The organism is Streptomyces sp. NPDC021012, assembly GCF_044333355.1.
GTDB lineage: Bacteria > Actinomycetota > Actinomycetes > Streptomycetales > Streptomycetaceae > Streptomyces.
In genome coordinates, this window is the sequence record NZ_JBIRQU010000021.1 from 1 (window position 1) to 54,407 (window position 54,407).

Annotated in this window: 67 protein-coding genes and 1 pseudogene (1 of these 68 running past the window's edge); 63 read left to right on the forward strand and 5 right to left on the reverse strand. The window is 70.3% G+C overall.

All coding sequences use genetic code 11. The annotated features are described in order from the left end of the window. Positions 1 to 181, forward strand: a pseudogene (locus ACH4TP_RS37605) (UDP-N-acetylmuramate--L-alanine ligase); the annotation flags it as partial. A 72-nt stretch (positions 182 to 253) separates the two neighbouring features. Here ACH4TP_RS37605 and ACH4TP_RS37610 read toward each other — a convergent pair. Beyond that, a complete protein-coding gene (locus ACH4TP_RS37610) occupies positions 254 to 697 on the reverse strand; it encodes a hypothetical protein (protein ID WP_398440370.1) in 444 nt (147 codons plus the stop codon). Between the two features lie 247 nt (positions 698 to 944). On the opposite strand from ACH4TP_RS37610, the gene ACH4TP_RS37615 reads away from it, so the two are divergent. From ACH4TP_RS37615 to ACH4TP_RS37625, 3 genes are all read left to right on the forward strand, one after another. Further along, positions 945 to 1,361 (forward strand): hypothetical protein, encoded by a 417-nt coding sequence (locus ACH4TP_RS37615; RefSeq protein WP_398440371.1) that lies wholly within the window; start codon positions 945 to 947, stop codon positions 1,359 to 1,361. Between the two features lie 80 nt (positions 1,362 to 1,441). Continuing rightward, entirely contained in the window at positions 1,442 to 1,645 is a 204-nt protein-coding gene (locus tag ACH4TP_RS37620; protein ID WP_398440372.1) for a hypothetical protein, read from the forward strand. Continuing rightward, positions 1,638 to 1,895, forward strand: a complete 258-nt coding sequence (locus ACH4TP_RS37625) for a hypothetical protein (protein ID WP_398440373.1) — start codon at positions 1,638 to 1,640, stop codon at positions 1,893 to 1,895. Before ACH4TP_RS37620 ends, ACH4TP_RS37625 begins: the two co-directional genes overlap by 8 nt. A 188-nt stretch (positions 1,896 to 2,083) precedes the next feature. Here the strand turns inward: ACH4TP_RS37625 and ACH4TP_RS37630 are convergent, their stop codons facing one another. Both ACH4TP_RS37630 and ACH4TP_RS37635 read right to left on the reverse strand, forming a co-directional pair. Continuing rightward, positions 2,084 to 2,764, reverse strand: a complete 681-nt coding sequence (locus ACH4TP_RS37630) for an HNH endonuclease family protein (protein ID WP_398440374.1) — start codon at positions 2,762 to 2,764, stop codon at positions 2,084 to 2,086. Between the two features lie 197 nt (positions 2,765 to 2,961). Continuing rightward, positions 2,962 to 3,291, reverse strand: a complete 330-nt coding sequence (locus ACH4TP_RS37635; RefSeq protein ID WP_398440375.1) for a hypothetical protein — start codon at positions 3,289 to 3,291, stop codon at positions 2,962 to 2,964. Between the two features lie 255 nt (positions 3,292 to 3,546). Here ACH4TP_RS37635 and ACH4TP_RS37640 point away from each other — a divergent pair, with 255 nt between their 5' ends. From ACH4TP_RS37640 to ACH4TP_RS37835, 40 genes are all read left to right on the forward strand, one after another. Then, positions 3,547 to 3,936: a hypothetical protein gene (locus ACH4TP_RS37640; protein WP_398440376.1), complete on the forward strand. Its 390-nt coding sequence runs from the start codon at positions 3,547 to 3,549 to the stop codon at positions 3,934 to 3,936. Beyond that, on the forward strand, positions 3,933 to 4,313 hold the full coding sequence (locus ACH4TP_RS37645; protein ID WP_398440377.1) for a hypothetical protein: 381 nt from the start codon (positions 3,933 to 3,935) through the stop codon (positions 4,311 to 4,313). Before ACH4TP_RS37640 ends, ACH4TP_RS37645 begins: the two co-directional genes overlap by 4 nt. Then, entirely contained in the window at positions 4,307 to 4,591 is a 285-nt protein-coding gene (locus tag ACH4TP_RS37650; RefSeq protein WP_398440378.1) for a hypothetical protein, read from the forward strand. The genes ACH4TP_RS37645 and ACH4TP_RS37650 overlap by 7 nt, the downstream gene beginning before the upstream one ends. Next, positions 4,588 to 4,935 carry a hypothetical protein gene (locus ACH4TP_RS37655; protein WP_398440379.1) on the forward strand — a complete coding sequence of 116 codons (348 nt, stop codon included), beginning with the start codon at positions 4,588 to 4,590 and terminating at the stop codon, positions 4,933 to 4,935. The genes ACH4TP_RS37650 and ACH4TP_RS37655 overlap by 4 nt, the downstream gene beginning before the upstream one ends. After that, positions 4,935 to 5,366: a hypothetical protein gene (locus ACH4TP_RS37660; RefSeq protein WP_398440380.1), complete on the forward strand. Its 432-nt coding sequence runs from the start codon at positions 4,935 to 4,937 to the stop codon at positions 5,364 to 5,366. The genes ACH4TP_RS37655 and ACH4TP_RS37660 overlap by 1 nt, the downstream gene beginning before the upstream one ends. Then, positions 5,363 to 6,259 carry a hypothetical protein gene (locus ACH4TP_RS37665; RefSeq protein ID WP_398440381.1) on the forward strand — a complete coding sequence of 299 codons (897 nt, stop codon included), beginning with the start codon at positions 5,363 to 5,365 and terminating at the stop codon, positions 6,257 to 6,259. Before ACH4TP_RS37660 ends, ACH4TP_RS37665 begins: the two co-directional genes overlap by 4 nt. Positions 6,260 to 6,379: 120 nt before the next feature. Then, positions 6,380 to 7,096, forward strand: coding sequence for a hypothetical protein (locus ACH4TP_RS37670; protein ID WP_398440382.1), 717 nt, complete (start codon positions 6,380 to 6,382; stop codon positions 7,094 to 7,096). 496 nt (positions 7,097 to 7,592) lie between these two features. Further along, on the forward strand, positions 7,593 to 8,429 hold the full coding sequence (locus ACH4TP_RS37675; protein ID WP_398440383.1) for a helix-turn-helix transcriptional regulator: 837 nt from the start codon (positions 7,593 to 7,595) through the stop codon (positions 8,427 to 8,429). A gap of 88 nt (positions 8,430 to 8,517) precedes the next feature. Then, positions 8,518 to 9,594, forward strand: a complete 1,077-nt coding sequence (locus ACH4TP_RS37680) for a PhlD (protein ID WP_398440384.1) — start codon at positions 8,518 to 8,520, stop codon at positions 9,592 to 9,594. 686 nt (positions 9,595 to 10,280) lie between these two features. Next, on the forward strand, positions 10,281 to 11,180 hold the full coding sequence (locus tag ACH4TP_RS37685; protein WP_398440385.1) for an ETEC_3214 domain-containing protein: 900 nt from the start codon (positions 10,281 to 10,283) through the stop codon (positions 11,178 to 11,180). Positions 11,181 to 11,230: 50 nt separating this feature from the next. Next, positions 11,231 to 13,126 carry a hypothetical protein gene (locus ACH4TP_RS37690; RefSeq protein WP_398440386.1) on the forward strand — a complete coding sequence of 632 codons (1,896 nt, stop codon included), beginning with the start codon at positions 11,231 to 11,233 and terminating at the stop codon, positions 13,124 to 13,126. Positions 13,127 to 13,188: 62 nt separating this feature from the next. Beyond that, on the forward strand, positions 13,189 to 13,968 hold the full coding sequence (locus ACH4TP_RS37695) for a hypothetical protein (protein ID WP_398440387.1): 780 nt from the start codon (positions 13,189 to 13,191) through the stop codon (positions 13,966 to 13,968). Between the two features lie 103 nt (positions 13,969 to 14,071). Next, positions 14,072 to 14,824 carry a hypothetical protein gene (locus ACH4TP_RS37700; protein WP_398440388.1) on the forward strand — a complete coding sequence of 251 codons (753 nt, stop codon included), beginning with the start codon at positions 14,072 to 14,074 and terminating at the stop codon, positions 14,822 to 14,824. Between the two features lie 15 nt (positions 14,825 to 14,839). Further along, positions 14,840 to 15,892 carry a major capsid protein gene (locus ACH4TP_RS37705; protein WP_398440389.1) on the forward strand — a complete coding sequence of 351 codons (1,053 nt, stop codon included), beginning with the start codon at positions 14,840 to 14,842 and terminating at the stop codon, positions 15,890 to 15,892. Positions 15,893 to 15,898: 6 nt separating this feature from the next. Then, positions 15,899 to 16,237 carry a hypothetical protein gene (locus ACH4TP_RS37710; protein WP_398440390.1) on the forward strand — a complete coding sequence of 113 codons (339 nt, stop codon included), beginning with the start codon at positions 15,899 to 15,901 and terminating at the stop codon, positions 16,235 to 16,237. 124 nt (positions 16,238 to 16,361) lie between these two features. After that, entirely contained in the window at positions 16,362 to 16,703 is a 342-nt protein-coding gene (locus tag ACH4TP_RS37715) for a hypothetical protein (protein ID WP_398440391.1), read from the forward strand. Then, a complete protein-coding gene (locus ACH4TP_RS37720; RefSeq protein ID WP_398440392.1) occupies positions 16,700 to 17,542 on the forward strand; it encodes a hypothetical protein in 843 nt (280 codons plus the stop codon). Before ACH4TP_RS37715 ends, ACH4TP_RS37720 begins: the two co-directional genes overlap by 4 nt. Beyond that, positions 17,542 to 17,778: a hypothetical protein gene (locus ACH4TP_RS37725; RefSeq protein WP_398440393.1), complete on the forward strand. Its 237-nt coding sequence runs from the start codon at positions 17,542 to 17,544 to the stop codon at positions 17,776 to 17,778. The genes ACH4TP_RS37720 and ACH4TP_RS37725 overlap by 1 nt, the downstream gene beginning before the upstream one ends. After that, positions 17,775 to 18,152, forward strand: coding sequence for a hypothetical protein (locus tag ACH4TP_RS37730; protein WP_398440394.1), 378 nt, complete (start codon positions 17,775 to 17,777; stop codon positions 18,150 to 18,152). The genes ACH4TP_RS37725 and ACH4TP_RS37730 overlap by 4 nt, the downstream gene beginning before the upstream one ends. After that, positions 18,149 to 18,604, forward strand: a complete 456-nt coding sequence (locus tag ACH4TP_RS37735) for a DUF6093 family protein (protein WP_398440395.1) — start codon at positions 18,149 to 18,151, stop codon at positions 18,602 to 18,604. Before ACH4TP_RS37730 ends, ACH4TP_RS37735 begins: the two co-directional genes overlap by 4 nt. Continuing rightward, entirely contained in the window at positions 18,601 to 18,987 is a 387-nt protein-coding gene (locus ACH4TP_RS37740; RefSeq protein WP_398440396.1) for a hypothetical protein, read from the forward strand. Before ACH4TP_RS37735 ends, ACH4TP_RS37740 begins: the two co-directional genes overlap by 4 nt. Next, positions 18,984 to 19,433: a hypothetical protein gene (locus tag ACH4TP_RS37745; protein WP_398440397.1), complete on the forward strand. Its 450-nt coding sequence runs from the start codon at positions 18,984 to 18,986 to the stop codon at positions 19,431 to 19,433. The genes ACH4TP_RS37740 and ACH4TP_RS37745 overlap by 4 nt, the downstream gene beginning before the upstream one ends. Positions 19,434 to 19,531: 98 nt before the next feature. Beyond that, positions 19,532 to 20,323 carry a hypothetical protein gene (locus ACH4TP_RS37750; protein ID WP_398440398.1) on the forward strand — a complete coding sequence of 264 codons (792 nt, stop codon included), beginning with the start codon at positions 19,532 to 19,534 and terminating at the stop codon, positions 20,321 to 20,323. A 167-nt stretch (positions 20,324 to 20,490) separates the two neighbouring features. Continuing rightward, positions 20,491 to 21,015, forward strand: coding sequence for a hypothetical protein (locus ACH4TP_RS37755; RefSeq protein WP_398440399.1), 525 nt, complete (start codon positions 20,491 to 20,493; stop codon positions 21,013 to 21,015). Beyond that, positions 20,970 to 21,422 (forward strand): hypothetical protein, encoded by a 453-nt coding sequence (locus ACH4TP_RS37760; RefSeq protein WP_398440401.1) that lies wholly within the window; start codon positions 20,970 to 20,972, stop codon positions 21,420 to 21,422. Before ACH4TP_RS37755 ends, ACH4TP_RS37760 begins: the two co-directional genes overlap by 46 nt. A 21-nt stretch (positions 21,423 to 21,443) precedes the next feature. Further along, positions 21,444 to 26,873 carry a phage tail tape measure protein gene (locus tag ACH4TP_RS37765; protein WP_398440402.1) on the forward strand — a complete coding sequence of 1,810 codons (5,430 nt, stop codon included), beginning with the start codon at positions 21,444 to 21,446 and terminating at the stop codon, positions 26,871 to 26,873. After that, the gene (locus ACH4TP_RS37770; protein WP_398440403.1) at positions 26,870 to 27,772 is read left to right on the forward strand and encodes a phage distal tail protein; all 903 of its coding nucleotides are present in this window, start codon (positions 26,870 to 26,872) and stop codon (positions 27,770 to 27,772) included. Before ACH4TP_RS37765 ends, ACH4TP_RS37770 begins: the two co-directional genes overlap by 4 nt. 10 nt (positions 27,773 to 27,782) lie before the next feature. Continuing rightward, positions 27,783 to 28,721: a hypothetical protein gene (locus ACH4TP_RS37775; RefSeq protein ID WP_398440404.1), complete on the forward strand. Its 939-nt coding sequence runs from the start codon at positions 27,783 to 27,785 to the stop codon at positions 28,719 to 28,721. Next, positions 28,718 to 29,818: a hypothetical protein gene (locus ACH4TP_RS37780; protein ID WP_398440405.1), complete on the forward strand. Its 1,101-nt coding sequence runs from the start codon at positions 28,718 to 28,720 to the stop codon at positions 29,816 to 29,818. Before ACH4TP_RS37775 ends, ACH4TP_RS37780 begins: the two co-directional genes overlap by 4 nt. Then, positions 29,815 to 31,119, forward strand: a complete 1,305-nt coding sequence (locus tag ACH4TP_RS37785; RefSeq protein WP_398440406.1) for a hypothetical protein — start codon at positions 29,815 to 29,817, stop codon at positions 31,117 to 31,119. The genes ACH4TP_RS37780 and ACH4TP_RS37785 overlap by 4 nt, the downstream gene beginning before the upstream one ends. Positions 31,120 to 31,262: 143 nt before the next feature. Continuing rightward, positions 31,263 to 32,840, forward strand: coding sequence for a peptidoglycan-binding protein (locus ACH4TP_RS37790; protein WP_398440407.1), 1,578 nt, complete (start codon positions 31,263 to 31,265; stop codon positions 32,838 to 32,840). A gap of 64 nt (positions 32,841 to 32,904) precedes the next feature. Beyond that, complete coding sequence (locus tag ACH4TP_RS37795) at positions 32,905 to 33,537, forward strand: endonuclease domain-containing protein (RefSeq protein WP_398440408.1); 633 nt, start codon at positions 32,905 to 32,907, stop codon at positions 33,535 to 33,537. Further along, complete coding sequence (locus ACH4TP_RS37800) at positions 33,534 to 33,887, forward strand: hypothetical protein (RefSeq protein ID WP_398440409.1); 354 nt, start codon at positions 33,534 to 33,536, stop codon at positions 33,885 to 33,887. Before ACH4TP_RS37795 ends, ACH4TP_RS37800 begins: the two co-directional genes overlap by 4 nt. 40 nt (positions 33,888 to 33,927) lie before the next feature. Further along, complete coding sequence (locus ACH4TP_RS37805) at positions 33,928 to 34,278, forward strand: hypothetical protein (RefSeq protein WP_398440410.1); 351 nt, start codon at positions 33,928 to 33,930, stop codon at positions 34,276 to 34,278. After that, positions 34,275 to 34,997 carry a collagen-like protein gene (locus tag ACH4TP_RS37810; RefSeq protein WP_398440411.1) on the forward strand — a complete coding sequence of 241 codons (723 nt, stop codon included), beginning with the start codon at positions 34,275 to 34,277 and terminating at the stop codon, positions 34,995 to 34,997. Before ACH4TP_RS37805 ends, ACH4TP_RS37810 begins: the two co-directional genes overlap by 4 nt. A gap of 12 nt (positions 34,998 to 35,009) precedes the next feature. Further along, a complete protein-coding gene (locus ACH4TP_RS37815) occupies positions 35,010 to 35,702 on the forward strand; it encodes a hypothetical protein (protein WP_398440412.1) in 693 nt (230 codons plus the stop codon). Positions 35,703 to 36,144: 442 nt separating this feature from the next. Then, a complete protein-coding gene (locus tag ACH4TP_RS37820) occupies positions 36,145 to 36,558 on the forward strand; it encodes a DUF6221 family protein (RefSeq protein ID WP_398440413.1) in 414 nt (137 codons plus the stop codon). Then, positions 36,546 to 37,595, forward strand: a complete 1,050-nt coding sequence (locus tag ACH4TP_RS37825; protein WP_398440414.1) for a tyrosine-type recombinase/integrase — start codon at positions 36,546 to 36,548, stop codon at positions 37,593 to 37,595. The genes ACH4TP_RS37820 and ACH4TP_RS37825 overlap by 13 nt, the downstream gene beginning before the upstream one ends. Then, entirely contained in the window at positions 37,592 to 37,972 is a 381-nt protein-coding gene (locus ACH4TP_RS37830; RefSeq protein WP_398440415.1) for a helix-turn-helix domain-containing protein, read from the forward strand. Before ACH4TP_RS37825 ends, ACH4TP_RS37830 begins: the two co-directional genes overlap by 4 nt. Then, complete coding sequence (locus ACH4TP_RS37835; protein WP_398440417.1) at positions 37,969 to 39,153, forward strand: hypothetical protein; 1,185 nt, start codon at positions 37,969 to 37,971, stop codon at positions 39,151 to 39,153. The genes ACH4TP_RS37830 and ACH4TP_RS37835 overlap by 4 nt, the downstream gene beginning before the upstream one ends. A 100-nt stretch (positions 39,154 to 39,253) precedes the next feature. On the opposite strand, the gene ACH4TP_RS37840 is transcribed toward ACH4TP_RS37835, so the two are convergent. Together ACH4TP_RS37840 and ACH4TP_RS37845 are read right to left on the reverse strand one after the other, a co-directional pair. Continuing rightward, positions 39,254 to 39,538 (reverse strand): hypothetical protein, encoded by a 285-nt coding sequence (locus ACH4TP_RS37840; protein WP_398440418.1) that lies wholly within the window; start codon positions 39,536 to 39,538, stop codon positions 39,254 to 39,256. 61 nt (positions 39,539 to 39,599) lie between these two features. Continuing rightward, the gene (locus tag ACH4TP_RS37845) at positions 39,600 to 40,016 is read right to left on the reverse strand and encodes a WYL domain-containing protein (RefSeq protein WP_398440419.1); all 417 of its coding nucleotides are present in this window, start codon (positions 40,014 to 40,016) and stop codon (positions 39,600 to 39,602) included. Between the two features lie 214 nt (positions 40,017 to 40,230). Here ACH4TP_RS37845 and ACH4TP_RS37850 point away from each other — a divergent pair, with 214 nt between their 5' ends. The 19 genes from ACH4TP_RS37850 to ACH4TP_RS37940 all read left to right on the forward strand — a co-directional run. After that, on the forward strand, positions 40,231 to 40,710 hold the full coding sequence (locus tag ACH4TP_RS37850) for a hypothetical protein (protein ID WP_398440420.1): 480 nt from the start codon (positions 40,231 to 40,233) through the stop codon (positions 40,708 to 40,710). An 82-nt stretch (positions 40,711 to 40,792) separates the two neighbouring features. Continuing rightward, positions 40,793 to 41,914 (forward strand): ATP-binding protein, encoded by a 1,122-nt coding sequence (locus tag ACH4TP_RS37855; protein ID WP_398440421.1) that lies wholly within the window; start codon positions 40,793 to 40,795, stop codon positions 41,912 to 41,914. Further along, positions 41,914 to 42,879, forward strand: a complete 966-nt coding sequence (locus ACH4TP_RS37860; RefSeq protein ID WP_398440422.1) for a DNA cytosine methyltransferase — start codon at positions 41,914 to 41,916, stop codon at positions 42,877 to 42,879. Before ACH4TP_RS37855 ends, ACH4TP_RS37860 begins: the two co-directional genes overlap by 1 nt. 56 nt (positions 42,880 to 42,935) lie before the next feature. Continuing rightward, on the forward strand, positions 42,936 to 43,208 hold the full coding sequence (locus tag ACH4TP_RS37865) for a hypothetical protein (protein ID WP_398440423.1): 273 nt from the start codon (positions 42,936 to 42,938) through the stop codon (positions 43,206 to 43,208). After that, positions 43,205 to 44,074: a WhiB family transcriptional regulator gene (locus ACH4TP_RS37870; protein ID WP_398440424.1), complete on the forward strand. Its 870-nt coding sequence runs from the start codon at positions 43,205 to 43,207 to the stop codon at positions 44,072 to 44,074. The genes ACH4TP_RS37865 and ACH4TP_RS37870 overlap by 4 nt, the downstream gene beginning before the upstream one ends. Further along, on the forward strand, positions 44,071 to 44,448 hold the full coding sequence (locus ACH4TP_RS37875; protein WP_398440425.1) for a hypothetical protein: 378 nt from the start codon (positions 44,071 to 44,073) through the stop codon (positions 44,446 to 44,448). The genes ACH4TP_RS37870 and ACH4TP_RS37875 overlap by 4 nt, the downstream gene beginning before the upstream one ends. After that, positions 44,445 to 44,855, forward strand: a complete 411-nt coding sequence (locus tag ACH4TP_RS37880) for a hypothetical protein (protein WP_398440426.1) — start codon at positions 44,445 to 44,447, stop codon at positions 44,853 to 44,855. The genes ACH4TP_RS37875 and ACH4TP_RS37880 overlap by 4 nt, the downstream gene beginning before the upstream one ends. A gap of 460 nt (positions 44,856 to 45,315) precedes the next feature. Continuing rightward, a complete protein-coding gene (locus tag ACH4TP_RS37885; RefSeq protein ID WP_398440427.1) occupies positions 45,316 to 45,606 on the forward strand; it encodes a hypothetical protein in 291 nt (96 codons plus the stop codon). A 435-nt stretch (positions 45,607 to 46,041) separates the two neighbouring features. Next, positions 46,042 to 47,277: a transcriptional regulator gene (locus ACH4TP_RS37890; RefSeq protein ID WP_398440428.1), complete on the forward strand. Its 1,236-nt coding sequence runs from the start codon at positions 46,042 to 46,044 to the stop codon at positions 47,275 to 47,277. 13 nt (positions 47,278 to 47,290) lie between these two features. Continuing rightward, complete coding sequence (locus ACH4TP_RS37895; protein WP_398440429.1) at positions 47,291 to 48,052, forward strand: DNA-methyltransferase; 762 nt, start codon at positions 47,291 to 47,293, stop codon at positions 48,050 to 48,052. Continuing rightward, positions 48,049 to 48,855 (forward strand): hypothetical protein, encoded by an 807-nt coding sequence (locus tag ACH4TP_RS37900; RefSeq protein WP_398440430.1) that lies wholly within the window; start codon positions 48,049 to 48,051, stop codon positions 48,853 to 48,855. The genes ACH4TP_RS37895 and ACH4TP_RS37900 overlap by 4 nt, the downstream gene beginning before the upstream one ends. 186 nt (positions 48,856 to 49,041) lie before the next feature. Then, positions 49,042 to 50,205 carry a ParA family protein gene (locus ACH4TP_RS37905; RefSeq protein ID WP_398440431.1) on the forward strand — a complete coding sequence of 388 codons (1,164 nt, stop codon included), beginning with the start codon at positions 49,042 to 49,044 and terminating at the stop codon, positions 50,203 to 50,205. Then, positions 50,202 to 51,359 carry a ParB/RepB/Spo0J family partition protein gene (locus ACH4TP_RS37910; RefSeq protein ID WP_398440432.1) on the forward strand — a complete coding sequence of 386 codons (1,158 nt, stop codon included), beginning with the start codon at positions 50,202 to 50,204 and terminating at the stop codon, positions 51,357 to 51,359. The genes ACH4TP_RS37905 and ACH4TP_RS37910 overlap by 4 nt, the downstream gene beginning before the upstream one ends. A 489-nt stretch (positions 51,360 to 51,848) precedes the next feature. Next, a complete protein-coding gene (locus tag ACH4TP_RS37915; RefSeq protein WP_398440433.1) occupies positions 51,849 to 52,139 on the forward strand; it encodes a hypothetical protein in 291 nt (96 codons plus the stop codon). A 215-nt stretch (positions 52,140 to 52,354) separates the two neighbouring features. Then, the gene (locus ACH4TP_RS37920; protein WP_398440434.1) at positions 52,355 to 52,903 is read left to right on the forward strand and encodes a hypothetical protein; all 549 of its coding nucleotides are present in this window, start codon (positions 52,355 to 52,357) and stop codon (positions 52,901 to 52,903) included. Between the two features lie 143 nt (positions 52,904 to 53,046). Then, entirely contained in the window at positions 53,047 to 53,265 is a 219-nt protein-coding gene (locus ACH4TP_RS37925; RefSeq protein WP_398440435.1) for a hypothetical protein, read from the forward strand. 184 nt (positions 53,266 to 53,449) lie between these two features. Next, positions 53,450 to 53,794, forward strand: coding sequence for a hypothetical protein (locus ACH4TP_RS37930; RefSeq protein ID WP_398440436.1), 345 nt, complete (start codon positions 53,450 to 53,452; stop codon positions 53,792 to 53,794). Positions 53,795 to 53,903: 109 nt separating this feature from the next. Further along, on the forward strand, positions 53,904 to 54,338 hold the full coding sequence (locus ACH4TP_RS37935) for a hypothetical protein (protein ID WP_398440437.1): 435 nt from the start codon (positions 53,904 to 53,906) through the stop codon (positions 54,336 to 54,338). 60 nt (positions 54,339 to 54,398) lie between these two features. Next, positions 54,399 to 54,407, forward strand: partial view of a hypothetical protein gene (locus ACH4TP_RS37940; protein ID WP_398440439.1) — the beginning only. It continues 249 nt past the right edge of the window; the window shows 9 of its 258 coding nt (coding positions 1-9); it begins with the start codon at positions 54,399 to 54,401; the stop codon falls past the right edge of the window.

A 54,407-nucleotide genomic window follows, 5' to 3' on the forward strand; every position in this document is an offset into this window, starting at 1 on the left:
CAGCGAGCTGATCATCGCCGCCGCCGAGCGGGCCGGTGCCGCGGTGACGGCCGTCCACGACAAGGAGACCGTCCCCGAGGTCATCGCGGGAATGGTCAAGCCGAGCGACTTCGTCCTCACCATGGGTGCCGGCGACGTCACCGACCTCGGCCCGCGCATCCTCGACCACTTGGCGAGCTGAGCCGGGCAACAGCGTGGGGGTGGTGGTCTCGGCCCTTGCTTGTCGAGACCACCACCCCCACGTACGCGTGCTCTACGCGTTCCTGATGGCGTCCTGGGCAGCCCGGATGAACGCAGCATGGGCGTTGGAGAAGTTCTCGAGGGAGGAGGGCGCGTTGGGGTCCTCGTGTCCTTCAAAGATGGAGTTCCTGTAGCGGATCGCGGCCTCCGCAACTTCAAGCGGCCCTTCCAGCTCAACCAGCGCGACTGCCTGCTCCATCGCAGCGGTTTCTCGCCGGTTCAGCTGGTACGCGGATCCAGCGACGAGTACCTGGGCGTAGGTTTGCCGGCGCTGTTCCTCTGCCCGGACCCGCCGCTGCTCGTTGAGAGTGTCCTGCACAGTCGATATCACCGCGTCGGCCTGCCGATTACCCGCGTGCTCGGCCGCCGCGGCTTGTTTGTGACCGGCGTTCCTCGTGAACCAGCCTGTAGCGATGCCGCCGACAACGGCCGCCCCTGCGCCGATCAGGGCGCTCACCCACTCACTCATACGGCGGATCCTGCCACGGACGACCGGCAGCGCGGCCAGCCTTGTCGTGGCCCTGCTATAACGCAGCATGGACATATCCCCTTTGGTGCCAGGCGCAACTCGCGCGGCTGGCAGCGCGATCAGTGCGGCGGTCGGTCGGTACCGGCCCATCGGAGTTGTGCGAGTAGGTAGCGCCGAAGACCGAGCGCAGGCCTACCGACGGTTCCTCGATGCTGCCGCGCACTTTGTGGTGCTGGTGGGAACGATCAACAGGATGCATCACGAGGGCGGGGAGGCGGCAGAACCCCACATTCAAGAGGTTCTTCCCGATACGAGGCATGCCGGGAACGAAGTGCTTGCTGCTCTGGACGGGATCCGGGTATGTGCCCCGGACTACGTGATTGACCAGGCCGAAGCTGCGGCTCAGTCGTTTCCCAACGTTGACCTGGAGCCAGAAGCATTCAGCAAGGCCGGGGCCCTCTACCTGAAGAAGAAGGCCCTCTTCATTGACTCCGTCCGCAGGGATCTAGCCTATGGCGCTGCCTGGTGGCAGCTATGGCGGAAGGCCAAGGAGAAGTGGTTCGTGTGGCGGCACTACTCAGAGCAGAAGCAGTCAGATGCAGGGGAGCCGGAGAGTGCCCCGGTCTCAGCCGTACGGCCAGGGGGCTCATGACAGGTTCAGACAGATCAGACCCCGTGCTCCTGGCGCTGCGCTAGCCTCAGGGGCGTACCCGACCAACGAGGGGGCCCGTCGTGGCGAACCTGACCTTCAACGAGGCTGAGCAGCGCGAGCTCCGCGACGCAGCCCGTGCCGAGTTCCCCGGGAACCCGGCGCTCGCGTACGTCCTTGAGAACCTCGCGGCCGAGGGCATCGACCTGGACCGGTGCCGGGACTGGGACGACATCCGCGCGGAGAAGGGTCTGCCCGAGCGGGACGAGGCCAGCGACGTTGCCTAAGCACCACCGCGGCCGCCGGCCCCGCATCGTCTTCATCGAGCCTGCCGAGACCCAGGTCCGCCTGCTCTCCGCGAGCCAGACCGCGGCCTTGGACGACACCCTGAACGTGATCGCGGCCGACCCCGGCGCCGTCAAACAGCACGCGACCGCGTCGGCCCTGCGCGACTACCAGCACGACGGCATCCGCGTGATCTTCTATGCGACCGCGCTCGGCAGCATCCTCATCGTCACCTACGTCGAGGTCGACTGACCGACGTCCGACTCCCCGATCGCTCTGGCGTTTGAGCGGTACCTCCAGGGCGTGAACGAGTTCCCCGAGGAGGTCGCCACACCGCTACGGTGAGCCGTGGATGGGCCTGTCGACTGGTCAAGCTGGTGTGCCTGTCCGGTGCCCTCACTCCCCTGTGTGAGGGCACCGCGCGTTTCCGGGCCCTGCGGCTACGGCGCGGGCGTGTAGTGCACGACGGTCGACTCGCAGGCATCCGCGTACACCACGAGCGCCTGTACCTCGTCCCGGTCCGCGGCCAGGCCCCAGCGGAGCTTCGTCGCGGTCCACTCACCGACGTACCGACAGTGCGCGTCGGGCAGCGGCGGCATCCACTGCGCCGGATCCTGATCGGCCTTCGACCGGTTCGTCCGCGCGGTGACCGCGACGAGTGAGGCGGCCGCGCCCTGGTCGTTGGCGTACGCCTCCCGCCGCGCCGGCGTCCACGAACTGGCGCCCGAATCCCAGGCCTCGGCGAGCGGGACCATGTGGTCGATGTCGAGCTTGGCCGGGTCGTTGACCTCCTGGCCGTCGTAGTACGACACCCACAGGCCCCCGGACAGCTTGCAGCCGGCCGCCACCTCCGGCGCCACGACCGCCTCCGACAGGAGCACCTCGGCCCGCGTGTTGCAGCCGTCAGCCGGATCCAGGCCGGCGTTCCAGTGCCTGAACTTGTCACGGGTGTAGCCGTCCCTGGACTCGTCGGCCACGGGGATCTGCTTGACGGCGTCGGCGAGGGTCAGCACTTCCGCGGCCGCGGGGGCCGATGGCGTGGCAGCAGTGGCCGCGGACGGGAGGGTGAGCGGGGACAGGACGAGAGAGAGCGCGGCAGCGCGCAGGAACTTCTTGATCACGGACGACAGATAGCGGCACGCCGTCCCGCGGCGCACGGTTCCGCGCACCGGCGTCAGCCGTCCGGGGGAGGAGATTCACCGCAGAAACGGTCTCCCGAGCGCGCGGCAGACGGCGACCGGGCGCACGATGAGAACAGAGCCCGCCCGGGAAGCCTCGCACGTTGCACCGGGCGGGCGCCTCGTCGCCCAGCAGGAAATCAGCCCACGGGGTTGTCCTCAGGCGCCGATTCCGCCAGCCACGGCTTCTTGTTCACGGTTCCCCACCACGCGTCCAGCTCGTGGTGCCTCTCCCAGTACGCCCCGTTGGGCAGTCGTGGCGTGACCACGGTCAGGAAGCCGTGGTCCTGACGGCTGTGTTCCATGAGCTGGAACAGGGCGACGACTTGAGCCGGTGTCATCGGCCGGTCGAGGACGAACTCGCGTGAGTCGGTGCGGCGGGCGCCGGAGTCCCGCAGGAGGCCGGCCACGGTGGTGAAGTCGTCGAAGTAGCTCAGGCGCAGCCTTACGACCTGCATGTTCTCTGTCATGGCGGCAGCGTAGGAGTGGGAAGGCGTTGCGCTGCGGGGCCTTTGGGTCGCCGCGCTCCCTCCATTCGCGCGAGCCTACTCGTCCTAGGACGCAGGTCACATCGGGACTGTCTCGTTCGGGTGAACCCCTACCCCCCTATCTATTGCGTACGCAATAGATAGGGGGGTAGGGTGGGAGGCCCCCGAGCAGGGGCACCAACCGCGCCGAACCGCGCGACCCTAGACCCACCTCCCCTTCCCCCCCCGGAGGCCCCCATGGCCGACACCACCCCCGCACCCCGCGTCTTCCGACTCCAGCGCCACACCGACATCTCCGGCGTCTCCGGCCTCGGCCACATCGCCGACGGCATCCAGTGGCCCGACGGCACCGTCACCATCCGTTGGCGCGGCCCCCGCCCCTCCACCGTCCACTGGAACTCCCTCGACGACGCCCTCGCCATCCACGGCCACAACGGCGCCACCGAAGCCATCTGGGACCAGCTCACCGAACAGCAGCGCGCCCTCGCCGCCAACGCCGTCAGCACGGCCCTCAACGCCCTCAACTGCTGGCGCCCCGCCGAGGACTGCCGCACCGTCGCCGACGCCGCCCTGAACGCCGCCACCGGCCTCCTCGACCGCATCCCCACCCAGGAGGTCCAGCAGTGACGGCCGACCTTGGCCTTGCCCCCTTCAGCAGGCCGCCGACGCCCGACATGTCGGCCCCCGCCCCGGTGATCCCCGCCGAGGAACCCCTCACCATTCAGGTCACCCGCTATCAGTGCCCCCACTGCCGGGCCACCCGCAGCAAGAAGACCGCCGCCATCGCGCACATCGGCCGCTGCTGGAAGAACCCCGCCGTCCGCACCTGCAAGACCTGCACCCACTACGAACCCGCCGGCGACGGCGACCAATGCATCCCCGGCCGCTCCTGTGGCTGCAACGTCTACCCCGAGTCCTGCGGCGCCGGGAACGACATCCCCGGGCACCGGCCCGCCACCCACTGCCCGAAGTGGGAACCCCGCCGGGAGGAATGGCCTTGCTGACCACCGCCATCGCGGTCACCTCCCTGGCCGCCGGCTACGTCCTCGGCCGCGTCCGCCCCTGGGACCTGCTCGACACCTGGGTCTGGCGCCGTTTCACCTTCATGGGCGCCTGGACCGAATCGAAGCCCCAGGCCGTGCTCACCATCGCGGCCCACGTCCTCGTCCGCCCCCGCGTCTCGTACGACATCTGGCGCCGCCGCAACGACCCGAGGCCCCCGGAACGCGCCCCCGCCCTCCGCTTCCGCAGCACCACCGACACCGAGGAGCCCACCCCGTGACCGAACAGCCGCCGACTCACTGCTGGGCGTGCAGCCATCCCGTCGAGCAGCACGACCTCCAGCCCGACGGCACCCGCCCCTGCCGCAGCCCCGGCCACCCCAACGGCGTCCCCTGCGCCGGCTGCCGAGCCCTGCTAACCCCCGAGCACCGCGCGGCCATCCAGGACGAGCGAGAGAACGACTCCTTCGAAGCCGCCTGGGGCGCCTACATGGTCACCCTCCAGGACGCCCAGAACGCCTTCGGCGAGCACGCCGCCGTCATGTTCTCCGACATCCACCAGTCCGCCCTGGCCTCGGCCCTGATCGCCTACCGGAAGCACGCCACCGACGAGGGAGGCACGTGATGCGCGCCCTGACTATCCGGCAGCCATACGCCGACGCCATCGTCTGGGGGACGAAGCGCACCGAGAACCGCTCCCGGCCCATCCCTGCCGCCCACCTCGGCACCACGATCCTGATCCACGCCGCGAAGGACCTTCACGCCTCCGGTGCCGTCGCCTCCGACTTCACCCACGAGACGTGGCCCGATGCCCGCAGCGCCATCATCGGAACCGCAGTCCTCGACTCCTGCCACAAGGCCAGTGACGACTGCTGCACGCCGTGGGGCATGGATGACCACTGGCACTGGACTCTTCGCGACTGCCGGCCTCTGCCCCGGCCCGTGCCGACTGCCGGAGCGCTCGGCCTGTGGACCCCGCCCGAGAACGTCCTTCACGACGTCCAGGTGCAGTTCTGGGAGCCCACCCCCACCCTCCCGGCCGGAGCCGCCTCATGAACCGTGAGACGCGCACCCCCCTCGCCGACCTCACCGAGAACCAGCTCGAGACCCTCTACGCCGAGCTCGACGCCCACCGCAACGCGCCCCAGCTCCGGCACTGCCTCATCCCCGGCTGCCTCCGCGAGTTCGACGCCATGGCCCGCATGGCCGGTGACCCGCCCGCCCAGCCGTCTTGGTCCGGCGACGGATGGCGTCAGCTCGGCAACGGCAGCGTCGTCCCCCGCAACGGCCGGTACGTCTGCCCCGACCACGCCGAGCTCGTCATCGCGCACCACGCCCGCCGAGTACAGACGGTGTCCGGCCGGTGGACCGCCGCGTGCCCCTGCGGCTGGGCAGCCCCTTCCCAGCGTTGGTACGGGCTCGTCGCACCCCTGTGGGAGGAGCACCTCCTCACCGAACTCGGCGACCTCCCGCCCGCGCCGCCGGTCACCGACCCTGAGCACCGCACTCCGCTCGCCGAGCACACCGAGCAGTCCCTCGCCGAGCTGTACGACCGGCTGTGGGACGCCGAGACCGACAGCCAGGAAGCCCGCGAGGTCGCCCGTGCCGCGATGCTCGGCTACAGCCTCGCCGTCCCCGCGCTCCTCGGCGCCAAGACGTCCCTCGAAGCCCTCCGGCAGCGCATCACGCTCGACTCCCGGGACTGGACTGCGGACAAGACCGACGCGTGGCTGTACGCCGTCCTCGTCGGCGTCAACTGCGAGAACACCGACGAAGGCCACGTCCACAACGACATCGACTGCAACGGCGACCAAGCCCTGTGGGACCTCGGACTCCAGCACGACATTCCCACCGACCAGGTCATCCGGACCGGGCACCTGCGCTGGTGGGTCGCCAACGCCGTGAAGGTTGCCCAGCAGATCGAGGCGGGCGCCAGTGACGACTCCTGAGACCCGCGCCCGCCTCAGCGCTCTGGAGCAGCAGCTCGCCGCCCCCACACCCGACCCGCTCGACGGACAGACCACCATCGCCCTCAACTGGGTCTGCCCGTACTACGACCAGGAGACCCTGTGGCCGACGCCGCCCTCAGCGACTTCAACCCCTCCGCCCGAGCTGACGCCCGACGAGACTCCCGGTACGCCGCCGTCCTCCAGCAGGTCCAGAAGCTGACCTGGCCGGCCGGACAGCCGATGGTCCCGGGCGGGTGGGCGGAGACGCTCGCCATCCAGGTCCTGGCCGCGGTCCGCCGCCAGGAGGGGAAGCACCGGCTGATCACCCACCACACCTACGAAGGACCCGGCCCCTGCAACGCCCGGTTCTACGGCGTCAACACCTGCGGCTTCCCCCGGGACGAGCACGAGCTCGTCGACGACGAGCCGGCCCAGGCGAACGAGAGCAGCCGCAGTCTGCAGGCGGGAGGCCCGCTGATGGTCGGGGGCTTCCCCATGCTGACGCTGCCCCTGGAGCCCACGCTCGCCATCCACGGGCCAGGCGGACAGCCGTTGGTCACCCTGAACCTTGCCACCGGCGAGATGACGTACGGGCCCGGCTACACCCCGGACGTGGCCGCTGAGGCGTTCTGGGACGCGGTCGACGTGATGGGCCTGGCTCCGGTCCGGCAGGAGCATGTGGCGCGCGCGGCGAAGGACCGGGCGTGGGCCCTGGTGGGGGAGTGGCGCCGGCAGGCCGCCGAGCGCGGTGAGGACCCGTACGCCGATCCATACGCCCAGGCCCTCGCGGCCGCACTCGTCGGCGAGCAGCCGGCCACCGATCCCGCAGGCGGATAGGGGCAGGCCCCGGGCAGCGGGTGGAGGTGGCTGCCCGGGGCCCGGGGGTCGGCCAAGCGGCACCGGGGGAAGCACCGCCTGACCCGTAGCACGGCCAGCGTCGAGGACGCGACATCGGGGCGATTGTCGACGCCGACCGCAGTCACAGGAGCCCTCAAAGCCCCGGCGAGTGGCGAACCGGAACGGTGCCGAGCTGCGAAATCCGCACCATCGCACGGAATACAGCACCGTCCGGCAACGCCCCTGCCGGAGCCCCGACGAGGGCAACAGAGCATTCCACACGAGGATTTGACGGATTCCCTGCCCGTCGCTCGCGGGAGCGCCCTGTGGTGTTGCACTGTGGCCGCTCCGCCCGCTTCCCGGCAGGTCAGCGCGTCCACGCTGGACAGCTTGACCGTTCAACAGGGGTGTTTCCACACCCAATCTTTATTAAGAAACAGAGTGCTATTAATTTGTCTCACGGAGAGCGTGTACGGTGCACGGGGGGAAAGCGGCGATGAAGATGAACAAGAAGGCGCTCAAAGGACTGCTCCGTGAGCGGAGGGACCTGATTGAGCCCGCCGACCATGGCCTGACACGTCCGAGCGGCCCTGGGCGGCGCGCTGCCGGCCTGTCCCAGCAGCAGGTCGACGAACTGACTGGCCGCAAGCCGAACACCTACTACCGGCTCGAATCCGGCCAGTACCCCAGCCCACCGATCGACTACCTCGAGCAGGTCGGCAGGCTTTTCGGCCTGAACGAGCAGGAGTGGGGGAGCTTGTGCCGCTACGCCGGCATCGGTGACCCGCCCTTCCCTCTCAACCCCGAGACCGGTCTCGTCATCCCCGGCGTCTGGCAGGAAGCCGTCGACGGCATCTCCCACATGGCCTACGTCACCGACGCCTCCTGGGACCTCCTCGCCTACAACGAGCAGTGGGCTGAACTCTTCCCCGGCGGCCGCGTCCCCTCCAACACCATGCGCTGGATGCTCCTCGACGACGACGCCCGCAACATGCTCCTCGAATGGAAGACCGTGTGGGCCCCGCTCGTCCTGCCGCAGTTGCGTGCCGCGCTCGCCGTACGGCCCGACGATGAAACGCTTCAGCAGATCGCCCGTGACGTCGCCGACGACCCCGACCTCGCTCCCATCTGGGAGGCCGGCGGTGCCCACATTCACCCCGACGGCGACGAACGCCCCATCCACCACGCCCTGCACGGCCCCGGCCACGTCACCATGTGCGCCGCCATGCCGCTGACCGCGCCCGGCGCCCGGCTGATCATCCTGATCTACCACCCCGGGGAGAAGAAGGCGCACACCAGGCTGCCGATGCTCCGTTCCCGTCGGACTGACTGAACCGCAGGTCAGGGGGACCAAACGGACCGGATGTGTCGTACGTTGTCCGGACCCCCCACGCCGACCACCCATGCGCCGGAGGACACGCGTGCCCTACATCTCCCGCCCCTTCACCACCCTGCCCGCCCACAAGGTCACCACCACCGAGATCATCGACGACATCGTCAGCCGCCACCCCGACCACCCGCGGCTGCGCGTCATCCCCCGCGCCATCAACAACCTCGGCATCGAGAGCCGCCACTTCACCCAGCCGCTCACGGCGCCGACCGTCTCCGGCAGCGCCGCCATCGAGGAGCGCTCCAACACCGCCTTCGCCGACGCCCTCGACATGGCCACCCGCTCCGCCAAGCGCGCCCTCACCGCCTACGGCCTCGCGCCCGGCCCCGCCCCCGGCTCCTACGCCGACATCGACGCGATCATCACCACCCACTCCACCGGATGGTCCGTCCCCAACCTCGACATCCACCTCATAGGCCCCCTCGGCCTGAGACCCACCATCTCCCGCATCGCCCTGACGACCATGGCCTGCGCCGGCGGCACCCAGGCCCTCATCCGCGCCGTCGACTACGTCACCGCCCGCCCCGGCAGCAAGGTCCTCGTCGTCGCCGCCGAGGTCATCTCCAGCGTCTACAACCACGCCGACACCTCGATCGAGGCGATGATCTACAAGGCGCTGTTCGGTGACAGCGCCGCCGCCTGCATCGTCTCCAGCGAGCCCCTCGGCGGCCCCGCCTTCCACGTCGCCGGCCCCGACGACACCCTCGAGTACGTACTGCCCGACAGCCTCAGCCGCTACAACGGCCGGATCGGCTCCGACGGCTTCCACTTCGACTCGACCAAGGAAGCCTTGAGCGCCGCCGACGAAGCGCTCCCCACCGTCCTCGACTGGATCGGCCCCCACCGCGCCGTCGACTGGGCCGCCATCCACCCCGGCAGCCCCCGCATCATCACGGACACCGCCCGTGCCTTCGGGCTCGACGACCACGACACCCGCCACTCCACCGCCACCCTCGCCCACGAAGGCAACCTCGGCGGCGTCTCCACCCTCCGCGTCCTCGAACGCACCCACACCGACCCGCCCGAGACCGGCACCCCCGGCATCGTCATCGCCTACGGCCCCGGCTTCACCACCGCCGCCCTCCGCGGCACCTGGCACGCCGCCTGACTACTCGTAGGCCGCTGACCAGCGGAAACACTCGCAGGCAGTTGCTGAATCAAGTGATTGCTCCGCGCGAATTCACCCACCTACCAAAATCCGTATGTGCTGTCGGCGGACGAATTCGCCGAGCGAGCAATCCCCTCGAACTTTGGATTCGGCCGTCCGATGTCAAAGGTGAAGGGGTAGATTGGCGTCACAAGCCAGCGCACTCAGTGGTGCACTGGGGTGGATTCGGTCGACAGTTCGACCGTAGGGTCCACACATAGGAGGGGCGCTCCCGTAGGAGCGCCCCGGTGGGTGGACCTGGTCAGGATCCGGAGCTCTTCCCCAGCAGGACAGCGGCCAACTGGCCTGCGTTGACGAGGGTTGAGCCGAGAAGCAGGATCCTGTCCAGGTTCCTCCGAACCCAGTCGTAGACCCTCCTCCACCACGGAGGTCCGTCGGCCGGCATCAGGCGCTCCACCTTCCCTTCATCTGGTCGCCATTCGGTTGCCCGACCGGGGAAGGAACTGTGGGCGTGACACGTCGTCATCGCTTCATGGGCGACGGTAGTCACTCGACCTCTCTCCTGTCCTGGGAATCCTCTCTTTTCGGCTCACGCGTTCCCCGTGATGACTCCGGCATATGCTTCCGGTCTGAATGGGTGGTCAAAAGCCATACCGACCCGACCCCTTGTCCTGCATGATTCCGCCATGCCCCTCGCACAAGAGCCCTGGTACAGCACCACCCTGAACGTGTGGTCCCTTGCCGCCACCCTCGTCGCGACCATCACCCTGACGAAGACCGTGACCGCCGCCTGGCGCGCGTCCTTCGGACGCCGGCACCACGTCATATCCCGGATCCGCAAGGTCGCCCCGTGGGTCAGCCCCGACTACGTGGAGGAGCTCTTCGGGGAGCCGGCGTGGGTGAACTCCCTCACCGTCCACCAGTACCAGGGCGAGACCCCCGTCCCCGAAAAGGACCTCGCGGTCGAACTGACCAAGCGGACCTGGAAGCTCGGGCGCTTCGGCTACCTCGTCACCTGGTCGACCGAGAACGCCGTGCAGATCTACGGCATCACCACCACCAGCCGGCGGTTCCGCCCACGGCTGCTCGTGAACGGCACCCGGGTCAAGCTGGGCAGGACCCGGCTCGCCACCCTCCAGAACCCCGGCAACTTCTGGTCCTGGATCGGCGCCCGCCGCTTCACCTACATCGAGTCCCACTACGGCGGAAACCCCGGCGGCTACCGGACCTGGTACGTCGGCGTGAACGACATCGGCCACTTCCCCATGGCGCCCGTCGGCATGGACGAGACCTCAGAGGCAGAGCGCGAGGCCTTCCGCTCGGTCGCCCGCATCAACACCGTCATCGTGAGCACTGCCCTTTACCGCGAAGTCAGCGACGCCACGGTCTTCGGGAACTCCTTCGGGCCCGACCAGGACCAGATCCGCCTCCTTGAGCCCGAGATGCGCCTCGTCCACAGCTGGACGGACACCGCACGAATCCGCTGGAACGCCTTGCGTCGAAGCTGGAACTGGCGCCACAAGTACGCGTACCGCCGCTACGGCAAGGCACTGGACCGCGCCCGGGGGAACACCGCGAAGCCGTAGCCGTACGCTGATCACAAGGCGCGGGGCCCGATACCGGAGGGGTGTGCCCCGTGGGCCTCAAGCAGCTCATCATCGACGCCTGGGGATGGGCGAACTACAAGCCCGTCTACTCGGACGCCCGCGGCATGCCCAACCGGCGCGCCTTCCCCCAGGCCAACGCATCCTGGGTACCCCCGGGCGACCAGCGCCGCCTCGCCGCCTACACACTGCTGGCCGCCTACGCCAACAACCAGGCCGCCGAGATCGCCCAGTTCACCAACCCCGACGCCGACGAGCGCCGCGAGTTCGGCGACCCGTCCATGTACGTCGAGACGGCCCTCGCCAACCTCCTCGGCCGCGAGCAGAGCATCACCGTGCCCGGAGCCGAACAGACCGGCACCAGCAGCGGCAGCGAGGATGCCGACCAGGCCATGGCCGAGCGCGTCCAAAAGCTCCTGCGCACCTGGGCCGAGGCCGAGCAGTTCGAGCTCCGCGTGCTCCAGACCGAGCGGAAGGCCGTGACCCTCGGCGACGGCATCTACTACCTGCACTGGGACCCCGCCAAGCAGCGCGTCCGTCTCAAGGCCTACGACCCGGGCTTCTACTACCCGGTCATCGGAGAGGACGACGACGGCTCCGACTACCCCGACCGTGTCCACCTCGCCTGGGACCTGCCCGAGGACCCTCGCAAGGGCCTGAAGCCGCGACTGCGCCGCATCACCCTGGAGCTCGACTGGATCCGTCCGGCCACCGCGTCCGGCGTCGACCGCGCCGGCCGCCCGGTCCGCGCCCCCGTCATGACCGACCCCACCGACACCGAACCCGCGCAGCCGGCCCTCGGCCCCGGCGACATCCCCGGCCCCGATGGGCTCATCGCCCGCCAGTACCCGTGGAACGACGCCCCGTCCTACACCACCTGCTACCTGACCGACGCCACCTGGAACCTCGACGACCTCAAGGGCACCCACGACGTCGACAACCTGCCGATGGACAAGGCCGCCTACGCCACCGGCCCCACCGGCGAGGTCCTCGACCGCCTCGACCTCATGGTCGACTTCATTCCGCTGGTCCACGTCCCCAACACCGTCCCCGAAGCGCAGGAGCACTGGGGCACGTCCAGCCTCGCCAAGATCCTTCAGATCTTCGACGAGCTGGCCTCCACCGACACCGACTCGGCGAAGGCGTCCGCCACCACCGGCTCGCCGATCATCTCCGTCTCGGGCCGCCCCTCCAGCGGCCGGCGCAGCGAGCTGTCCGTCACCCCCGGCATGGTCGTCGAGCTCGGCGAAGGCGGCCGCATGGACACCCTCGACACCTCCGCGCAGCTCGCCGAGCTCCGCAACCGCACGGCCGAGCTCACCGAACGCGCCGGGACCATCGCCCGGCTCCCCGCCGTCGCCCTCGGCACCGTGAACCCCTCCGAGGTCCCCTCCGGCTACGCCCTGGAGATCTCCCTCGGCCCCCTCTCCTCCCTCATCGGTGCGATGCGCCTGGCCCGCGCCTCCAAGTACAACCTGCTGCTGAAGTTCGTCCAGCGCCTCCACCTCGCCGGACAGGCAGCCGACTGGGCCGGGATCACCATCCAGCCCGCCAGCCTCACCTTCGGCAGCTTCACCCCCACCGACAAGGCCGCCATCCTCACCCAGGTCGTCAACGCCTTCGAGGCCGGCGTCATGTCCCTGGAGACCGCGATCCGCACCCTCACCAAAGCCGGATGGGACATGGACGACGCCGAGACCGAGATCGCCCAGATCCAGGCCCGCCGCTTCGAGGAAGCCCGCTACCTTGCCGACGCCACCGGCTCCACCAAGGCCGTCGGCGACTACCTCGGACTCGACATCGAACCCGACCCCACACCGCCCGCCCCCCAGCTTCCGCCCACCGCCGACCCCGCGGCGGCCACCGACCCCACGGCCAGCAACAGCAACGAGAACCCGGCCCAGGGAAGCAGGGGGAACAACTCGTGAGATCTGTGCTCTCCTTGGATCAAGGCGCGGGGCCGAGTTTCTCCATGGGAGGTTGTGCCCTCATGCGTCGCCCCACGCAGCACTCCGCGCGCACCCCGCGCGGCACCTGGTCCCACCCGTACACCGGCATCCAGGGACTGGCCGTCTTCTACAACGACGGCGGCGCCCCGACCCCCGGCAGCCCGTCGAACCCGGCTGCTCCGCCAGCCACCTTCGTCGCACCCCCGGCCACACCGCCCACCCCCGCCGCCAGTGCGGCCGACGACGAACTCGTCATCAGCCAGGACCAGCTCAGCGCCCTGGCCGCCAAGGAGAAGGCCCAGGGAGAGCGCTCCGGCGCCCGCAAGGCACTGGAGAAGTTCGCCGCCGACAACGGCTTCAGCACCGTCGAGGACGCCCAGACGTTCATCACGGCCGCCCGCAAGGCCCACGAGGACGCGCTCACCGAGGAGCAGAAGCGCGCCGCCGAGCTCGACCGGCGCGAGCAGGAACTCGCTGCCCGCGAGGCCGCCGCCGCCAAGGCCCAGCGCGACGCCGACCGGCGCTCCGCGCTCGCCGGGCTCGGCGCCACCGGCGACGACCTCACCGACGCCCTCGCCCTGCTCCAGGCCGGACTCGCCGACGACACCGACGCCGTCGCGCTCACCGCGGCCGCCGAGGCGCTCAAGGCCCGCCGCCCTGAACTGTTCGGCACCCCCCAGACCCCCGCCACTCCACTGCTCCCCCCGGCCCCGGCCGGTGCCCCCGCCGGAGGCCCGCCGGCCCGCCAGAGCGGCGGCGAAAAGCCCGGCAGCCGCGGCCTGGAGATGGCCCGCCTTCGCGGACACCGCACCGCCGCCTGAAAACCTCCCAGCCCGCGCTGGGAACCCAAGGGACCACGCCCTCTCCTCGTGGACGCACCCCACAGGTGCAGCCGACACACAGGCTCCATGAGGAGAGGCAGTCGTGAACGACTTCCAGCCCTACTCCTACAGCGACCAGGTCACTGCCGATCGGCCGTGGCTCGCCTCGCTCGTAGGGGTGCAGGACACCAACACCATCACCCTCGACCTGAGCAAGTTCACCGCCGGCGTCCACTACGCCGTCTCGGCGAACCCGCTGCTCCAGGGCCGCAACGTCATGAAGTCCGGCATCCCCCTCGGCCGCGTCACCGCCTCCGGGCTGTACGCGCCGTACGCCGGCCCGACCGACGAGGTTCAGACCGTCACCGTCACCGGCGCCCCCACCGGCGGCACCTACACGCTGACGCTCTCCGGCCAGACCACCGCTGCGATCCCGTACAACGCGACCGCAGCGCAGATCCGCACCGCCCTCGAAGCGCTGTCGAACATCGCACCGGGCGACATCACCGTCGCCGGAGGCCCGCACCCCGGCAGCCCCGTCACCGTGAAGTTCAACGGCGGCCCCTACCAGGGCGAGGACGTCGCCCAGATGACCGCCACCGCCTCCCTGACCGGCGGCACCACCCCCGGCGTCACCGTCACCACGACCACCGCCGGCGGCGCCGCGACCGCGTCCGACGGCACCGAGGTCCTCCACGGCTTCCTCGTCTCCAGCATCAGCTTCAACCCCGGCTCCCTCAAGGCCGCCGGCGCGCTGCTCTGGCACGGCGAGATCTTCGCCGCCCAGGTACCCGTCCCGTTCGACCCCACCGACGTCGCGTCCACCGCGCCCGGCGTCTCCATCCACTACCGGTAAGAGGAGCAGACCACCATGGAAGCTCTCGAGCTCCTCCTGCGGGACACCAACGAAACCGACCTCACGGTCTTCGCCCGCCAGATCGACACCCCCGCGAAGTACCGGCTCACCCGCGAGGTGCTGCCGGAGACCCGCATCCAGGGGATCAAGTTCCGCACCACGTCCGCGAAGCGCCGCGTCAACGCCGCGAAGTTCCGCGCCTACGACGCGCCGACCGCGATGGCCAAGCGCCAGGCCGAGCGCGTCGTCAACGAGGGCATGTTGCCCGCCCTCGGCCAGACCCTCGCCGTCTCCGAGATGGACCAGATCCTCCTCGACGTCGGCCACGGCAAGGACACCCAGGAATACATCGACCTGCTCTACTCCGACGCCGAGCGGCACGTCGAGTCCATCCAGACCGCGCAGGAACTGCTCGCCGGCCAGCTCCTGGCCACCGGCACCGTCACCCTGCCCGGCCTCGGCCTCGACGTGAACTGGAACGTCCCCGCCGCCAACCGGCCCACCGCCGCGATCCTGTGGGACAATCCGAACGCCACCCCGCTGTCCGACGAGCGCGCCTGGATGGACTACCTCGCCGACTCCGGCGCCCCCGCGCCCCGCGAGGTCATCACCTCCCGCCGGGCCCGCGCGCTCCTGGCCTCCAACGCCGAGTACCGCGCGGCGTACTACGGCTCCAGCACCGTTGGCGGCACCCCCACCGCCACCCTGGCGCCGAACGAGGTCGACGTCGTCCGCGCCCGCTACGGCCTCCCGCCGATCGTCACCTACGACGTCCAGGTCTGGAACGACGACGTCTACCAGCGCGTCCTCCCCGACAACAAGTGGATCATGGTGCCGGACGTTCCCGCGTCCGAGTGGGGCCAGACTCAGTACGGGCGAACCCGCGAGGCCGCGAAGTTCACCTCCGGCACCAACCCGGCCCTCACCCGCGAGGAGGCGCCCGGCATCGTCGTCGTCTCGCACGTCGACGACAACCCGGTGCAGATCTACACCCGCGGCGCTGCGGTCGGTATGCCCGTCCTCTACGTGCCGGACATCCACATCTCCGCCACCGTCCTGGGGAGCTGATCCGCCATGGCCAAGCTCGCCACGGTCGTTTTCGTCCGCGACCCCGAACGCCACCGGACCGTCATCCTCCATCCGGGCGAGGAGCCAGCCCCCCACCTGGCGGCCCTCATCACGGCCCCGGAGGCGTGGGAGAACGGAGAACTGCCCGACCTCCCCGACCCGGAGACGGGCCCGGAGGACAACGACCCGGACGAAGGGGAGAACGCCAACGGCCAGACCCCCGGGACCGAGCCGACCCCCGAACCCGAGCCGTCGGAGCCGGAGACGGAGGACACCCTCCTCGAGGAGGCCCCGGCCAAGACCCCCCGTAAGACGACCGCCCGCAAGCCGGCGGCCGACCAGTAACCGACCGCCCCTGAGGGCACGGCGGTCACCGCGGCGTACGGGTCCGGCCCCCGGTGGGGCGCCGGACCGGGCCCGTACCCGCACCCCTTCCCACCCCCACCCCAGCACCTTGGAGGAGAGCCGCATGGACGCCGCCGTACGCGCCTGGCTCATCTCGCAGCTCGGCACCAGCACCGACCTCGCCGACCTCGACACCCGCTACACCCGCCTCGGCACCGCGCGCGCCGTCGCCCTCGAGATCCTCCGCGAGCGTTTCGCCGCGCTCGTCCACGACCAGCCCTCCACCATCGCCGTCTCCAGCGTCGTATCGCTCTCCTACACGGAGAACATCCGGGCGATCGAGCGGCAGATCACCCAGCTCGAGAACGGCGAACCCCCAGCACCCGATGACCCGGGCACCAGCGACTGCGACGGCGTCCCCAACGGCTACGGCATCATCCAGCTCGTCCCGCGGCCCCGACGATGACCACCGCCCCGGCCCACCAGCGCCCGCAGACCGAGGACAGCACCAGCACCACAATCCTCGAACTCGCCGCCGCCTGGGACACCCTGCACAAGGCACAGCTCGCCACGATCCGCGCACTCCGCCAACACCGACACCTCCGTACGGTCACCGCCACCCGACGCGTCCGCACGACCCTCGCCGACTTCCTCCAGGCCGTCGCAGTCTTCGACCGCACCGCGCGCGCCGTCGCCGAACGCTGGACCATGCAGGACCTGCCGCAGATTTACCGCGACGGCGCCCGCACCGCCCTCGCCCGCACCCTTCGCGCCACCGGCATCCCCTTCAGCCGGCCATTCGCCTGGACCGACCGCCACCAGGCCGCCATCACCGCGCTCGCCGCGCAGTACTACACCGACCTCATCGCCCGCATCCAGCAGACCGTCCGCCGCGCCCAGGCCTTCGTCCGCGCCGCCCGCGACCAGACGCGCACCCCCGAAGGCGTCCAGCGTCAGCAGCTCCTCGCCGACCACGGCCTCGACACCGTCGTCTACCGCGACCAGACCCGCCACCCCGCCAGCTCCTGGGCCCGCGCCGCCCTCGGCGCCCAGGCCGTCACCACCCGCAACACCGCAGCCCTCACCTACGGCCGCCACGACCTCGACGCCCTCTGGTTCGAGTGCATCGACGGCAGCGAGTGCGGATTCACCCAGCACGGCGACCTCGACAAGGCCAACGGCACCATCCGGTCTGCCGAGGACGCCGAGGCCTACCCCACCGCCCACTTTGGTTGCGTCCGGTCCTGGATACCGCGCCCCGACCTCAACAACGCCCCCGGCCTGGAATCAGGAGCCGACCTCTGATGCGGATCTACCTCACCGACGGCACCCGCACCGTCCAGCTGTCCACCGGCCGCCGCGACAGGACCACCTTGAAGGCCGCCGAGAAAACCGCCCTGCGCCTGCTCGCCGCGCTGCCCGGATCGCCAGCGGAGAAGCCGAAGACGCCGATCGGGTTCGCTGGCCCGCTCGACGCCGACATCGAACGGGCCAGCGAACCCGAAGACACGGACGAGACCGACGACGGAGACGACGTATGAACGAGCACACGTTCGCCGGCCCGCCGCGCCGGGTGGAGATCACCGCCGACCTGTGGAAGGCCGAGGTCGTCGTCGACGGCACCGACATGACGTCGGCCCTGCGCGCCTACGCCCTGTCCCAGGAGGTCGGCCAGCCGCCCACGGTCGTCCTCTACCCGTCCCCACAGCACACCGCGACTTTCGCCGGCTTCGCCCGCGTTCAAGTCGCCGAGCAGGCCGACCCCGGGCCCGTCATCGTCGACTTCCTGCGCGCCATCAACCCGGCCGCCCTCGACCAGGCCGCCCTCGGCCGCGACGACCTCGACGGCTCCCCGACCGAGCTGACCAAGGCGATGCTGGCGCAGCTCATCGACTGGGCGGAGGGCCGCACATGACCACCCCCCTCCCCGGCCTCGACCGGGCACTCGCCGGCGTCGTCCGCTGGATCGACAACAAGCTCGTCGTCGACACCGTCCGCGTCACCCTCCCCGGCGCGGGCGAGCCCGTCCTCAACCCGGACACCGGCACGCTGGAGTACCCGCCGGACACCGTTCTGTACGAGGGGCCCGGCGCCGTGCAGCGCGCGGCCGCGCAGGGCGACCTCGTCGCCGTCCCCGACGCGAACCTGCCCTGGCCAGCGAACATCAAGTCCCGCTACCGGCTCCTGACCCCCCTCGACGGCCCCAGCTTCCCCAAGGACGCCGAGGTCACCGTCACCGCCGTGCACAACCCGGCCAACACCGGGCTGCTCGGCCGGTCCTGGATCTGCGCGGACGCCACCGACGCCTCCACCGTCCAGGTCGTACGGATCACCGCCCTCGACCAGAACCCCGGCGCCGCCACATGACCCCCGACGAACTCGCCGACCGCCTCAGCCGCGCCGCCGACCGCCTCCCGAACGCCATCCACAAGGGCGTTGCTCACACTGGTGTTCTTGGCGTCGCACGCATCCGTGGCAACGCGTCCGGCCGCCCCGGTCCGAACGTCATCACTGGCGACTACCGCAACTCCTGGCGGGCCGTCACGCTTCGGATCCCGTACGGCGCCATGTGCACCCTCGGCACCAACAGGCCGCAGGGCCGGCGCCTGGAGTACGGCTTCTACGGGACCGACAGCCTCGGCCGCACATATGCCCAGCCGCCGTTTGCCCACGTGGGCCCCGCGATCGACTTCATCACCGGCACCCTCCACGCGCAGATGCGGTTCGCCGTCGCGGAGGCCCTGACGTGATCGAACGCCGCCTCGTCACCAACGCCGCCCTCGCCATGCTCGCCGCTGCGACTGGCGTGCCGGTCGGCCGCGGCCGCGCTCCGGCCAACCCGGGCCTGCGCTACTACGTCCTCTACGCCCTCGACGCGGATGACCCCGAGCCGTCGCTCGCCGATGAGCACGAGGACCTCACCGCCGTCTACCAGGTCACGTCCGTATCCCTCCCGGACCCGGCCAAGCCTGGTAGCTCGGGGAGTGAAGAACAGGTGGAGTGGCTCGCGGACAAGGCCCGCGCCGCATTCCTCGCCCGCAACCCGGCCACCGGTGCCTGGCTTCACGAACTCGCCGTCGAAGGAGCCTCCGTAAGGAACCGTGAGCTCGACACCGAACCAGGGGGAACGAATGATCCCGGCGATGCCATCATGAGCTATGTGCAGAGGTTCAAGGTCACCTTGACCCCCGCCTGACCCGTCAGGCACTGCACACCGAACCGCGGCGGACCCCACGCGGACGTCACCACACAGGTGGCCGCAACTGCCAGCCACGTTGCAAGGGGTCCCTCCATATGCCCAGGTTCAACCGTCGTGGGAAGACGAAGATCCTCTTCGCGCCCACGCTCGCCTCCTCCTCCTACATCCCCACGCGCTCCGAACTCGGCGGGGCCACGAAGCTCACCAAGGCCGTCGCCGCGGTCGAAGGCTTCCAGCTGGAGAACCAGCCGATCGACACCCCCGACCTCGAATCCACCTTCACGGGCAAGATCGCGGGTGAGGACCAGGCCGCGGACTCCACCCTGACCTTCTACGAGGACGACACCGACAACACCCTCGAGACCGCACTCGCCAAGGGTGTGTCCGGCTACATCATCATCCTGCGCAAGGGCGACATCCCCGCTTCCCCGAGCATGGACGTCTACCCGGTCACCGTCGCCTCCAAGTCGAGCACCATCACCGTCGACAACGAGGCCGCGAAGTGGATGGCGAAGTTCGTCATCACCGACACCCCGGCGCTCGACGTCCCCGTCCCGGCCGCCGGCGCCGACGAGGTCCAGACCGTCACCATCACCGGCACCCCGACAGGCGGCACCTACACGCTGACCTTCTCCGGTCAGACGACGAGCGGCATCGCCTTCAACGCCACCGCGTCCGCCGTGCAGTCCGCCCTCGAGGCCCTGTCGAACGTCAACCCCGGCGACGTCATCTGCGCGGGCGGCCCGCACCCCGGCACGCCAGTCACGGTCACCTTCGGCGGCCAGTACGACGGCCAGAACGTCCCGCAGATGACCGCTTCCAGCGCCGGCCTCACCGGCGGTACGACGCCGACGGTCACGGTCACCACGACCACACCCGGCGGCTGATCCACCACCGCCACCACCCCGCGGCGCACGATCCGCCACCACCGCCGCCGCGCGGCGGCGGATCCGCCGCATCCCTCGGCTCCCGGCCGGGCGCGACCGCGTTCGGGAAGGGGCGCGACCCCCGCGCCCGGCCGGGCCCCTTCCCCCCCTGACAGAGGACTCCTCCCATGCCCCCCAAGACCCGCACCGCCCAGCAGAAGCAGTCGCCGGCCGAGCGAGCCCGACAGCGCAAGCGTCCCGTGCTGAAGATGACGATCTGCGACGACCAGGACGTCAAGACCGCCCTGGAGGTCGCCCGGCACACCGTGCGCCGCCTGAAGGCCGAGACCGCCGACCACCCGGACGACGCGACCGTCACCGTCGCCCTCGCCCAGGCCGAGCAGGACCTCGAGGCAGCGCAGGCCGCGTTCGACGCGGAGGCGTACGACCTCCGGTTCGAGGCCCTGCCGCGCACCGACTTCGAGGACCTCAAGAAGGGGCACCCGCCGACCGAGGCGCAGGCCGAGGACGGCTTCGCGTTCAACATCGACACCTTCGGCCCGGCCCTGGTCTCCGCTGCGTCCCTCGACGGCCTGACCGTCGACGATGCCGCATCCTTCCTCGACACCTGGGCCGAGAACGAGGCCGCAGCGCTTTTCAACACCGCGTGGTCCGCGCAGCAGGAGAACCGCACGGACGTGGGAAAAGGCTGATCGTCGATGACCGGTTCCGCGCCGAGCTCGAGCTGTGCGACCGCTGGGGCATCCCGCACTCCCTCTTCCGGGGTGCGGGCGACGGCCGGTGGACCGCGAGGGACCGGGAGAAGGCGCTCGCCTACCGGGACTACCTGCGCACCGTGTGCCCGCAGTGCGGCACCCGGTACGACGACTGGGACCACGGCGGCGCCGACGAGGCCGAGGACGCCTACGCCGTCACCGTGCAGCGCTGCGTCGGCTGCCAGGTCATCGGCGAGAAACAGGACGAACTCCAGCAGAACGGCGACCTGCACGGCAAGAAGATCGCGCTCATCCCGGCCGCCGTCGCCGCGGCGATGGAGACCGAGCGCGAACTGAACGAGCAGCAGTGGGCGGCCCGCCGGGCGGCCCGGGAGTCCGAGTAGACGAGAGAGAGGCGCGGGCCGGTGGCGAACTGGAACCTGTCGGTGGACCTGCGTGCCACCGGCACGAGCCTGGCCCGCGAGCTGAAGGACGCCGCCAAGCACTCCCGCGACCTCGGCCGGGAGAGTCGTGACGCCCGCACCCACGTCTCCGGCCTCGGCCGTGACGCCCGCGCCGCCGCCCGCGGCCTGGGGACGTTCGAGCGAGCGGCCCGCGACGCCGCGCGGGCCGCCAATACCCTCGGCGACAACGCCCAGCGCGCGGGAATCCGTCTCGGCCGGTACGGTGACGCCGCCCGATCCACCAACCGGCACCTGCGCGACGTCGGCAGCAACTCCCGTGCTGCCGGCCGGGACCTGGCCCGCATGGCCGGACAGATCGACACCGCCGTCCGCGACCTGAACCGCCTGGCGACCGCCGCTCAGCGTGCCGCCGTCCACACCAACCGGGTCGGCAACCGCGGCGCGCTCGCCATGCGCCGCTACGCCGACGAGACCGGCCGGCTGCGTCACCACCTCACCAGCACCGCCGCGCTGCTGTCCGGCGGGGCGCTCGTCATGGGCGGCGCCGAGCTGGTCAAGGAGGGCAACGAGTACCAGCAGTCGATGAACACGTTCGGCGCGGTCACCACCGCAACGGCGCTGCAGATGCAGCGGGCGGCCGCGACCGCCGCCCAGCTCGGCAACGACCTGAACCTGCCCGCGGCGACCGCGACCGACGCCGCCGAGTCGATGGTCGAGCTCGCCAAGGCCGGTTTCCGTACCGACCAGGCCATCTCCTCCACCCGCGCATCCCTCACCCTGGCCTCAGCCGCAGGCGAGAGCGCCGCCAAGTCCGCCCGGTACCTCGGCGACATGATGGACCAATTCGGCCTGGGCGCCGACAAGGCCGGCGTCGCCGCCGACACCCTCGCCGCCACCGCGAACGCCGCGTCCGGCGACATCATCGACATCTACTACGCGATGAAATACGCCGGCCCCGTCGCCCACGGCTTGGGCGTTTCCATGCAGGAAGCCGCCGCCGGTGTCGGAATGCTCGGCAAGGCCGGCATCTTGGGCCAGACGGCCGGTACGACCCTGCGCGGGATCATGACCAACCTGGCCAAGCCGACCCCGCAGATGAAGGAGGGACTGGACGCCCTCGGTATCTCGGCTTGGACCGCTGAAGGACGCTTCAAGGGCCTTAGGTACGTGATCGAGCAGCTCGCCAAATCCGAGCACTCGATGTCCCAGAAGGACTTCACCGCCTCCGTCGCCAAGGCTTTTGGCAAGCCCGCGATGGCCGGGGCCATCGCGCTCGCGCACCAGGGCGTCGACTCCTACGACGCCCTCATCCAGGCCGTCTCCCGCACCGGCGCCGCATCCGACATCGCCGCCGCCAAGGGCAAGGGTCTGTCCGGCGCGATGCTCCAGCTCAAGACGCAGGCCCGGCAGACCGGCCTGACCATCTACAACGGCGCCGCCCCCGGCATCGAGTACCTCACCCGGGCCATCACCTCCGGGCTGTCCGACGCCACCCCGAAGATCGAGGCGTTCTTCCGCTACGCCAACGACTTCGCCACGCTCTTCGGGCCCGGGATCGCCGCCACCCTCAAGGACCAGTTCGGCGAGGTCGGCGACGCGATCGACGACATGCTCGCGCCGTTCAAAGACGGCGCGCTCGACGTTGCCGCCACGGCCCTGCACCTGCTGATGACCGTCGGCCGGGCCGCTGTCGTCGTCCTGAAGAACCTTGCCGACGGTGCCACCCCCGTCCTGAAGTCACTCGGAGACCTGGCCGGCGAAGGCACCGGCGCCGCAACCGCGCTGGACACCGTCGTGTACGTCATCGACCTCGCCGCCTCGGCCGTCGAGGCGCTCTCCGGTGTCCTTGGCCCTGTCGGCCACATGGTCGCCGGTCTCGTCTCCGCCTTCGGTGCGCTGCCCGGCCCGGTGCAGTCCGCGGTGTTCGCGATGCTCCTGATGCGCCGCGTCGGCCCGATGGCCTCAGGCCTCGCCGGACAGGTTGGCGGACGCCTCACCGGCGCCTTCCGCTCCCTCAACGACGAGATGCGACTCCAGCGCGCGCTCGCCGGTCCCGCCGGCGCCGCCATGTCCCGGTACGGCGCCGCGTTCGCCGTCCTGCAGTCCCGCGTCGGCGTCATCGGCACCATGGGCACCAGCTTCCGTGCGGCCCGCGGCGAGGCCACCGGCTTCGCCGGCTCCCTGCGCGGCGTCACCGCAGCCGCCGGCACCGGTCTGAAGACGGCGATGGGCGGCCTCATGGGTGCCCTCGGCGGCCCGTGGGGTCTCGCGCTGACCGGCGCCGCCGTCGGCCTCGGCATCCTCGCCTCCCGGCAGCAGAAGGCCGCGGCCGCCGCCCGCGAGCACGAGACGCAGATCGCGAACCTGTCCGCCGCGCTGCGCGAGTCCAACGGGATCGTCGACGAGAACGTCCGCCAGGTCGCCATGCAGACCCTGATGGACACGAAGATCAAAACGACGCTCGACGGGCAGCAGCGACTCATCGACGTCGCCAAACAGGCCAAGATCCCCATGGCGGACCTCGTCGACGCCTACACCAACCAGGGCTCCTCCCTGGACGAGCTCAAGACAAAGCTCGCCGCTGCAGCCGAGGCGTCGAAGTTCTGGTACGCCGATGCAGAGGGCCGTGAAGGGATGGCGTTCACCGTCGCTGGCCGGGCCGCCGACGACCTGCGCGCCGGGATCACCGGACTGTCCGGCGACTTCAAGAAGGCCCAGTCCGATGCCGAAGCCTTCGCCCAGGGCGTCGCGAAGGCCGGGAAGAACACCACCGCCTACGACCTGCTCAAGACCGCCGTTGGGCAGCTCGCCGACAAGACCGCCGACGCCGACTCCCGCACCCGCGCCCTGCGCCAGGCCCTCGACCTGCTGTCCGGCGGATCGGTTTCCCTCCAGGCCGCGCAGGCCCGCGTCAACGAGGCCGTGCTGCGCGCCACCGAGGCGATGTCTGCCGGAATCGACAAGGCTGACGGGTACGGCAAGCAGCTCATCGGCATGAACGGCACCATCTCCACGGTCACCCGCAACGGCCAGCAGCTCTTCGACACCTTCAACACCATCGCCGACGCCTCCGCGTCCGCCGCCGTCGCCGCGTACGACTTCGCTATCTCCCAGAAGCAGGGCGTGCAGGCCGCCATCCAGGCCGCGCAGCGCGAGATGGCCAAGGGCCGGGAAGCGGCGCTGAAGGTCGCCGGTGGCTACAACGTGGGTGCCGAGGCCGCCGCGCGGATGGCGGACTCCATGGGCCTGATCCCCGGCCAGGTGTCCATCCTCCTGCAGACCAAGGGCGTCGACACCGCGCTCGCCGAGCTGATCGCCGTGCAGGCGGAATTCGCCCGTATGCCCAAGGAGAAGACCATCCGGGTCGACGCCCTCGGCACGGAGGCGAAGAAAGAGCTCGAGGACATCGGCTACCAGATCGAGCTGATCCCCGGCACCCGCGAGTACAAGATCACCGCCCCGACGGCCGACGCCCGCCGCGAACTCGACCTCCTTGTACAGAAGCTCGCCACCACCAACGGCAAGACCGTCACCGTCGGCGCCGACACCACCGCGGCGGTCGCCGGCCTCGACCAGGTCATCGCGAAGATCCAGGAGACCCCCGGCGCGAAGTCCGTCACCGTCTCCGCGCTCACCAACGAGGCCATGGCCACCCTGACCTCCCTCGGCTACAAGGTCGAGACCCTCCCCGACGGCCAGGTCAAGGTCACCGCTGCCACCGGCCAGGCCCTCTCCGGCCTCGCCGCCGTCAAGGCCGCCCGCGACGCCCTCGAAGACCGCACCATCACCATCACCACCGTCCACCGCACCGTCGAGACCAACACCCTCGGCCGCCCGCAGGCCGGCGAAGGCAACCAGTCGAAGTTCGCCGACGGCGGCATCGCCCGCGCGGCAAACGGCCTGTTCGTCCCCGGCTACGCCCCGCGCCGCGACACTGTGCCCGCGATCCTCTCTCCGGGCGAAGGCGTCCTCGTTCCCGAGGCCGTCCGCAAGCTCGGCGCCGCCACCGGCCTCGGCGGCCCCGGCGTCATCAAGGCCCTTAACACCTGGGCCCGCTACGGCACCGCCATCAGCGGCCGCCGCCCCCTGCCGTTCGCGAACGGCGGCACCGTCCCCGGCGCCGCAGTACGTGGGTACGCCTCCGGCGGCTTCGTCTACGCCCCCACCGGCCTGCGCAGCACCGTCAGCGACGTCCAGTCCCGCTACGACGAATCCCACCAGCCCATCAGTGCCGAGGACTACAACAAGAAGATCCGCGCCCGCGCGAACGCCGTCGACCGGCTCCGCGACGCCGAGGCGAAGCTCCGCGCGCTGCGCCGCCGCCGGCACACCGCCGCGCAGGAAGACGCCGCCGAGCGCAAGGTCGCGGTGGCCCGCCGCTCGCTGGCCACCGCGACCGAGGCTGCCGCCATTGCCGAGGCCCGCTACAAGAAGCGGTTCTCCCTGTCCGACTGGGCCAAGACCCTCAGGAGCACCGTCGCCGCGAACAACGCCTGGGAGGCCAACCTCAAGAAGGTGGCGGCCCGGGGCGGCGCGGACGTCATCGGCATCCTGCGCGACATGGGCGAGGAAGGCGCTGCGATGGTCGCCGCGCTCGCCAAGGCGTCCGGCAAGCAGTTCGCCGAGATCGTCGCCAACCTCCGCCGCCTCGGCCCGCTCGCCAAGGTCACCCTGACGGACCTCACCACCCAGCTGAGCGGCTCCAACAAGGCCGCCGCCGCGTTCCAGGAGAACCTCGCCCGACTGTCCGCGATGGGCTTCGGCGACCTCGCCGCCATGCTCGCCGCCCAGGGCGACGACGCCGCGATGAAGCTCGCCGCCGACGCGGTGAAGGACAAGAAGAAGGCCGCGGCCGCGAACGCCTCCGCAAAGACCAACAACAAGCAGCTGTCCCAGGACGACCTCGCCGCGCTCATCCAGATCATCGCCGCCGTGAAGACCAGCAAGACCGGCCTGCACGACGTCGCCGCCACCACCAACCTCGGCGAGGACGAGATCATCGCCGTCGCCACCAAGGCCTCCGGCCAGATCAAGAAGTCCCTCGGCACCCGCGCGACAAAGTTCCTCGCCGACCTCGCCCGCGCCAACCGCGGCCTGTCGTACGCCAACGGCGGCATCCGGCCCGGGATCTACGCGACCGCCGGCGGCGCCGTCACCTTCGCCGAACCGTCCACCGGCGGCGAGGCGTACATCCCCCTCGGCGGCAACAAGCGCGCCAGCGCCCTGCCCGTCCTCCACGAAGCCGCGCGCCGCATGGGCGTCGGCGTCACCGACCTCGCCTCCCGGCAGGTCGTCATCGTCCGCGAGTCCGGCGACACCTTCAACATGACCATCCCGGCCGTCCGGACCGGCGCGACCGCAGCAGAGATCAGCGCCGCGTTCGAACGCTCGGCCCGCCGCGCCCGCCGAGGGGGAGTGGCTACCCGATGACCGACCCGATCCTCACCACCGGACAGCTCGACCTCGCCGGCACCGTCATCGGCAAGGGCACCGTCGTGCAGATCCGCGACATCACCGGCCTCGGCCGGCCCCCGGTCCGCGACAACGACGCCGACCAGCCGTCCCTCGACGGCGCCTGGCCCGGCCCCGACTACTACGCCGCCCGACCTGTCCAGATCGACGCCGCCATCCGCACCCCCGGCAACCGCGCCGCCGCCCTCGACGTCCTCGCCGCCCTCCAGCAGACCCCGCACACCGCCGCCGTACGCCTGACGGCCGGCGCCACGCAGGCCCTGCGGATCGCCTGGCCCGGCCGCCCCGTCAAGCGTCTCTTCGGCCGCGTGCGCCGCCTCGACGCCACCGTCGACAAGTCCGTCTTCGGCTTCATCCCCCTGGACATCGAGTTCCTGGCCACCGACCCCCTCTGGTACGCCGACACCGAGTCCACCGTCGAGATCCCCCTCGGCTGGCTCACCGGCGGAGGCTTCGCGGCCCCGGTCGTCGCCCCGATCTACGTCCAGGACGGCACCGTCGCCGCCGACCGGCCCGGCTGGGTCACCAACAACGGCACCACCGACACATGGCCCGTCATCCGCATCACCGGACCGTGCGCGCAGGTCACCGTCACCCACGTGCCCACCGGCCGCGCCCTACAGCTGCCCACTCTCAACCTGACGGCCGGCCAGTGGATCGAGATCGACACCCGCCCCGGCTACCGCACCGTCACCCGAGAGAACGGCGGCAACGCCCTCGCCCTGCTGTCCCCGGCCTCCCGCATCGACCAGTTCTCCCTGCCCCCCGGCACCAGCGAAATGCGCTGGACCGCCTTCGACAACACCAACTCGTCCCGTATGCGCCTGACCTGGCGCGACGCCTACACCGCCCTCTGAGGAGAGAGCCATGACCTTGATCCCCCGGCCGATCCTCGTCAACGGGGCCACCCACTCGGCGCAGCAGTTCCGCCTCCTCGTGGCCGACCTCGCACGCGACAACGAGGGCATCACCCGCGGGACCGACCTGAAAGTCACGCAGCTCGGTACCCCGGGCGGCGCGGTGCAAGTTGCCACCGGAACCGCGGTCGTCCGCGGCCGGGTGAACGCCTTCCAGGGCACCTACGCCTGTGCCAACACCTCCACCAGCAACGTGTCCATCGCCCCGACCGCCGGCACAGGCCGCTCCGACATGCTGATCCTGCGGGTCGAGGACCCCGACTACGAGGGCAGCATCAACCCGACCACCGGCGAGGTCGCCTACTTCCAGGTCATCTCGAACGTGTCCTCGAGCGCGACAGCGATTCCGGACGGCCGGACCGGCATTCCGCTGGCCCGCATCGACATCCCCGCCAGTACCGCCACGATCACGGACGCGATGATCGTGGACATCCGGCAGATCGCGAACCCCCGCCGCGAACGGACACTCCTGCCCGTGCAGTCCCCGGCGTCCGCCAGCACTGCCCTCGGCGCCTCCACCACCTACAACTACTTCTCGACCGCGCCCGGCTGGAACGTGGCCGTGCCCGCCTGGGCATCCAAGGCGATCATCGACGTCCGCGCGTCCAGCCTCCGCCTGACCGTCGCGAATTTCTACGGCGGGTTCCGCGCCACGTTCGGCGCCTCTCTCACCCTGCAGTCCGTCACGATCGACGACAACCAGGGCACCGGCACCCGACGCGTCCCCTCCGAGTGCGCCGACACCCTGACCATCCCCTCCAGCTACCGCGGCACCACCCAGCTCCTGCGCGCTCAGGCCGCCGGCTACTCCGGCAACGCCGGCCGCATCGACGTCGACGCCTCGACGACCTTCATCGCTGACATCGAGTTCTTCGAGGCTCCGCGATGAGCGCCAACCGTCGCATCCTGACCCAGAACGTCCTGACAGGGGCGTGGCTCACCCACAACCTGCCGCTGCAGGACCTGGAGTACGGGCCCGAACTCAACGGTCCCGGCGCCCTGAGCGGCACCCTCTTCCCGAAGCTCGCCGCCCAGTCCCTCAGCCTTGTTGACCCCGGCACTACCTGCATCTATGTCGAGGAGGATGACCAGATCACCTGGGGCGGCCTGATCTGGGACGCCCGCCCCCGGGGCAACGTCCTCGCGATCGAAGCCGCGTCCTGGACGTCCTACCTTCACCACCGCCACGATCTGCACGGCCAGCTGAACGCCCGCGGCCCCTACACGAACGCCGACCGCACCAAGGTCATGCGCGACATCTGGGCCTACGCCCAGTCCGTCGCCGACGGCGACCTCGGGGTCACCGTCGACACCACCACCAGCGGCAGCCTCATCGGCACCCCCGCCGACCCGTACAAGTTCAACAGCTGGGAGACCCCGAACCTCGGCGAACGCTTCGACGAGCTCGCCGACGGCGACGCCACCCCCGACTACACCTGCACCGCCGAGTGGAACAGCACTCGCACCGCGGTGACCAGGCGGGTCCGGATCGGCTGGCCCCGCCTCGGCACCCGCCGCACCGACATCTCCTTCGTCTCCGGCGTCAACGTCATCGAAGACCCCGAGATCGTCCTGTCCGGCGACGACTACGCCCAGGTCGTCATCGCCTCCGGCCAGGGCGACGGCTCCGCCAAGCGAAGGCAGACCTCCGCCGTCCGCGACGGCCGGCTCCGCCTGGAACACGTCCTCGACCTGCCCGACATCAAGGCCAACGACGTCCTCGCCTCCCGGGCCGCCCGCGAACGCACCCGCCGCCAGAAGCTCGGTCAGGTCTCTGAGGTCGTCGTCCGCGACCACCCCGCCGCCCCGCTCGGATCCTGGCAGGTCGGCGACGACATCTACGCCCGCATCTACAACGTGTGGACCGTCTACACCGGCTGGTGCCGCATCACCGGCTGGACCACCCGACCCGACACGGCCGGCGGCCCCCAGGCCACCGTCCGCCTCGCACCCGCCGACAGCTTCCAGTACGGAGGAACCACGTGACCGACCTCGGTACCGAGATCCAGCGCATCAAGACCCGGCTGGCCGCCGTCGAGCGCGCCTCCCGCCTCGGGGCGGCCGCGATCGACGACACCGCCGTCGAGGTCCGCGACAACGCCGGCGGCCTGCGCGCGCTCGTGGGTCAGCAGGGCGACGGCACCACCGCCGTCAACGTCGTCAACGGCCCCACCCCGGCCGCCCCCACTGCCCCGCTCGTCGCCTCCGTCATCGGCGGCGTCGCCGCGGAATGGGACGGCCAGCTCGTCGGCGGAGGCGGCGGTGTCCCGCTCGACTTCGCCCGCGTCGAGGTCCACGCCGCCGCGTCCTCCGGCTTCACTCCGGCCGGCGCCACCCTCGTCGGCACCATCGAGACCGCGCAGGGCGCCATCGTCGTCATCCCGACCATCAACCCGGTCTACGTACGGCTCGTCACCCGCACGACCTCCGGCACGGCCTCCGCGCCGTCCGCCGAGAACGGCCCGATCGCCCCCGCCCTGATCGTCGCCGACGACGTCGCCGACGGCATCATCACCGGCACCAAGCTCGCCGCCGACGCCATCGACGGAAAGACCATCACCGGCGCCACCGTCCGCACCGCCGCATCCGGCCAGCGCATCACCCTCACCCCAGAAGGCCGCCTCTACCTCCACTCCGGCGCCCCCATGGAAGTCTTCCCCGCCATGGTTCTCTCCGAAGTTCTGGACGTCGGCGCCGGCTACGGAGTCCTCAAGCTCATCGGCCCGGCCTACGCCGGAACGGAACCCCCCGACATCAGCCTGTACATGGACGGCACCGGCGCAAAGCGCTGGGACGTCGGCCCCCTGCTCATGGTCCAACCCTACGGCGGCCCATACGACACCATCGTCTCGGGAACAGTCAGCTTCGCCGACCCTGTCACTGTCACCGACGACCTCGACGTCACCGGCGCCCTGACCGGCACCTACGGACAATTCAGCGAAGAAGGCACCTGGACCAACGTCACCTTCAGCCAGTGGAAGCAGTCCACAAACAGCACCTACCAGACCCTTCGCTGCTCACGTGGCGCCAAGAGGGCCCGCCTCGACGGCTGCGCCATGGTCTCCTCCGCCATGTCCGCCGGCGTCGCCCAGAACGTCTGCACCGTCCCCGCTGGCTACCGGCCCACCAAGGCCCACTACTTCACCGTCCCCTTCGTCACCGCCACCACCCCTCCCGTCCTCGGCTGCCGCGTCGGCGCCGACGGAGTCGTCACCGTCTGGTCCTCCGCCGCCCGCGCCGTCGACGACCTCTTCGACTTCTCCAAGGTCGACTGGCCCCTCAACTGACCGAGCAGGGGGAACGATCCGCCCCCACACGCCTACGCTGATCACAGGGCGACCCTCCGCCCCACGCTCCACCCCCCGAGGGACCGCACCCCGCAGGTGCGCGCCGACCACACCACCGGCATGGGGATAAGGAGCACCTTCCCGTGACTGACTTCCACGTCGCCGTCGACCACCTCGACCCCGACACTCTCACCGTCTCCACCACCTACCTCGGCACCGTCGACCAGGCACACGTCGACGAGGTACGTGCCATCGCCGGCCTCGACACGACGGAGCGGTGGGTCAAGGAGCACCCGCGCCAGCCCGGCGCGTTCTCCGTGCTCCGCGACGACGGCAAGCTCGACGTCTACGTCCCCACCGACGCCCCCGCCTTCGCCGTCCGCACGCCCGACCTGGCGCCGAAGGGCGACCTCGAGACCGGCGGGACCCCGACCGCAGACGCCACAGCATCAGTCGGCGAGACGACCCCCGGGACGGCGCTTCCGGCGCGTAAGACCTCGGCGCAGAAGAAGGCCGCGGCGACCGTCGCCACGACCCTCGTCGCCTTCGCGGCCACCTCCTCCGGAGGACCGGCGTACATCGACGGAGCCGTCCGCTTCGGAGACCAGTCCATCGGCGGCGCCATGGACACCCCCGGCAACCCGCCCCGGATGACCTGGCACACCACCGAATCCCCGTCCGGCAAGTCCTACTTCTACTCGGTCGCCGCCTACCTGATCCGGGCCGCCGCCGAGCCGCAGGTCATCTACGACCCGGCATCCGACCTGATCGGGCAGTTCGGTCCCCTCACCCAGTCCGGACGCGCCCTCCGCAACGACGGCACCCGCCGCACGAACCGCGAAGGCAAGGTCAACATCCAGGTCGAAGTCCTCGCCCGTGCGAAGGACCCCTGGACTGACGGATTCGACCCGGCGAACAAGCCGAACTACCGCAAGCTCATCGCCGCCGGACGCGCCCACGGCATCCCCGACGACTGGCCGGCCGGAAAGCCGGTCCCCACACCGTCCAGCCCGATGAAGCGCGACCGCACCACCTGGCAGACCCAGGGCGGCCACTACGGCCACTGCCACGTCCCCGGAAACGACCACTGGGACCCGGGACCGATCAACACCACGATAGTCCCCGGCAAGGCGGCCTCGACCGGCGGCACCACCCCGAGCAAGCCGCCCACCGGCGGCACGAACGGCACCGGCACCCCGGCCCGCTACCAGGTCACCATCAACGGCCTGCCGTACGGCTACGGCGCCACCGGCACCCACATCACCAAGGTCGGCCGGGCCCTCGTCGCCAACGGATGCTCCGCGTACAAGACGGGCCCGGGGCCCGAGTGGACCGACGCCGACACGCTTTCGTACCAGAAGTGGCAGAAGAAGCTCGGCTACAGCGGCACCGCGGCCGACGGCGTCCCGGGCGAGGAGAGCCTGCGCAAGCTCCTCGGCTACCTTCCGGCGAAGGCGCCGACCACCCCGAAGTACGCCGCGTTCCCCGGGCCCGGGTTCTTCAGCTCCGGCCGCCGTGACCCGCTCATCACCGCCGTGGGCCGCCGCCTGGTCGCCGAGGGCTGCTCCGCGTACGCGCGGGGCCCGGGGGAGATTTGGACGAACGCGGACCGCGAGTCCTACCGGCGCTGGCAGAAGAAGCTCGGCTACACCGGCGCGGACGCCGACGGCATCCCCGGCAAGAAGTCCTGGGACGCCCTCAAGGTCCCCCACCAGCTCTGAGTAATTAATTTGGGGTGTTCAGGGATTTCTCAACGCGGCTTTCTTGGAAGGGAGGTTCAGTAAAATGAGAGACGTGAAGACCTGCCATATCTGCGATGCGCAGTACATTCCCACAGGCGGAAGGGAATGGCAGCGCTACTGCTCTCGAAAGTGCGCCTCGGCATCTACGAATACGCGTAAGCGCAGGGATCCTTCCTTGAAGCGATGTCGCACTTGCCTGTTGGACCTCCCGGTGGCCAGGTACGAGCTGAACCACCACTCCTGCCGCGAGTGTGAATCCTTGTCCCTCGCTGGTCAGAAGCGCTGCAAGACATGTGCTTCCGTCAAGCCGGTTGAAGCGTTCCATGCTCGCAACTCTCGACCGGATGGACGGGAAAGCTCATGCAAGGCGTGCAGGTCGGAGAGGTCTCGGATAAGGAACGCGGATGCTACCCAGCGGGAGGTCAACCGCAATGCGAAGTACCTCGCCCGCTACGGTCTGTCCGTAGCTCAGGTTGAAGCAAAACTAGCCGAGCAAGGCGGCAAGTGCGCGATCTGCCGTGAGGAACTTACGAAGTACGTGGTTGATCACCATCACGGAAGCGGCAAAGTCCGAGATCTTTTGTGCAACGGCTGCAATGTAGTAATCGGGCATTGTCGCGAGAAGCCAGATGTTCTTCTGGCCGCCATCCACTACCTTGAAAGGCACAAACCATGATCAAGATATGGGGCCGTGAACCGGCTGCCTGGCTGACGCTCTTCGCCGTCGTCGTGAAGCTCGCCGTCGCGTTCGGCTGGGACGCCTCCCCGGACGTCCAGGCCGCCGTCAACGCGACCGCCGCCGCGGTGATGGGCATCCTCATCGCCCTCGCCGTCCACGACGGCCTCGGCGTCGCCATCGTCGGCTTCGCCCAGGCCGGCCTCGCCCTCGCGATCGGCTTCGGCCTGGACTGGTCCACCGACCGGCAGGCCGTCGTCATGGCCTTCGTGACCGTCGCGGTCGGCATGTGGGACCGCACCCAGGTCACCGCCAAGGTCCCGGCGAAGCAGCCGCTCCCGCTCGCCTGACCCACCCGCCCCTACCCCCCCCCACCCTTCCGGAGTCCCCATGGCCGATGAGCCGACGAACGGAGAGCTGGCGCGGCTCATCAGCCAGATGGATGTCCGCATGGACTCCCGTCTCGGAGAGCTCAGCTCCCGCTTCGACAAGGTCGTCACGCTGGACGTCTACACGATCCAGATGACGCACATCGAGCAGCGGATCGCGAAAGCCGACGCAGACAACCGCAGCAACGCCGACGCGGTCAAGAAGCTCGAGGACGACTTCGAGAAGTACCAGCGCGACCAGGCCACCAAGCGGGAGGAGGACCGGCAAAAGCGCCTCTACCAGGCCATCCTGCCGGTTCTCCTCGGCCTGATCTCCGCCGCGATCGCCCTGTGGGCGGTGGTGTCGAAGTGACCCAGCACCGCGCACCCCAGAGCCGACTCGCCCGTCTCCTCAGACGCTGCGTCCCGCGCGCCGAACTGCTGCTCGCTACCACGCTGCTCCTGGTGATGCTGTTCCTCGGCTGGCTCGCCGTCCAGGTCCTCAGCCTCACCCAGGAGCTCCGTACGGCGAACGCGGCCCGGGACGCGCTCGCCCGTCAGGTCGAAGGCCTCGGGGAGAGCCCGGTCGCCGGGCCCCCCGGGTCGCGCGGCCGCCCCGGGGAGAGCATCACCGGGCCCGAAGGCCCTGCCGGGCCCACCGGCCCGCCCGGAGACCCTGGACCGTCGGGCCCGCCCGGTCCCGCCGCCACGGGCAAACCGGGCCCCTCCGGGCAGCCTGGGCCTTCTGGGCCGCCGGGATCCGCCGGCGCCGACTCCACCGTCCCCGGCCCTATCGGCCCTGTCGGCCCCACCGGGCCCGCCGGTCCCGCAGGCCCAGCTGGCACACCGGGCAAGGACGGCACCGACGGTGCGCCCGGACGAGACGGTACCGACGGCCGACCCCCGGCGGGCTGGACCTACACCGACCCGCAGGGTGTCACCTACACCTGCACCCCCGCCCCCGGCTTCGACCCCGCAGCGCCCCGCTATACCTGCACCCCTACCACCGTCCCCGACACCCCACCCGGGCAGCAGAAGCGCGCGGCACTGCTCACCGCCGCCGCGCTCGCCCCCGACCGCCGCCGCTACTGACAGGAGCCTGCCTTGCCGTTCCCGCCCGGGGTGCCCACCGTCCGCGTCACCTACACCGCCGCCTCACCGGCCGGCGGCCAGCCCGCGCAGGGCACCGTTGAGTTCGCCCCCGTCGCCCCCGCCGTCATCCTCCCCGACCACGGCATCGTCTTCTCCGGCCGTGGCGTCTACCGCCTGGACGAGCAGGGCCGCCTCGTCGACACCGACGGCACGGTCGGCGTACCGCTCCTGCCGTGCGACATTCCTGGAGCCAACCCGGCCGAATGGGTCTGGATGGTCACCATCACCCTGACGAACGCCGGCCCGCGCCGCTTCTGCATCTCCCTGTCGACCACCCAGACCGAGGTCGACCTCCACACCGTCGACCAGGTCGCCCCGTCCCGCGCCTACTACGTCGCCGTCCCCGGCCCCCGCGGCGAGACCGGCCCGCCCGGGCCCCAGGGCCCGCCCGCGACCGACGCTGAAACGCCCGCCGGAGCCCTGGAGAAGATCGCCGCGCACGCTGCCGCAGCCGACCCACACGGCGACCGCGCCTGGGCCAGCGAGCAGTTCAGCGCCCTGTCCTCGCGGGTAGCGGCCCTCGAAGGCACGGGTACCGCTGCCCCGCCGTCCGTCACCGGATCCCGCTCCGACGGCACGGCGCTCGCCAACCTGATCACCGTACTTGCCGCCGCAGGCCTCATCACCGACGACACGACCGAGTAGGACCCGTTGTCCTACGGTTTCTCACACTAAATAAGTGAACCGAGCCGCGCTCTCATCGTCCCGCTGGATGGCTGCCGTCATGACGAACTCAAGCAGCAGGACACGACTCCGGGCATGTGGCCGTCGAGGACGCAGCTCGGGAGAAGGTGGTCTCGACCATGGCGCTCGGCCAGCTCTTCGCGAACGGGTACGACAGCGTGGTGATGTGGCCCGAGGACATTCAGCGTGCCGCGCGGGAAGGGGCGCTGCGAGGCCTCAGGGAGCCGGAGCTGTACGCGCGCCGCGCCCATCCCGTCAGAACGTCCGCGCTTAGGATCGTTTCTGGAGAAGTCGTTGGTCGGCCAACGGCTTCTCCTTTTTCGTGTCCTGCCAGGGGATCATGGTTTCCTGATGCGCGATAAGCTCACATATCGTGAGTCAGGAACCTGCTAGGGGAGACCTGTTGAGCAACGATCTGTTCGCGTTCATCCGCGCCCGTCTCGACCGCGAGGAAGCGGTCGCCCGCGCGGCGACCGAGGGCGCCTGGTCGGCTGACGACGAGACGTACGCGGAAGCGATCCAGAACGAGCACGGGGTCGTCGTGGTGGGCGGAGGCCGGTGGAACGGGGAGGCGCCCGTCTTCGAGAGCACCGAGGACGCCCTACACATCGCCATGCACCACCCCGACCGGGTGCTGGCCGAGATCGACGCCAAGCGGCGGATCCTCACCGAGCACCGACCGATGATGCCGAGATGGTGCACGACCTGCGACGTCCCCGGCGACTCTCGGGGCCGCGAACACGGCTGCACCACTGTGCGCCTCCTCGGCCTGCCGTACGCCGACCACCCTGACTACCAGCGGGAGTGGCGGCCGTGAGCACCCGCCTTCCGGTTTCCGCCATCCACACCGAACGCCCCCTGCTCCCGACCGAGTTCGACGCCGACCTACGCGCGCGGCTCGCAGCTCTGGATGAGGCGTCGGACGGGCACGCCGCCGAGCAGCGGCCGGACAACACCGTGCTCGCGTACCGGGCCGACTGGAAGACCTGGACGAAGTTCTGCGGCCAGCTCCAGGTCCCGCCCACCGCCGCCACCCGCGGCACCCTGCGCGCCTTCGTCGACTACCTCTGGAACCGCGAGAAGCGGGCCTACAGCACCATCGACCGCAAGCTCGCTGGCGTCTCAGTCACCCTGCGGCAGGAGTACGGCGTCGTCATCGACCCCGAGGACACCAAGGCCGCCCGGGAGATGTTGAAGGACTACCGGCGCAAGGCGGAGGAGAACGAGGAGCCCGCGCGCGGCCGCGGGAAGGCGCCGGCTATGCGGGTCGACGCGCTGCGGCAGATCGTGCAGAAGTGCTCCGACGACATCTTCGGGGTCCGGGACCGCGCGATGCTGCTGCTCGGGTTCGCGATCGCTGCGCGCCGGGCCGAGCTCGCCGGCCTGCGGCTGCGGAACGTCGTCGAGGACCCGGACGGCAACGGGCTTCTGGTGCACGTGATGGTGTCGAAGACCGATCCGCGGACCGTGCCGGTGCCGTACGGGACGAGCCCGACGACCTGCCCGGTGCGCGCGTGGAGGGCATGGGTCGACCAGGCGGAGATCGACGACCCCGACCGGCACGCGTTCCGGGCGATTCACGCCTCCGGTGCCGTGCAGCCCAAGGGTATTACCCCGGCGCGGGTCGGTGACATCATCACTGCCGCTGGCGCCCGAGCCCGTATCCCGGTCCTGTTCACCGGGCACTCGGTACGGTCGGGCATGGCAACCGAGGCTCGGCGGGCGAAGAAGGACCCGAAGGCGATCGCGCAGATCACTGGGCACAAGCCGAACAGTAAGGTCCTGCATGGGTACATGCAGATCGTCGACCGGTGGAGCGAAGAGGACAACGCGCTGATGGGAATCGGGCTGTGAACAAGCAGACGCAACAGGACGGCCCGCCCGGCGGCTGGCTGCGCGCCGCGGTGGCGGCCGCAGGCTACGACTTGTCGGAGCGTGGCTCCGCGACACGGTTGGCTGCGGATGCAGGCATCCCTATGTCGGTCGCTTCACGGCTGCTGAACGGACAGGGCGAACCGTCCCCGGACACTCTCCGGAAGCTGGCGCCCGTTCTCAGGATGAGCGAGGTGGCGCTGTTCACCGTGGCCTACGCCCTGGACAACACCCCTGCACCTGCCTCACCTCCGCGCCCTGTCGTCACTACTGGGCAAGCTCTCACCGCGTGGGGGATCACCGCTTCGGAGGATCGGGAACTGGTCGAAAAACTGGTGGAGAGGCTGCGGCCCCGGTGACCGTTCGTACGTACGCCGCGGCATCGGTGCGGCAGCTCGCGGCGCACGTGACCCGGGTCGCGCCGCGGGAGAAGGAGCAGTGGGCGTCGCGGGAGCCGATCGCGGCGGCCGGAGGGGCGCGGCTGCAGGTGTCGCGGCAGCGCGCGGACCAGCTGTGGATGGTCGTGGGCATGTGGGACCGGGCCATCGGCCGGGAGGAGTTCCCGCCCAGCGCACGCCTGGAAGCGCGCCGGCTGTTCACCGGGCCGGTCCTGGGCGCGTTCTGGGACCTGGCGGAAGCCGGGGAGCTGCGGGCCCGGGCGGAGGATGTGGGGCGGCCGCTGCCGTTGGCGTCGCTGCGGATCGTGCGGGACGTGCTGGGGATCCTCGCGGACCTGGTGGTGCCGGCGCGGTCGGTGGCGTTGCCGGTGCTGGAGCAGCCGGAGCTGAAGGAGACGGTTCCGGCGCGGGACCGCGCGGCGCTGTACCGGGGGCTGGCGGACCTTGCCGCGGCGGGTTCGCCGGTATGGGACGGGACCGGCTTGTCGAGCGCGGAACGGGCCCGGCTGCTGGCGATGGTGGGGATCGTGCTCGATTCCGGGGCCCGGTCGGGGGAGCTGGCCGCGCTGCGCCTGGACGACCTGGCGGAGGGTCTGGCGGCGGTGGGGGTGCGACGGCGTCCGCAGCGCGCGTCACCGTCGCGCGAACTGGAGATCGCGGAGCTCGCGCGGGTGCATCCGTCGGCGGTCAAAGACATTCGGGCGGGCCGGCTGGAGCAGCGCTCGGAGGCGACTCGGCAGCGGGTGCTGGCGGCGATGGCCGAGCTGGAACCGCTGCCGGAGGTGGAGTGGTACGCGCTGCGTGAGGGGACCCGGGTCGCGGTGCGGCAGTGGCTGGCCGTGCGGGAAGGCGTGGTGAACGCACTGCCGTTGGAGGGCGGCCGGACGGCGCTGTGGGTGACGCTGCGCGCGTCGAAGGCGGGGCCGCCGGGCATCACGCTGGGCTCGCGGGGGCTGAAGCTGGCGTACACGAAGGGCGTCACGGCGTTGAACGTGGCAATGGCCGGCGCGTACGGATGGTCACCGTTGCCGACGCGGATGGAGCAGCTACGACGCGCGGTCGAGGCGGAGCCGCTCCCGCCGGAGGCAGTCTCGGCAGGTGCAGGGTGCGGCCCGGATTCGCCTGGTTCGCAGGGGGACTAGCGCCCTGCCGAGGCCCGAGGTTAGACTGCGCTTGCGCAACACGTGTGAACTTCCAAGGCCACCAACCCGGTTCGGGGCGGTGGCCTTCGTCGTGCCCGGGTCAGGTCGTCGGACCGGGGCGGTGCCTCTCCACCTCGACGCGGACCCACAGAGGGAACCGGTCGAAGAACTCAAGACGGCCGGAGATCTCGGTCGTCTTGTCGGCGTCCGGGCCGGTGGCTTCCTGTTCCGTGCCGATGAGGGTGAGATCGGCGAGGTTGCCGTCCTGGTAGGTGATGCGAAGGCCGGTTACGTCGTAGTGGGAGTAGTCGTACTTGAAGGCCGGGGCATCGGCCACGGCGAGTTCGACGCTCACGGTCTGCTGCACGAGGCTGCTGGTGGGCAAGGTGGTCTCTCCTTCGGTCAGTCGACAGTGTCTCCGTGCTGGGAGAAGGGAATCCCCCCTCCTAGGCCGCCAGGTCGGTGTCGGTCTGGGTGAGGCGGCGGCGGGGCTGGTAGTCGGCGTCTTCGGTGCCGCGTGCCAGCTCGTGGAAGAAGAGGGCCTGGGCGTCGTGGGCGGGGGCCAGGGACGGGCGCTCGTAGACGGTGGGCTCCGGCCGCTGCAGGACGTAGCCGATCCGGTGAACCGTGTAGGCCGTCACGGAGCTGAGCAGGAAGTTCCGCTCCTCCTTCTGCATCCGGCACATGGCGACGAGGGTGATGTCGCCGTCGGCGGTGGTGCGCAGTTCGTGGAGTTCCACGGTGCGGACGGTCTCCTCGCCCTTCCGGCCCTGGTAGGTGAGGGTGACGGCGTGGCGGCGGTCGAGGGCCTTGTAGAGGTCGGTGAGGGTCCGCAGGCGGGTCTGGCGGTGGGTGTGCTTCACGGTGTCCCCCTGGCGTTGTGGTGTGGTCACACCCTACGGCTTATCTATTGCGTACGCAATAGATAAGCCGTAGGGTGTTCTCCGTCAGCACGACAACCCCACGCACCACTGCATGGTGCGTACGCAATAGATAAGGGAGACTGCCATGGCCTACAACCACACCCGGCCGCCGACCCGAGGACACAGCGGCCGCCCTCCGAAGGGAACCCGCCCCGTGGCCACCAAGAGCGAGAAGCTCCTCACCAACCTCCGCACCATTTCCACCCGTCTGCGCGAGGAGGACGAGCCCGACCTCGCCGGCACCGTCGAGAGCCTGCTGGAACCGACCGGATGGGGCGCCCTGCGTCGCGCCATCGAGGCGGAGAGCAAGGGCGACAAGGGCGACGCCTTCCCGATCGGCATCCAGCCCGATCTGCACGAGAAGTACAAGGCGCTCAGCCCCAACCTGACCAAGGACGTCATCGAGGGGCTCACCGCCTTCATCGACGGCACCTTCTCCCCGGCCGGCTACCCGCGGCGCGGGGCCACCGGGTCGGCCAAGAAGGCGTCTCTGAACGTCCGGCTCCCGGCCGAGCTGAAGGAGTCCTTCGCCGCGGCGGCCGAGGCCCGCAAGGCGGAGCTCGGCTACACGACGACGATCGGTCACGTCGCCAAGGCGTGGCTCGCGCACAAGTACGCCCAGCCGGCGCAGTAGCCGGGCCCGCGGCAACGGGCCTGGACGCCGACAACCGGGCCCCCTGCCGCCGCAGTACAGCCACAACCCCATAGGAGACCTCATGGCCCCGGCCGCCGAGGCTGCCCGTCACGCGGGCGGCCCGACCTCGCACACCCCGAACCAGGACGCCTTCGACTTCGAGGACGCCGTCCGAGCCGCCGAGAAAGCCCGCCTCGCTCTTACTGGTCCCTCCGGCTCCGGCAAGACCTACACCGCACTCAGCATCGGCACGGGCCTGCTCCCCGAAGGCGGAACCCTCGGCGTCATCGATACCGAGCGTGGCTCCGCCTCGAAGTACGCCGGCCTGTTCACGTTCAAGACGATGAAGCTGCCCAGCTTCGAGCCGCAGGCCCTGATCAGGGCCCTCGCCGTCGCCGCCGACCGGGGCATCGACGTCGTGATCATCGACTCGCTCACCCACTTCTGGTCCGGACGCGGCGGTGCGCTCGCCCAGGTCGACCAGAAGACCCGCGCGTCCACGTCGAAGAACGCGTTCACCACCGGGTGGAAGGACATCTCCCCGGTGCTCCTGGACATGCTGGACGCGATCCTGTCCTACCCCGGCCACGTGATCTGCACGATGCGGGTGAAGACCGAGTGGGTCATCCAGGAGAACGACCGGGGCAAGAAGGAGCCCACGAAGATGGGCACCAAGCTGGACCAGCGCGACGGCATCGACTACGAGTTCGACCTCGTCGGGGCGATGGACCAGACGCACACCATGACCGTCGACAAGTCCCGCTACCCCACCATCGAAGTCGGCTCGGCCCACGAGAAGCCGGACTTCGCCTTCGGACACGAGATCGCGAACTGGCTCGACGACGGCGAAGGCGTCGCGCTCGGAGTCATGGACTACGTCGGACTCGCCACCGACCCTGCGAAGACGCCGCAGGAGCTGCTGAGCCTGCTCTCCGAAGTCGAAAGCCGTGGTCTTCTCGGCGCTGCCGTCCTCGGCCTCGACCGCCAGGCCACCTCCCTCGGCGCGCTCATCCGCCTCATGGGGTCGGCAGCCCGCGTGAAGGACCCGGCCACCGGCCCCGACGGGCTGCGCGCCCTGCGCGTGCGGCTGGAGCAGGACGGCCGCCTCGGCGCCCTCGTGCCCGGCATGGACGGCACCCCAACCCCCATCGGCGACCTCATCGCCTTCGCCCAGAACGCCGCCAACGAGAGGAGCGCCGCCTGATGCCCAGCCTGGCCGACGCAGTCGACCTGTTCGCCGGCATCGGTTGGGCCGAGGGAATTCCTCCCCTCGGCCTCACCGAGACCGGTCTCGAACTTGCTCCCGCCGCCTGCAGCACCCGGCGTGCCGCCGGACACCACACCGTCCAGGGCGACCTGACCCAGGCCGCTCCCGCCGCCTACCGCGGCGTCCCGGGGTTCATCGGCTCCCCGCCCTGCCCCGGCTTCGGTAAGTCCGGCAGGAAGCTCGGACTGCGCGACCTGCCCCACGTCCACCAGGCCATCGACGACCTTTCCAGCGGCCGTGACACCCGCGCCGCTCTCAACGCCCAGTGCCTCGACCCGCGGAGCGTCCTCACCGCCGAACCCATGCGCTGGCTCCACGAACTCCGCCCCGAATGGGTGTGCATGGAACAGGTGCCGTCCGTGCTGCCCGTCTGGGAGCACTACGCCCGCATCCTCACCACCTGGGGCTACAGCACCACCACCGCCGTCCTCGACGCCGCCGACTACGGCCTCGGGCAGCGCAGGCCCCGCGCCATCCTCATCGCCTCCCGTACCCGCGACGTCGCCATGCCCGCGGCCACGCACGGGCCCGGCCTGCTCCCGTACACAGCGATGGCCGACGTCATCGGCTGGGGCTACACCCAGCGGCCCGCGCCCACCGTCACCGGAGGCGGCACCGCAACCGGCGGCGCCGAGCCGTTCGGCAACGGCACCCGGCAGGCCATGCGCCGCGTGATCGGGACCCCCGCGTGGAAGGACCGGGCCGGAATCGCGCATCTGCGGCCCACCATCGCCGAATGCGCCGCCCTCCAGGGCTTCCGGCCCGGCCTGCCGCTGCAGGGCCGACAGGGCGAGCAGTACCTCATCGTCGGCAACGCCGTCCCCCCGCCGCTGGCTACCGCCGTCGTGTCCGCGGCCAGCGGCATCACCGCACCCGCCCTGTCCGTTCCCGCCGCCGCGTAACACCCCGCACGCCACGGCGGGGCCCGCCACCACACCCACACCCTGGAGGCCCCGCCATGCCCCAGCCCGCCCTGCACACCCTCTGCGCGCTCGCCGGCGTCCTCGCCGGATACAGCGCCGCCACCCTCTACCACCGACGCCGCGCCCGCGTCCAGGCCCTCCACGACCGCCTGATCCGCGCCGGCGACGCCCGCCACACCGACGCCCTCCGCGCCCGGCTCGCCGCCCACCGCGCGGAGGGCGATGTCGTCACCGCCGCCACCGACCTCGTCGACGCCGCCTACGCCCGCCTCGCCCGCAACGCCCAGGAAGGGGGACCCACCCCGTGAACCACGCCGACCGCCGCCAGCTCGACGAAGCCCGCCGCGCCTACGAGGCTCTCACCGAGCACCGCCACTACGCCTACCGCGGCTGCGCCCCCGACCCCGACAACCCGCGCCACTCCGCCGCCGACCCCGACCTCTCGCTCGACGCCTGGGTCGGCACCACCACCGACGGCGGCCTCCACCCGGCCGAGCGCGCCGAACAGCAGCGCCGCGCGCTCGCCATCTGCGACCGATGCCCGGTCCTGGCCCAGTGCCGCACCTACGCCATGCTCCCCGGCGGCGGTCTCGCCGAGGCCGAGGGCATCCAGGGCGGCATGACCGCCGGGAAGAGGCTCCGCGCCGACCGCAAGAGCACGGATGCCAGCGGCACGGCCTCCCGGGCGCCGCTGCGGCCGATGTCCCACGAGCAGGTCCTGGAAGCCATCTCCGCGCCCAAGCGCGCCGTCCTCCGGCAGCTCGCGCGGGAGACCGACGCCGAACTCGTCGCCTACCGGGCCGGCATGGACCTGCGCACAGCGAACTGGCACCGCGCCGCCCTGTGCCGCCTGGTCGGCCTCGACAAGGAGACCGCCACCCGCGCCCAGCTCCTCCAGGCCGCCATCGACCACCGCATCCTGCCCGCCCGGACCCGGATCGTCCCCGACGGACCCTGGCCCGTCGTCGCCGCCCCCAACACCGACGGCTCCCGCCAGCGCCGGATCGCCCCGGGACGGCCCGAGCAGACCACCATCACCGGCCTCCTCGACCACCAGCCCACCCCACCGGCGCCACGCCGTCCCCGCCTGGTCCTCGCCCGCACCACCCCGGCCACCGCCCGGCCCGTCCCGCTCCTGCTCCCCGTCCGCACCCTGGAGGCCCGAGCCGCATGACCACCCACCCCAGCACCCCCACCACGGCCGACGCCGACCGCGCGCTCGCCGACCGGGCCGCCTCCTCCGGCGAGTACCTCGCCGGGATCCTCGCGGCCGCCATGCTCGACACCGTCGGCCAGCCTGAGAAGCTCCCCGCGCTCCTCTTCCCCGGCCTCGACCCCAACGCCGTCGAGCTCGTCTGGGAGAAGGCCCTGGTCGTCGGCTACCGGCTCGGCCGGCTCATCGAGCGCCCACGGTGGGACACGGCCAGCCTCCGCCGCTTGCGCACCGCGCTCGCCGATGCCGGGTACGAGGCCATGGACAGCCAGGTCGCGCGCTCTCTCGCCACCGTCCACCCCGCCGACACCGAGCCCGTACGGGAACGGCCGTGACCCGGGGCCGCGGACGGCCGATCACCAAGTTCACCGCCGAGACCCGACAGCGGTTCCTCGACCAGGTCGCGGCCGGCGCCCGCCTCGCCGACGCCGCCCAGAACGTCGGGGTCCACCACAACGTCCCCCATCGCACCGCTCGCACCGACCCGGCCTTCGCCGAAGCGCTCGCCACGGCGAAGGCCCGCGGCCGGGCCGCCCGGCAAGACGAGCGACCGCACGACGAGTCCCGCTACAACCACCAGGCCTGCCGCTGCGACACCTGCCGCGCCGCAGCAACCACCGCCCGCACCGCACGCCGGACCACCGACGACAGCCAGGTCCTCGACCTCGACGCCAACCGGGAACCCCCCACTTCCTGTTCGGCGCCCTGTCCTTCTTCTGGAACGGCCAGGGCGGCCGCCTGATGCACTTATTTAGTGTGAGAAACCGTAGGACACGATGCCTGGCCCGTACGGATGTCCGATGACCTGGATATCTGATGACAAGTGGGCTCGTACGACACGACTAAATCGATCTCGGAGAGGAGGTAGCACTGTGCCGAGCCGAACGGATAGGCTGCGCCTGTCGCCAGACGACCACTCAGACACGAGCGGCCCGACGGCGCCACCGGCCGGAGCCCTGAAAAGGGTGAAGGCCCCGCTGCAGTCCTCGGTGTTGGTAGCACCTTGGAGCGGGGCCGTGGCCGACACACAACCGCGAAGAAGGTGCCGGCTCCGCCGGTACGCCCCATGCGTCGAAAGGCAGTACCGACATGCGTCAGAGTAGCCGCCCTCCCGGGCAGGCAACTAGTGGGACCCTCCACTCCACCGTGAAGATCACACCGGTGTCGAGTGCAGTCCCTTTCGTGCTGATCTCCGCCACCGCATGAGCGGCCAGGGTGGAGCCGTCGCCATCGCGGCCGCCCACACCTTCCCCGACCTCCCGGACAGCGAGCTCTGCTCCTTCGCGTACCCGTTGCTGGGCGCGGACTTCGGGACGCTGTGCAACGAGGCCGACCATCACGCGGGCCACCACCGTGCTCTCGCCGTCGTGGCGGGCGCGTACCGGCGCTACGTCGTCTGGGCGCAAGACGGAACGGTGCTCCCGGACGAAGAGACTTCCCCTGCTGGACCGCAGGGGCAGACCCCACCCAGTGAAGGGGATCGAGTGACGTAGCGACTTCCTAGGCGGGAGGTCCTGGGCCCCTTGGCGGGGGCTCTCTCCTCTACCGCCGGCCGCTGGTGTTGGCGCACCGTGCGCGGCCCTTCCTACGGCTCGGATTGACAGTCCGAGCTAAGGCCCGACTTCCGGATCCCGTTTGGCGACGGGGCCCGAGCGGTCGAGCGACTTCCTGGTTCTCCCGAACCTGACCCACCAACTGGGGGCCCTTTCGTGCCCTCAGCTAGTACCGAAAGCAGGTACATCTTGCAGTACGCAACCCCCTCTTGTCAGCTTCCGCACGCCCGCACGGGCGATTCGCGGCTTATCTCCCCTCTCTCGGGTGGCACTCCGAGCCACCCGGAGGCCGTTCTCGAGGCCTTCCGTGTCGCCGACGCGGACCAGTGGCTGTCGACGACCACCGGGCGGATCGCGCCCGAGGGGTACTCGTGGATGCAGGCCGTCCACTGGCTCGCGGGCTGCGGCCTCTACGACCAGCAGCCCGGGCACGGCCCGAAGTGGGGTCCGACTACCGTCGCCATCGCGCAGGAGATCGCCGCGCTCGCCGAGTGCCGGCCCAGCATCGACTACCTCGCCCGGAAGCTCGGCGTGTCCCCGCGGACGGTGAAGTACCACCTGGCGCACCTGCGCGCGGCCGGGCTGCTCGTCTACCGCTCCAAGGGCACGCGCCTCGCGGGTCGGGTCCGGCTGGCGTCGGTGTACGAGCGGGTCATCCCCGCGGCGTTCGACGTGGCGCTCGGGATCCGTACGGTGCTGCGCGACGAGACGGCCCCGGCGTACGAGCGGGTCGCGGTCGGGATCGCCGAGGAGGGCCGGAAGGCCATCGGTGTCCTCGCGAGGAAGGCCGCCCGCAAGGTCCGGCGAAAGCGGACAAAGCCGGGTGTGGACAAGTCTGTGGACGACCAGGGGCGTTGCACCCCAATGCAGGTAGGTACCTCAACTGTCTCCTCTGCCGGTTCTCCCACTCTTCCCTCTGAGAGCAAGCTCGCCAGCGGGAAGAAGTCGTCCCTCACCCCAAAGCAGCAGAAGCCGAAGGCCCGGACCCTCAACCGGGTCGGCCGCCGCTACCAGCTGGCGCGTGAGCTCATCACGTCGGTGCCGTGGCTCAAGCAGGCGGCTGCCCCGCGGATCGCGTGGATCGTCCGGCACGTGGCCGACGCCGGCTGGAGCGTCGACGACGTCCGCGCGTTCCTGTCGCTGGCGGACGTACCTTCGGCCCGGCGCCCGTCCGGGATGCTCGCCCACCGCCTCAAGGGCGCGCACCAGCTCTGGACGACTGCTCCTCAGCGCGCTGCGGGTGTCGAGGTCTGGCACCGCGCTGAGGAGCAGCGGCGCCAGCAGCGTATTGCCGCCGTCCGCGCGGAGCGCGAGGCATCCGGCGAGGTCACCCACGCGAAGAGCGCCCACGTGGCCCGAGCCTGGAACGCGGCCATCCTCAGCAGCCGGGAGACGGTCAGCGACGACGTCAGCTGCCACGGCCTCGAGGACAGCCGTGCCCTGGAGGACCTGTCCCGCCAGGAGGTGCTGCAGCACCGTGCCTGGGCCGAGCAGGACCTCGGCTTCATCCTGGCCGCTCTCGACTGCGGGATGACCGAGCTTGATGCCCGCCGGCTCTACACCAACCGGCTCGTCGACCGCGCGCTCCGCACCATCACCCCCGCGTTCTGAAGGGAGCCCCCTCATGAGCATCAGCCCGTACTACCAGGACGAACACGTCACCCTGTACCACGGTGACGCCCGAGAGGTCCTGCCCGCCCTGCAGGTCGCGGCCGATCTGATCGTCGCCGACCCTCCCTACGTCGAGACCAGCCTCGAATGGGACGTCTGGCCTGACGAATGGCCTTCGCTCCTGTCCGAGTACGCCCGGTCCATGTGGTGCTTCGGTTCGATGCGCATGTTCTTCGACCGGAACACCGAGTTCGCCTTGGGGGGCTGGAAGATGTCCCACGGGGTTGTGTGGGAGAAGGCGAACGGTTCAGGATTCGCCACCGACCGCTTCCGCGGGGTCCACGAGCACGTCGTGCACTGGTACCAGGGGCCGTGGTCCGACGTACACCACGACGTTCCCCGCGCCGCATACACCGGCCCGAACAAGAGCGCCCGCGGCAACGCCTCGCGCACCACCCACACCGGCACCATCGGCGCCCACACCTACATCGACGACGGCACCCGCATGATGCGCTCCGTGCTCTACGCCCCAGCCCCCCGCAGAGGACTGCACCCCACGGAGAAGCCCATCAGTGGCCTTCTCGACCCGCTGATCCGCTACGGGTGCCCCGTCAACGGCCTGGTGCTGGACCCATTCGCAGGCAGCGGTTCAACCCTCGACGCCGCCCGCCAAGCCGGCAGGCGCGCCATCGGAATCGAAGGCCGAGAGGACTACTGCGAAACCGCGGCTACGCGTCTTTCTGCACTCACTCTCGACTTCGGCGGTGCGGCATGAATGAACCCCAGCTGTCCGGCGCCGACCTTGCCCGTCAAGCCCTCGCCGCCTACAAGGTCGGCCGCCGCCCCGGCACCGGCCCCACCGCGCCCGTACGCCGACCCCAGCGACGCCGGAGCGACGGACGCGACCCGCAGACCTTCGCCACCGTCCTGGAGCGCCTCGGTGCCGAGCAGGGCTGGAACGCCGGAGTGCGCGGCGGCGACATCCTGAGTCGCTTCTCCGAACTGTGCCCCCAGTTCGATGGCCGCGTCATCGCGGTCGCCTGGCACGCCGACCTCGGCCGGCTCGACCTGCGCCCCGGCTCTCACGCCTACGCCGCGCAGCTGCGGCTCCTCGGCGGCCAGCTCTGCCAGCAGATCAACACCAAGCTCGGCGCCGACGTCGTCCAGGCGATCGGCGTTCTGCCCGTCGCCTCCCTCGGCCCCACGGCCAGCGCCCCCGAACCGGTCGAGCCTGCGCCGACCGCCGAGCCCGTCCGTACGCCCGTACCACCGTCGGCCGGATACCTCCGCGCGCTCGCCGCCCACCACGAACACCGCGGCGACCCCGTGCCCCGGACCGAGTTCGCCGAGCGGATCGCGGCCGCCCGCGTCCGCCAGGACGCCGCCCTCCGCGCCCGTCGGCTCCCGCCCGAGGAGCACGCCGAGTACCTTGCCCAGCTCGAGCTCCAGGAGCAGAGGGAACAGCGCGAGCGGCCTCTGACCGGCATCGAGGCCAGCATTCAGGCCGCCCGCCGCTACGCCCGCACCGGTCGGCCTACCGGCGTGGACGAGGCCCGTCAGGTGTTCGACGCTGCTTGATTGTTCGGCTGTCGATGGGCGGGTGTCGGTATAACGGCGTTATACCGCCCTCCTGAAGCACGCTGCCGATCATCCGGACCTCGTCGGTATAACGCCGTTATACCTGCGGGTGCAGAAGAACGTTCGACACACCCGAGAGTGATACCGGTGTCTGGCGTGTAGCCCGAGGGTCAGTAAGGTGACGCCATGGCATCTCCCAACCCCCAGAGCGACAGGGAGAAGGTAGCGTCGAAGCTTCCGCCCGCGCTCAAGCAGGAACTCAAGATCAGGGCAGCTGAGCTGCAGCTGGACATCCAGGACGCAGTAACCGCAGCCCTCACCAACTGGCGCGACCGGCCCGCAGGCACGGGCGGGGTCGACACCACTGGAGCGGACTCGTTCAGCACCTGGCTCCCGAACGGCGTGTACGACGCGTTCAAGGAAACCTGTACCGACCGCGATGTCTCCTACATCCAGGGCCTCGCACAGGCGGTACGCCGATGGCTGGACGAGAACCCGTCACCGAGCGACCGCCCCGAGGGCGGGATCGTTCAACGCAAGATCGTCTGTAACCAGAAGGGCGGGGTGGGCAAGACAGCCATCTCGGCCGGCGTCGCCCAGGCGTACGCCGAAGCTGGCAAGCGGGTTCTGCTCGTCGACTACGACCCCCAGGGCCACCTCACCGACCAGCTCGGCTTCGCCCCCATCCCGCCCGGCCACGACAGCCTCGTTTCGCACATGTGCGGCGAGGGGCGCGGCGACCTGCGGGAGCTCCTGGTCACGGTCGACGGCGAACGCTTCGGTAAGCGGATCGACCTCCTGCCCGCCTGCTTCGATGGATTCCTCCTCGACGTCAGGGTCGGCGTCAAGGCTGTCCAGACCCGTGGATTCCACAAGGAACGCGTCCTCGAAGAGGCGCTGGCCTCGCTCGAGACGGACTACGACGTCGTGGTCGTCGACTGCCCGCCCAGCCTCGGTCTCGCCATGGACGCAGCCCTGTACTACAGCCACCGGCGTACCGGCGAGCCGGCAGGCGTGTCTGGCGTCATCATTCCGGTTCTCGCCGAAGACTCCTCCGCCACCGCCTACGGGATGCTCGCCGCGCAGATAGAGGATCTCTGCGTCGACCTTCGTGTCGAGGTCGACTACCTCGGTCTGGTCGTGAACCTCTACGACAGCCGCCGCGGTGTGGTAGCCACCTCGTCCCTGAAGGATTGGGAGACGATGGGCGATCCTCCAGTCCTGGCCGTCATCAACGACCTCAAGGAGCAGCGCGAAGCCGTACGGCTGAAGCAGCCGCTCCTGGCCTACGCGCCCACGAGCGAGCAGGCCAAGGCCATGCGCAACATCGCGGAGGCGGTAGCCGGATGAGTCAGACGAAGGCCCAGGCACTCGGCGCCTCCTCAGCATTCAAAACCGCGCATACACGAAGCCGGCGGGACCTGTTCCGCCAGCAGATGGGTATCGAGGAGACCGAGGTGGTAACCCACCTCCCTGTCGAGGACATCAGCCTCAACCCCGACAACCCCCGCACGGAACTCGGCGACCTCACCGATCTGGCAGGAAGTCTGCGGGACCACGGGCAGAAGACCGCGATCACCGTCATGGGCCGATCCGCCTACCTGCAGGCGAACCCCGGGCGCGAGGACGCACTCGAACCCCGCACCCGGTACGTCGCGATCGACGGGAACTCCCGGTTGGCCGCTGCCCGTGAAGCTGGGCTGCTGACCATCAAGGTCATGGTCGACAACGAGATGGGAAGCGACCCCAACGAGCTGCTCGAATCGGCACTCGTCGCCAACGTCCACCGCAAGGAGCTCGACGCGCTGGACGAGGCCCACGCTCTTGCGCAGTTGCTCAAGGTTCACGGCACGCAGGTCGCGCTCGCCGCCCGGCTGCACCGCACGCAGGCCTGGGTGTCCCAGCGGCTCGGCCTGCTCAACCTCACTCCGGAACTCACGGAACGCCTCAAGAACGGCGAGGAGAAGGCCGCCCACCTGCGGAGTGTCGGAAACAAGAAGCCTGAGGAGCAGGTGGCGCACCTGGCTGCAATCAAGGCGAAGGAGGCCGCAGCCAAGGAGGCGAAGAAGCAGGCCCGCCGAGCTCCCATGACTCCAGCACCGCAGGGCGAGAACGTGTCCACCGGCTATAACGCCGTTATGGAGCCGGAGCCGGCTGTGGTCCCAGCCGGAACGGGCACTGCGGGGGAGCTTGGCCTTGAAGACCAGCAGGGCAGGAATCGTACTGGCCTGCTCCCCGAACAGACGCACTCTGCCGCAGCCACGCCACCGTTGCAGCCGGCCAGCACCACTTCGGCTCCTGTACGGGGACGGGCAGGCATCGACCTGAGCGGCCTTGCCGATGAGGACCGCAGTTCGACGCTCCATCAGTACGTCACAGCGTGCGGCAACGTTGAGGTGCTGGCTGCGGACTTTGAGCGTGGCCTCGATGAGCGCCGCCGCCTGATCCTGGGAAGGATCTTGAAGGAGGTTGCAGAGCGAATGCTTCGGGACGAGCGAACCTGACGTAACCCCTGGTCCTCGTATAACGCCGTTATACGAAGCCGGGTCGGGTCTACCGTCGTGCCGAGCTGTCTGGCTACAATCGCCGTCATCTGACGGGCACGCGCTCGTGAGGTCTCAGGCCCCCGCAGGCCACCGGGTTGTTGTCGGAAACACTCCGACCCCGGCCGGCGGGGGCTTCGCCATACCCTGTACTGGCCAGTACGGTACCGATTTCGGCCAAAGACCGGACGATACGGCCCAATCGTGCTGTTTTGTGCAGTGTGAGAGCTGTGAAAAACAAAATGAATCCTCGCCACAGCGGCACAACGGCGTGCACAGTGGCAACCCGGGGTGTCAGGCAGTCATCCCGGACCCGAAGCCCGGCCAAGGGGAGCGCCGGACTGAGGACCCTTCCCACACTGCCACCACGGAGCGGAGACGCCCCCGATGCCCTCAGCAGAGCACGCCCCCGTGCCCCAGACCGGCCCGCCCGGCCCCGGCACGGGATCTGTGATCCATCTCGCCCACCACTCCCGCCGTCGCCGATCGCGCGTCGCCGAACCGGTGCCGGAACCGCCGTCGACGCCGGCCTTCCAGGTCGCCCTGACGGTCCAGGCCATGTACCAGGCGACCGGGCAGTCCCTCAACGACCCCGCGACGGCCGCCGCCTACCGGACCGCCCTCGAAGCCACCGTCCTTCTCATCGACGGAGCGCACGCGACCGACGTGATCGACGAGACCGGCTGGGAAAATTTGCGGGCCATGCTCGCTGACCTGGCCCAGGCCCCAGACCTGGTGTAGCCAGGGCATATGCCACGGGGAATGCGACCGCGCGGTCGGTTATTGATCGCGCGGAGTTGATCGATATGCACACAGCGCTGTCAACACCCGCCCCACCTATGCCACGATGAGGCGTCCGGAACACCCGGAGTGATTAACTCCGGCCCCGGGCGCGAGTCCCTGGCACCCCGTCACGCACCCGCGCCCGCGAGGGCCGTACAGCGGACGGGGACAGCATGAACAGTGGGGACACCACCAGCCCGGCGGAACGCCTCCGCCTCATCCAGGAGCACTTCCTCGCGCCCGGCGCCACCGGCCCCCGGGCCGAACGCGTCGCCCGCACCACCGAGCCCGCCGCGGCCATGCGCATCGACGTCTACGACCACATGCGCAACGCCGTCACGGAGACCGTCGCCCTGGCGAAGGAACTCTGCGACGAGCACGAGCCCTACGAGCCGAGGCCGGCGAAGCTCGAGCACCTCTACGAGTGGCTGGTCGCCGAGACCCCCCACCTCGACGAGGAACGCCGACAGGCACGCGACGCCGTCATCTACCGGCAGGGTCTCGAGCACGCCATCCTCATCGGCGAGGCCGACATCATCCGTCGGCACCCCTGCCCCAGCTGCGTCACCTGGGGCCTGGTCTGGGACCGCCACACCAAGAGCGTTGTCTGCTGGAACCGGCACTGCGCCGACGACGACGGCCAGGCCACCCGATGGACCCTCGCCCAGCTCGCCGAGGACCACATCGCACGGAAAAACCGTCGCGCGGCCCGTGCAACCTGAGCACCACCTCGCGAGTCTAAGAACCATCCACACTTGACGGCGGACCCTTCCCGACCTGCCGTCAGCGCACCACAGCACCACACCCGCACATCGGCCGCCGGAGCTGCGAACGACGGCCCGCCGAGACCCGGGAGCACCACGCCATGGCCGCCAGTACCGTTCAGCCCCACCTGCCGCCTCGTGACCTGGTCACGCTCAAGGAGGCCCGCCGGCTCTTCGCGCAGACCCCGCACCCCGTCTCCGAGAGGACGATGCGTCGCTGGGGGGTCGACGCCATCAAGCACGCTGGCATCGTCTACGTGTCCCTGTCCGACCTCCTCGTTGCCCATGGCGAGTGGGTCGCTGGCGGCCCCGTTCCCTGAGCTGTCCGTTCCGTAGCTGCGATTTCCAGGCCCCGCCCCGGCTCTCCGGGTGCGGGGCCTTTTGTGTGCCCGGAGTCCAGCCTTATCTATTGCGTACGCAATAGATAAGGCCTAGTCTGGTGGAGCCGACAACGCACCAGCCCAACCGGGCCGATGCGGAGTACCCGAACACCGGAGCGCCGCCATGACCGTGCTCACCACCACCCGCACCGCCCAGCCCCTCGCCATTCACAGCACGCTCCTCCCCCACCAGCAGGACGTCTTCGACACCTGCATGGACCACGCCGACAACGCCCTCGACGCCCTCACCTACAACCGGGCCATGGAGATCGCCGCCAAGGCCATCGAGATCGACCTCCCGCCCAGCGGCAGCCTCATCAAGTGCGCGTGCACCGACTGCTACTGCCCCGCGATCTTCGACCCCGCCGCCCCCGGCCTCCGCCGCGTCGAACCGTCCGGCCCGTACAACCTCCCGCGCCTCCAGTGCGCACCCTGCGCCGACGCCCACCCCGCGCCCCACGAGGACTAACCCCCTCCAGCACCGGCCCGGCCGCCAAGTCGAGGAACCCGCTCCCTCGCGGTCGGGCCGGACCAACGCTCCACCCCAGACCCCACACAGCACCTACCGGGAGACACCCATGTCCGAGACCGGCCTCATCCTCCGCACCGCCCAGCAGGTCCTCAACAACCACGGCCTCCTCGACTCCGACCTCGGGAACTTCGCCGCCCCCGACGGCCGCCTCGACATCACCGCCGCCATCTACCGCGCCGTCACCGGCACCACTCCGAAGTGCTTCATCAACGACCCCGGCACCGCCCGCCTCCTCATCGAGACCAACGAGGCCGTCACCACCGCCATCCGCTGGGTCTCCGCCGTCCTGCCCACCCGGCCCCCGCACGACCCCGGAACCGGCATCGACGACCACATCGAGCACCTCGCCTACTGGCTCCTCGACGTCGACCACTTCCTCGGCCGCCGCCCCAACACCAGCGACGTCATCGGCGTCCTGAGCCGCGCCGCCGACGCCGCCGACAACGTCACCGACATGCCCCGCCAGCGCGCCGCCGCCTGACCCTCCACCCGCCACGGCCGGGCCCACCCGCCCGGCCACCCAGAACGGAAACCCACCGCCATGAGCATC

Excerpts from the sequence above, each read along its gene's own strand:
- ACH4TP_RS37755 (WP_398440399.1), top strand. The coding sequence starts at position 20,491 with ATGCCCCCCAAGACCCGCACCGCCCAGCAGAAGCAGTCGCCGGCCGAG.
- ACH4TP_RS37905 (WP_398440431.1), top strand. The coding sequence starts at position 49,042 with ATGGCATCTCCCAACCCCCAGAGCGACAGGGAGAAGGTAGCGTCGAAG.
- ACH4TP_RS37730 (WP_398440394.1), top strand. The coding sequence starts at position 17,775 with ATGAACGAGCACACGTTCGCCGGCCCGCCGCGCCGGGTGGAGATCACC.
- ACH4TP_RS37855 (WP_398440421.1), top strand. The coding sequence starts at position 40,793 with ATGGCCCCGGCCGCCGAGGCTGCCCGTCACGCGGGCGGCCCGACCTCG.
- ACH4TP_RS37795 (WP_398440408.1), top strand. The coding sequence starts at position 32,905 with ATGAGAGACGTGAAGACCTGCCATATCTGCGATGCGCAGTACATTCCC.
- ACH4TP_RS37735 (WP_398440395.1), top strand. The coding sequence starts at position 18,149 with ATGACCACCCCCCTCCCCGGCCTCGACCGGGCACTCGCCGGCGTCGTC.
- ACH4TP_RS37770 (WP_398440403.1), top strand. The coding sequence starts at position 26,870 with ATGACCGACCCGATCCTCACCACCGGACAGCTCGACCTCGCCGGCACC.
- ACH4TP_RS37640 (WP_398440376.1), top strand. The coding sequence starts at position 3,547 with ATGGCCGACACCACCCCCGCACCCCGCGTCTTCCGACTCCAGCGCCAC.
- ACH4TP_RS37660 (WP_398440380.1), top strand. The coding sequence starts at position 4,935 with ATGCGCGCCCTGACTATCCGGCAGCCATACGCCGACGCCATCGTCTGG.
- ACH4TP_RS37930 (WP_398440436.1), top strand. The coding sequence starts at position 53,450 with ATGACCGTGCTCACCACCACCCGCACCGCCCAGCCCCTCGCCATTCAC.
- ACH4TP_RS37910 (WP_398440432.1), top strand. The coding sequence starts at position 50,202 with ATGAGTCAGACGAAGGCCCAGGCACTCGGCGCCTCCTCAGCATTCAAA.
- ACH4TP_RS37890 (WP_398440428.1), top strand. The coding sequence starts at position 46,042 with ATGCAGGCCGTCCACTGGCTCGCGGGCTGCGGCCTCTACGACCAGCAG.
- ACH4TP_RS37715 (WP_398440391.1), top strand. The coding sequence starts at position 16,362 with ATGGACGCCGCCGTACGCGCCTGGCTCATCTCGCAGCTCGGCACCAGC.
- ACH4TP_RS37710 (WP_398440390.1), top strand. The coding sequence starts at position 15,899 with ATGGCCAAGCTCGCCACGGTCGTTTTCGTCCGCGACCCCGAACGCCAC.
- ACH4TP_RS37675 (WP_398440383.1), top strand. The coding sequence starts at position 7,593 with ATGAAGATGAACAAGAAGGCGCTCAAAGGACTGCTCCGTGAGCGGAGG.
- ACH4TP_RS37780 (WP_398440405.1), top strand. The coding sequence starts at position 28,718 with ATGAGCGCCAACCGTCGCATCCTGACCCAGAACGTCCTGACAGGGGCG.
- ACH4TP_RS37805 (WP_398440410.1), top strand. The coding sequence starts at position 33,928 with ATGGCCGATGAGCCGACGAACGGAGAGCTGGCGCGGCTCATCAGCCAG.
- ACH4TP_RS37885 (WP_398440427.1), top strand. The coding sequence starts at position 45,316 with ATGAGCGGCCAGGGTGGAGCCGTCGCCATCGCGGCCGCCCACACCTTC.
- ACH4TP_RS37800 (WP_398440409.1), top strand. The coding sequence starts at position 33,534 with ATGATCAAGATATGGGGCCGTGAACCGGCTGCCTGGCTGACGCTCTTC.
- ACH4TP_RS37920 (WP_398440434.1), top strand. The coding sequence starts at position 52,355 with ATGAACAGTGGGGACACCACCAGCCCGGCGGAACGCCTCCGCCTCATC.
- ACH4TP_RS37720 (WP_398440392.1), top strand. The coding sequence starts at position 16,700 with ATGACCACCGCCCCGGCCCACCAGCGCCCGCAGACCGAGGACAGCACC.
- ACH4TP_RS37750 (WP_398440398.1), top strand. The coding sequence starts at position 19,532 with ATGCCCAGGTTCAACCGTCGTGGGAAGACGAAGATCCTCTTCGCGCCC.
- ACH4TP_RS37635 (WP_398440375.1), bottom strand. The coding sequence starts at position 3,291 with ATGACAGAGAACATGCAGGTCGTAAGGCTGCGCCTGAGCTACTTCGAC.
- ACH4TP_RS37900 (WP_398440430.1), top strand. The coding sequence starts at position 48,049 with ATGAATGAACCCCAGCTGTCCGGCGCCGACCTTGCCCGTCAAGCCCTC.
- ACH4TP_RS37725 (WP_398440393.1), top strand. The coding sequence starts at position 17,542 with ATGCGGATCTACCTCACCGACGGCACCCGCACCGTCCAGCTGTCCACC.
- ACH4TP_RS37925 (WP_398440435.1), top strand. The coding sequence starts at position 53,047 with ATGGCCGCCAGTACCGTTCAGCCCCACCTGCCGCCTCGTGACCTGGTC.
- ACH4TP_RS37775 (WP_398440404.1), top strand. The coding sequence starts at position 27,783 with ATGACCTTGATCCCCCGGCCGATCCTCGTCAACGGGGCCACCCACTCG.
- ACH4TP_RS37740 (WP_398440396.1), top strand. The coding sequence starts at position 18,601 with ATGACCCCCGACGAACTCGCCGACCGCCTCAGCCGCGCCGCCGACCGC.
- ACH4TP_RS37865 (WP_398440423.1), top strand. The coding sequence starts at position 42,936 with ATGCCCCAGCCCGCCCTGCACACCCTCTGCGCGCTCGCCGGCGTCCTC.
- ACH4TP_RS37895 (WP_398440429.1), top strand. The coding sequence starts at position 47,291 with ATGAGCATCAGCCCGTACTACCAGGACGAACACGTCACCCTGTACCAC.
- ACH4TP_RS37875 (WP_398440425.1), top strand. The coding sequence starts at position 44,071 with ATGACCACCCACCCCAGCACCCCCACCACGGCCGACGCCGACCGCGCG.
- ACH4TP_RS37860 (WP_398440422.1), top strand. The coding sequence starts at position 41,914 with ATGCCCAGCCTGGCCGACGCAGTCGACCTGTTCGCCGGCATCGGTTGG.
- ACH4TP_RS37935 (WP_398440437.1), top strand. The coding sequence starts at position 53,904 with ATGTCCGAGACCGGCCTCATCCTCCGCACCGCCCAGCAGGTCCTCAAC.
- ACH4TP_RS37705 (WP_398440389.1), top strand. The coding sequence starts at position 14,840 with ATGGAAGCTCTCGAGCTCCTCCTGCGGGACACCAACGAAACCGACCTC.
- ACH4TP_RS37685 (WP_398440385.1), top strand. The coding sequence starts at position 10,281 with ATGCCCCTCGCACAAGAGCCCTGGTACAGCACCACCCTGAACGTGTGG.
- ACH4TP_RS37665 (WP_398440381.1), top strand. The coding sequence starts at position 5,363 with ATGAACCGTGAGACGCGCACCCCCCTCGCCGACCTCACCGAGAACCAG.
- ACH4TP_RS37695 (WP_398440387.1), top strand. The coding sequence starts at position 13,189 with ATGCGTCGCCCCACGCAGCACTCCGCGCGCACCCCGCGCGGCACCTGG.